Origin of the sequence: Cupriavidus sp. SHE (assembly GCF_000812445.1) — a bacterium.
Classification (GTDB): domain Bacteria; phylum Pseudomonadota; class Gammaproteobacteria; order Burkholderiales; family Burkholderiaceae; genus Cupriavidus; species Cupriavidus metallidurans.
In genome coordinates this window covers 1-51,431 of the sequence record NZ_JWMB01000068.1, presented here as the reverse complement: position 1 = coordinate 51,431, position 51,431 = coordinate 1, and the positions used below count along the sequence as shown (strand labels likewise).

Sequence of the window (51,431 nt, the reverse complement as noted above, 5' to 3'; positions counted from 1 at the left end):
AGCGTGTACTGCGCCCGCTTTGTCTTGCTTGTCATCACATCTCTCCTTGCTTCAGTTTAACCTCAGCAAGGGATTCGTTTTGCGGGGGCAAGCTCAGTTTAGTCGAAATTGTTTGCGATCAACTTGTGTTGTAACTGTTCGATAGCGAATGTCGCTATGACATCTCAACTGCACGACTATCGTCGCAGTTGAGATGGATATGGGAGGGGCATGCGAGGCATTCAGGCAAGAGTCGTAAGGCGAAGATTCTCGCAATTAACTAATCAAACTAAAATCGTACTTCGACTGATTTTGATGGTTTCGATGCGAATAAATCGAAGGCCGGTAAAACGATAGGTGGAAAAATCGAAGATCTAGCTTGAAATTTTGCGCGATGCGCAAAGCTGACGGTCAAGCGCGGCGGACAAGTCTCCGTACTGAGGGAGAAGCGTGGTGGCGCTGGTGATGAAGCCGTGACACCGTTGAGATTGAGATGGGGTGGTCGCTTTGAGCATGACCGCCGCAGGATGGGAGAAAGCACCGTGGCGGGCGAGCCATGCCGGGACCTCGTCGCCGTGGCCGTCGCGCAAGCGCAGAAGCATCAGAAGCTCGACGGGAATGGCCTGCTCGACGGGGTGATCGAAGTCGAACAGCGAGTGGTCGGTGTCGAGCCGGCATTGTTTGACGTGTCTGTCGGCCAGCTCACGAGCCAGCGGCGCGAATGCGATATCGCTATCCTGCCAGTGATTGACGATCTTTGAGAGCACGGCGTCACCCTTCTGGAACGTGACTTGCGGCACACCGACCCCAAGCGCTTGACCCGCGACACCGATGATCAAGCCGGTCATGCCACTGACAGGGTGCAGGGAAGCCAGCTCGCTGCTGGTGCCGAACCATGCTTGCAGTGCGAAGGCGGCGAGTTCGCGCCACTCCAGCGCTAGCAGCATCGCTACCTGCAGGGCCATATCGCGTTCGTAAGCCTGACGGCTGTGCGGACCACTCCATTTTTCTTTGTGGAGCGCCAGCGCATGCGTGCCGGCGATGGACTCGATGACGCCGAGTTGCAGGGAGGTCACGTTGGGGGGCGGGCACGTTTCGTCGCCGCTCAGGTCGATCGCGCGCCATTGACGCAGCCGCCCGAGCCAGAACATCGCGCGGGCGGCTCGTGGCAGCGGCATGGCATTTGGTGCGACGAGGAACGCTGAGAGTGTGTCCCGATAGATCCCGTTGAGCGCTTCCGCCTGGGCCTGCGCCGTTTGCAGGATGTTTTGTCGCTGTTGTTCCGTCTCCCGTAACGTGCCGGATTTCGTCTGCATTGTGTGTCTCGCCCGTGATGAATGAGTGGATGGGCAAAAACACTACGGGCTGGGGAGTGTCGGGTCCATCGCTGTTCCTTGAAATGCGCGATATACACCGTCACGCCACGAACGTCGGCTGCGTCACAATACATTCGATGCGGCCATGGTCTTTTGCCGTTCGCCACTTGCCGTTGGTTTTGGTGGCATGCTCTAAGCCGCGCGTGGCAGCTTGTATTCGTTGCATCGCGCCGTACAACCCCCGCATGGAGGTGTGCCATGGCAATGCGTCAATTCGCCGAGTTTCCCGCCAACGAACGTCAGGATCTCGAAGCCTTATTCCGGCAGGTTGGTCTTGCAGCGCAGGAGTTCGAAGTTTTCGATGTAAACGGAACGTCCGCCCGTCAGGTGACGGTGCGGCGGCAGCGTACCGGCGCGGAAAGCGTCTACGAGGCCGGCCCGGGGTCGGCGTGGATCGAGGAATTCGAGAGCGATCTTGAATGCGGCCTGTTTGGGCAGGTATTTACCCAGTAATCCGCAATCGCGCACGCATTTACGTGGTCATGTAGCCGTCGGGCTCGCCTTCGGTCGTCAGTGGCGTCCTCGCTCGCCACCGCGGCCGATGATCGACGCCCCAGCGATCAGTTCCGTGAGGAGTGCCAACGATGCCGCACCGGGCATGCGGCAGGGGTCGAGTTCGCCTTGCACGGAGTACTTGAGCAGCGTCGCGGCATTGATCCGGCCCGTGTTGACGCGCCCCATCGACCAGCCAGCGAAGGCCCGCTCGGCGATCTCTTCGTAGCTCAGCAGCACGACGTGGTGGTGGCGATCATCGCGGCCGATATTCAGGAAAAGCCGAGAGACGGCTTCCCGATCACCTTCCAGTGCCTGGAGGAAGACGGTGTTGCTGTGGCACAGCACGCCGGTGATGCCATGACGCAGGTTCTGTTCCAGGCTGGTGTCGAGGATGGCGTCCAGCACATCGGCGTCAAGCGGTTGTCTGGCGCGGCTGGCGTAGAGCAGGCGGACTAGCATCGGTGTTCCCTCCGGGCAGCGAGTCAGCGGCGATTGAGATTCAGCAGGGTGAGAAATTCACGGCGCAGCTTGTCGTCCTTGAGGAACGAGCCGCGCATGACGCTGTTGGTCATCTTGGCGTCGGTATCGCGCACGCCACGCCAGTGCATGCAGAAGTGCTCGGCTTCCATGACGATTGCCAGGCCGTCTGGATTCATTTTCTCCTGCAGCAGGTCTGCGACCTGTGCCACGGCTTCTTCCTGGATCTGCGGCCGGCACATGATCCATTCCGCCAGTCGCGCGTACTTGGATAGGCCGATCAGATTGGAATGGCGGTTCGGCATCACCCCCACCCACAAGCTGCCGATGATCGGGCACAGGTGATGAGAGCAGGCGCTGCGCACGCGGATCGGCCCGACGATCATCAACTCGTTGAGCTGTTCCACGTTCGGAAACTCGGTCACATCAGGCGCCTTCGCGTAGCGTCCCGCGAAGATCTCCTTGAGATACATCTTGGCTACGCGACGAGCGGTCTCGCGTGTGTTGTGATCCTGGTCGACGTCGATCACCAGCGTGCGTAACACTTCTTCCATGCGGGCTTCGACCTCGGCCTGCAGGGCTTCGAGTTCACCGTGCTCGATATGGCGAGAGATATTGTCGTTGGCGTGGAAGCGCTCGCCGGCAGCCTCGATGCGCGCCCGAATCCGGTTGGATACGGGCGAGGCGGTGGGCGTGTGCTCGGGGCGATCGGGCTGATCCTTGTGTGACATGAGTGGCCGCAGGGAGTTGGGCGTCGGCGCACGCGGTGCGCGGTGCTTCACTATATGGCAGTTGGCATTGCACCACAACCTGCAACAGCCCGCTGCTGGGAATGGCCTCAGCGCAGTACCGCCAGGGCCGGGAGCAATGCCAGCGGCATGACGAGCGCACCGGTCTTCAGGAAGGTGCCGGCGCCGACCATATGACCTTCACGGCGCAGGGCGGTCAGCCAGAGCAGGGTGGCCAGCGAGCCGGTAATGGACAGGTTCGGGCCCAGGTCCACACCGATCAGCACGGCAGCCGTGACCGTATCCGAGGCGTGGCCGGCCGCCAGCGCCGAGGCTGCGAACAGTCCGGCCGGCAGGTTGTTGACGATGTTGCTCGTGATGCCGACGAGCACGCCCGCCACACCGGCGCCAAGCACGGCCTCCGGCCCTTGCAGCCCGGATAGCATCCGCACCCAATGTGCGAGTTGAGCGGTCAAGCCGGTCTGGGCCAGGCCGGCAACCAGGACGAACAGTCCGGCCACCAACGGCAATACGCCCCAGGACACCTCCTTGAGCGCCGGGACAAGCAGTCGCGGCTGGGTGGCGCAGACGACAGCCAGTGTCAGCAGACCACCGATGAACGTAGGCCAGCCGAGATCCTGCCCGTGCAGAGAGGCCGTCAACAGTGCCGCTCCGGTCAGCATGATGCCCAGCGTCGTCAGCCAGGCCTGGAGCGTCAGAGGGGGCGTCGGCACGTCATTCGCGATCGGCTCGGCCAGTGCATCGCGTTGCGTCCAGTACAGGACGATGAACGTCATGGCGATGGCCACCACCGACGGCAGCGTGAAGCGCGCCAGCCAGCTGGTCAGAGGCGGCATCCGGTCACCGAACAGCACGAGGTTGGCCGGATTAGAGATCGGCAGGAGAAAGCTCGCCGCATTGGCGATGAACGCACAGGCGTAGAGATAGGGCAACGGGTGCTTGACCCGTGCCGCGCGTGTCGCAGCGATGACCGCGGGCGTGAGGACGACTGCCGTGGCATCGTTTGACATGAACGCTGTCACCGCAATGCCGAAGCCATAGACCAGCGCAAACAGCGTGCGCGCCGACCCCCGCGCGGCGCGCACGGCCAGCGCAGCCACATGATCGAACAGACCTGTCTTGCGGGCGAGTTCCGAGATCAGGATCATCCCGGCCAGGAACAGATAGACGTCGTTGCCGCGTGCCACGGCTTCGAGGGCGTCGCGCCATGGCAGCAGTCCTGCCACGCATAGCACCAGCGCGCCAGCCATTGCCCAGAACGGCTCGGGCAGGCGAAAGGGCCGGAACAGCACGCCCGCCGTGGATAGTGCCGCGACGCTCCAGATCAGCGGTGTCACGTAGGCGGGCATGTCGGCCGTGGTCACAGGCCGGTAGCGGTAGGACGTTGGACCGATACCTGCGGCGATACCTCAAGCGCTGCAGGGGTCGGCGCCGCGGCTGTCGGTGCGCCGGGAGGGTTGCCGTCGGCAGGTACGTCCGGCGTGACAGTCGGCGGCGGGAATCCAATCGATGCAATGCCGTGGGATCCGTCCGCGTTCTCCGCGTAGGCCCAGTCGTCGTTGAGGCGGGCAAGCTGCGGTGGCGTCGGGAAGCTGGCTTCTGGCGCGCCGGCCAGGCGTCCTTCCATGTAGGCAGCCCAGATGGGCAGCGCGGTGGTCGCACCGAACTCGTGCCGGCCCAGGCTGCGATTGTCATCAAAGCCCATCCACGTCACGGTTACCACATCACCCGCGTAGCCGGCAAACCAGCCGTCGACCGAATCGTTGGTGGTGCCGGTCTTGCCGGCCACATCGTCCCGGCGCAGATAGCGTTTCACGCCGGTACCGGTACCCTCGTCCACCACGCTTTGCAGCAGGCTGTTCATCACGAACGCATTGCGCTCGGAGATCACGCGCGTCACCTCCGCTGCGTTCTGCGCGGCAAACAGCACGTTTCCGTCGCCATCTGTGATCTTTTCTATCAGATAGGGTTCGATGCGGTGGCCCTGGTTGGCGAACACACCATAGGCGGCCGCCAGTCGCAGTGGCGACGTGGTGCCCGTGCCCAGCGCAAGCGGCAGATACGGCGGCAGCCGCTTGGTGGAGAAGCCGAACTTGCCAGCGAAGTCGATCGCGTAGGGGATGCCGATGGCGCGCAGCGTGCGGATAGCGGGAAGGTTGCGCGATTCCGCCAGCGCCTGACGTACCGTGATCGGACCGACGAAGCGATTGTCATCGTTCGACGGTTGCCAGCGCGGGTCGTCGAGCGGCGCGTCGTTGATCAGCGTGCCGGGCGAAATGCCGCGCTCCAGCGCGGCCGAATAGATGAACGGTTTGAACGTGGATCCCGGCTGGCGCTGTGCTTGCGTGGCATGGTTGAATCGGCTCGTATCGAAACTGGCGCCGCCCACCATGGCTTCGATCGCGCCGGTGCTCGCATCGAGCGAAACCAGCGCTGCCTGGGGCAGCGCGACCTGTGCCTTCGCCGAACCGTGCCGCTTGCCGTAACTGGCCAGTCCGGCCTGCACGGCGTCGTACGCCAATGTCTGGCGCACCGACGACACCGTGGTGTAGACATTGATGCCGCGCGTATAGGCTTCGTCGCCGAAGCGGTCGAACGCCAACTGCCGCGCCAGTTCGGCCACGTACTCCGCGTGCCCGCTGAAGCTGCCGTTGGCGTCGCGGCTCACCACGAGTTGCGCGCGGCGCGCCTCGCGATACTGGTCCTGCGTGATCATGCCCAGCGCCAGCATCCGGCCGAGCACGTACTCCTGGCGACGTTTGGCGCGCGGGTAGTTCACCTGCGGATTCATCGTCGAGGGTGCCTTGGGCAGCCCCGCCAGCATCGCGGTCTCCGCCAGAGAGAGCGACGCGAGCGGCTTGCCGAAGTACGTCTGCGCGGCGCTGCCGAAGCCGTAGGCGTGTTCGCCCAGGTAGACCTGGTTCATGTAGAGCTCAAGGACTCGGTCCTTGGGCAGCGTGCGGTCGATCTGCCATGCCAGCAGGACTTCGTACCATTTGCGGGCCAGCGTCTTCTCGCGGGACAGGTAGAAGTTGCGCGCCACCTGCATCGTGATGGTGGATGCGCCCTGCGCGTAGCCCTCGCCGAGGTCTGCCAGTGCCGCGCGGACCAGGCCGGGGATGTCCACACCGGCATGGTTGTAGAACTGGTCGTCCTCGGCCGCGAGTAGTGCCTCGGTCATCAGCTTCGGCATTTTCTCGAACGGGATGAACTCCCGATGCTCGGCGCCAAACTCGCCAATGAGAACATCGTCGCTGGTGAACACGCGCAGCGGTACCTGGGGACGATAGTCGCGCAATGCGTCGACCGAGGGAAGTTGCCGCAGGCTGACTACCGCGGCAAAGCCGACGAGCAGGACGCCGGCGGCTCCCAGCGCCGCGACGACGCCGGCAGCCTTGACTGCAATCTTTTTCATGGCGCGCATTCTACCGTGCTGCGGGGAGCGGCAAAGGCACACCGGATTCGGTATGGTCGGAGGGAGGACGCTGTTGGGTGCGGTCTGGCGGCTGATGCGGCACTTCCCGCGCGAATTCGCACAGCGCGTGCCATGTCTCCCAACGCTCGATGATCGTGTAGTGATCGACCCCCGAAATCATCTGCAGCGCGACCGGGCCAGGCCAGGCCGCCATCAGCCGTTCAGAGCATTCGTGGGGCACGACGTCGTCGCTCTCGGCCAGAAGGACCTTGGTGCTCTGGACCACCTTCTTGCAATGCGAGATCGAATCGAAGTGATGCCGCATCAACTGACGCAGGGGCACCAGCGGAAAACGCTTTCGCACGATCTCGAGCAGGGAATCGTACGGCGTGATCAGTTGCAGGCTTTCGAAATCCTGCAGGTCGGCAAGCTGGATTGCCACGCCGGTGCCGAGGGAGCGGCCCACCACATGCACCCGCACGCCGGGGAAGGCCCGGCGAAGATGCAGCAGGAACTGGCTGGCATCGGCAACGGCAGCCGCCTCGGAAGGCATTCCGTCCGAGTGACCGATTCCGCGATAGTCGAATGTCGCGAAGCCCATTCCGTGCGGCAGCCACTTCACGAACTGAAGCGTTTCCAGCACATCCTCGCCCCGTCCCGGCAGATAGAACAACAGGTCGCCCACGCCCTCGTGGTCCGCGTGGTAGCAGTAGCCGCGAAACTGGCCGCCCGGCACGGCATGCGAGTAGCCGACGATGCCATCCGGCAGATCGCGCGGCGGGCGCCGGCGTGCATCGAAGAGCAGCCGTTCCTGGTTGATGGTCAGGTAGGTCCAGTAGCAGACGAAGCCTCCGGCGGTCACGAGCGTGGCGGCCAGCGTTCTGCGCAGGAGTGAAAACATGGGGGCGAAGGGTTGGTCACGGGCGAACGATCTTGCCCAGCCTAACCGAAAAATGGGTAACGCGGCGTTGGACCGGGCCGGGTGCCCGCGAGTTCTTGTACGATATGCCGCATATCGAATCCAGGCCCAGGAGGGCTGTTGCGCATGAACGACGAACAGAAGCGCGCCGAAGAAGCGCAAGCCATGGAGCGTGTGGTCAATGCCACGCGCCAGGTCCAGGTGGCGTTTACCGCCCTGCTGAGCCAGTATCCCCCGCAGGGCGCCGGCAAGCCGTCGAAGCTTGCGCTGCAAACCTTCGACGCAGCCCTGCAGGGTCTTGAAGACGCTCAGGCCGCCTTCGACGAGATCCTCAACGACCTGCTCGACGGCAACCGCTGACGCGCCTCACTCCAGCGTGAATCGCGCCTCGCGCACCGAAGCCGAATCCAGGCCGATCTGAAGATTGAAATCGCCCGGTTCGGCCACGTACTCAAGGCGCGCGTTATAGAACTTGAGCGTGTCCTCGGTGACGGGGAATTCGATCGCGCGCGATTCGCCGGGCGCGAGCATCACCTTGCGGAATCCCTTGAGTTCCTTGACCGGACGCACGACCGATGCGGTCACGTCCTGCACGTAGAACTGCACTACCGTTTCCCCCGCGTGCTTGCCGGTGTTCTTCACGGTCACGCTGGCGTTGATCGTCCCGTTGCGGGCCAGTTTCGGGCTCGACAGCCGGATATCGGACACGCTGAACGTGGTGTAGCTCAGGCCGTAGCCGAACGGGTAGAGCGGGCCGGATTCTTCCTCGAAGTACTGCGATGTGTAGTTGGCCGGCTTGCCTGGCGTGAACGGCCGGCCAATGCGCAGGTGGTTGTAATACGTCGGAATCTGGCCGATCGAGCGCGGGAACGAGACCGGCAGCTTGCCCGACGGATTCTCGTCCCCGAACAGCACGTCCGCGATCGCGTGGCCGCCTTCGGTACCGGCGTACCAGGTCTCTAGCATCGCGTCAGCATTGTCCTTCTCCCAATTGACCGTCAGGGGGCGGCCGTTCATCAGCACCACCACCAGCGGCTTGCCAGTGGTCTTCAGTGCCTTGAGCAGTGCCCCCTGGCTGCCCGGCAGCGACAGGCTCGTGCGGCTCGAGGCTTCATGAGACATGCCGCGCGACTCGCCCACGGCCACGACGATCGCGTCGGCATCGCGTGCCGCGCGTACCGCCTCGTCGATCATCTCTCCCGGCGAGCGCTTGTCCTGCACCACCTCGGGGCTGTCCCAGTTCAGGAAGTTCAGATAGCCGACCACGCGGGCGTCGTCGGTCACGTTGGCGCCGCGCGCGTAGATCACCTCGCCCTTGCCGGCCAGCGCGTCGCGCATACCCTGCAGCAGCGAGACGGATTGACGAGGCTTGCCCGCAGCGGACCAGCTACCCAGGATGTCGATCTGCGCGTCGGCCAGCGGGCCGATCACGGCCACCTTGCCAGACTTGCGCAGCGGCAGCGTCTGGTTGCGGTTTTCCAGCAGCACGATCGACTTGCGGGCGGCCTCGCGTGCTTCGGCACGGTGCAGGCGGTTCTCCGCGTCGACATCGGCCGGGTCCTGCGCCGCGACGCCGATACGGCGGAACGGGTCGGCGAACAGGCCCATGTCGTATTTCGCGCCAAGCACCTCGCGTACGGCATCGTCGATCAGCGCTATCGGCACGGCGCCCGATTTCACGAGGGTCGGCAGTTGTTCCAGATAGCGCGTGTCCGCCATGCTGATGTCGACACCGGCTTCGATGGCCAGCTTAGCCGCCTCGCGGCCGTTGCTGGCTACGCCGTGGCGCAGCAGTTCGTCGATCGCGCCGTGGTCGCTGACCGTGACGCCCTTGAAGCCCCATTCCTTGCGCAGCAGGTCGCGCAGCAGCCATCTGTTGGACGTGGCGGGTTGGCCGTTGATCGAATTCAGCGCGATCATCACGCCGCCGGCACCCGCGTCCAGACCGGCGCGGTAGGGCGGCAGGTAGTCCTGGTACATGCGCTGCAGGCTCATGTCCACGGTGTTGTAGTCACGCCCTCCCTCTACCGCGCCGTACAGCGCGAAATGCTTGACGAAGGCCATCAGGCTGTCGGCATTGGCCGGGGACGCGCCCTGGAAGCCCTTGACGCTTGCGCGCGCGCATTGCGATACCAGATACGGGTCCTCTCCGAATCCTTCGGAGGTGCGGCCCCAGCGCGGATCGCGCGAGATGTCGACCATCGGCGCAAAGGTGGCGTCGATGCCATCTGCAGCGGCTTCCACGGCTGAAATCCGCGCGGTCTTTTCCACCAGACCCATGTCCCAACTCGATGCCAGGCCAAGGCTGATCGGGAACACGGTGCGATGACCGTGGACCACATCGTAGGCGAAGAACATCGGAATCTTCAGCCGGCTCTGCATGACAGCCGCATGCTGCAGCGGACGGTTCTCCGCTTGCGTGATGGAGTTGAACGTGCCGCCCACGCGGCCTGCCGCGATCTCCTTGATGAGCTGCGGCTGCGGCATCTCGGGCCCGATGCTGATCAGGCGGAGCTGGCCGATCTTCTCGTCGAGCGTCATCCGGCCGATCAGATCGGCGATGAGCGCCTGCTTGTCGGACTTGCCGGTGGCTTGGACGTCCGCCGCGTAGGCTGACGATACGGAGGTTGGCGCAATCAAGGGCGCGCAGGCAAGGCCAGCCGCGAGGGCCAGCGTGGAAAGCATTCGCATGTTGCTTTTGTCTCTGATGGGCGGATTGCCGTAGCCTCGTCCGGCAATGATGCGGCACGGAGGATGACCCGGCTGTCGCCATGTGTCTGACAGGCTAGTCAGGCGAAATGGGTTATTTTTGTGAACTGCGCCGCAAGTCTACAGCCTTATACGCCATACACTGGCAATCTTGTGGCCTTTGATCGATGTCTGTACCTGGAGGGTTTTGTGGTTCTTGCCGTCTTTGCCGCGTCTTTGCGTAACAGGATGAAACTTCTCTTGCCGGGGCTTGCGTTTGCCGGGTGTCTTGTCGGCGTGTCGCCGGCCGCCCATGCCTTTTCGCTCGACGACGTGACCGCGCGTGCCAAGAAACTGGCGGAGCAGCCCTATGCGGCGCCGGTCAGCAACCTGCCGCCGGTGTTCGCCCAGATGCAGTTCGCCGATTACATCAAGATCCAGCCGAAGCTGGATCATCTGGCCTGGAACGACCAGGGCACACCGTTCCGCCTGGGCTTCTATCACCAGGGCATGCAATTCAGCTCGCCGGTCCGCATCAGCGAAATCGTCGGCGGCAAGGTCCAGGAGATTCGCTACGACGCAAACCGCTTCGACTTCGGCGATCTGAAGTTGGACCGCGCGGCGACGAACAAGCTGGGCTATGCCGGCTTCCGCGTGCTGTATCCGGTCAACCGGCCCGACAAGCTCGATGAAGTCATGAGCGTGCTTGGCGCCAGCTATTTCCGAGTGATCGGCAAGGGGCAGGTCTATGGCCTGTCGAGCCGTGGCCTGGCCATCAATACGGGTCTGTCCGAGCCAGAGGAATTCCCGGCCTTCCGCGAGTTCTGGATCGAGCGGCCGAACCCGCAGGACAAGCGCGTCGTGTTCTATGCGCTGCTCGATTCGAAGAGCGCCACGGGCGCCTATCGCTTCGAACTCCATCCGGCCGAGGACGCGACGCTCAAGGTGCAGGCACGCGTCTTCATGCGTGGCCCGGTGACGAAGGTTGGCATCGCCCCGCTGACCAGCATGTTCCTGTTCGGCCCGAACCAGCAGCGTGACGCCAACAATTTCCGCCCGGCGTTGCACGATTCGAATGGCCTGGCCATCCACACCGGCGACGGGGAATGGCTTTGGCGTCCGCTGAACAACCCGAAGCACGTGGCGCTGAGCACATTCGCAGTCAACAACCCGCGCGGCTTTGGCCTGTTGCAGCGCGGGCGGGAGTTCTCTGCCTATGAAGACCTGAAGGACCGCTACGATCTGCGCCCGAGCGCGTGGATCGAGCCGCAGGGTGACTGGGGCAAGGGCAAGGTCGAACTGGTGGAGATTCCCACGCCCGACGAGACCAACGACAACATCGTCGCGTTCTGGACGCCGGACCAGTTGCCGCCAAAGGGGCAGCCGATTCGCGCCGACTACACGATGCACTGGACCATGGACGAGCGCGCGATCTTCGCGAAGGACCTTGCATGGGTCAAGCAGACGATGCGGACTGCGGGCGAGATTACGCAGGCCAATCTGATTCGCCATCTCGACGGCAGCCTTGGATTCGTGATCGACTTCGAAGGCCCGGTGCTGGCGAATCTGCCGCCGAACACGCCGGTGCAGCCGTCGTTCAGCGTCAGCGACAACGCGGAGGTGATTGAGAACGTGATCCAGCCGAATCCGGTGACCAAGGGCTATCGTGTGACGTTGCGCATCAAGGTCAAGGACCCGAAGAAGGTGGTGGAAATGCGCGAGGCGCTGGTATCGAACGGCAAGGTGCTTAGCGAGACCTGGAGCTACCAGATTCCACCCGACACGGTGAACCAGGTGGTGTCGGGACAGACGGTGCGCTAGCCGTAGCCGGTGTCAGCGGCGGCCCGTCTGTGCCCGCAAAGGTTTGAGCAGATGGGCCAGGCCGTTGTGGTCGAGCTCATGCATCAGCGCCAGCAGACGGCCGATTTCACCCGGAGGAAAGCCCTCCCGGGCGAACCAGTTCAGGTAGTTGCCCGGCAGGTCGGCGATCAGCGTGCCCTTGTGCTTGCCGAATGGCATTTCGCGTGTCACGAGCAGGAGTAGGGATTCGCTGTCCGGCAACATGATGGCGATCTCCGGGAATGGTCGAGCGCGCATTGTAGCGCCGGCAGCGGCCTGTCAGCCTTGTCGGGCCGCGCTACCTGTCTCCCGTGGCCCAGTCGATCGCAGCATCGAATAGCTTGATGCCCGCGCCGGACAGGTTCGTGAACGTATCGTTGCCGAGGAAGAACATCACGCGACGGGCGGGCGCGAGCGACTCGTAGTCCATCGTTGCCCCTTTCTCGTAGGTGAAGATCACCGCCTTCTCGGGCTGCCCGTAGAGCGTGGCGATGATGCTGGCGCCGAGTCCGGGCTTGCCCCAATTCATCGCCGCCTGTTTCCGATACACGTTCGTGGCGCCAGCCGGCAGCCCTGCCGCGACCGGGTGCGGGGCGTTGACCAGCCACACGAAGCGCTCGCGCCGGGATTCGCCGTAGTCGGTGTCCAGACGCTTGCCTGTCATGGCCAGATCGTCCAGCAAGTCGTTCTCCCATGTCAGCAGCGGTACCGCCAATTCGCGCCAGCCCGCGCCGACCTGCTTCGCGGAGATCGTCGACGACAGGATCACGAGGCGGACGTCACCTGCGTTCGATGCCGGGGTGTCCTGGTACAGCATCCTGACGGTGAATCCGCGTCCTTCCAGGTGGATGCGGATACTCTTATCGACGTCGGCATTCGGCCCATCGGTTTGCATGACCAGCGCGACGGTGCCGCGCGACGCGGTGGTCGCAAGGGTGTTGGACGTCATGCCGCAGGTGGCGAGCATGACGCCGATCGTCAGCGCGCGGCGGAGCAGGGAAACTGGCATCGTGAATCCTTAGAACTCGAAAGTGGTCAGCAACGTGACCTGACGTGGGTCGCCAACGGCGACCGCATACTGGTTGACCGCCGATGGGTAGTACACGCGGTTGAACAGGTTCTTGACGTTGAGCTGCATACGCATCTTTTGCCCGCTGACGCGCGTTTCGTAGGTGGCGAAGGCATCGAACACCGTATAGGCTGGCAGCCAGAAACTGTTGGCCGAATCGCCGGGACGATTGCCGACGTAGTGCGCGCCACCGCCGAGCCGGAGGCGGTCACCCCCGAATATCTCGCCGAAGTCGTAGACCGCCGACAACGCAGCCGTGTGCTGTGCAACGTTCCAGAGCCGGTTGCCGGCGTACTTGGGGTCTTCAGTGGTCTTGGCGTCGATATAGGCGTAGCTGGCGATTACGTTCCAGCGCCGGCCGATCTGGCCGGTTACGTCGAGTTCCACGCCGCTCGATCGTGCGCGCCCCGATGTGCGCCAGTCGGTCAGTCCGGTGGTCGGGTTGAACTGCGAGACGAGCACGTTGCGCTTGTCGATGTTGAACAGCGCCAGCGTGCCGCTCACTCCGCTGGCCAGATCGACCTTGCCACCGAGTTCCCAGGATTGGGCCTGTTCCGGGGCGATCGACGCGTCGATCACCGCGCCGCCGCTGAGCGGTGCGATCGTCGAATTCGGCTTCAGCGATTGGGTATAGCTACCGTAGAGGGAAAGCGCCGGCGTCCATTTGTAGACGATGCCGGCGCGCGGCAGCCACTTCTGGTCCGAGATATCCGTGTTCGTGACGAACGGTCGGCCACGTCCGGCTACCTGGCTGTAGCTCAGGTAGCGTGCGCCGCCGACCAGGATCCATTTGTCCGTCAGGTACAGGCTGTCCTGGAAGAACAGCGACGTGGCGTGCAGGGTGTCGGTCTGGTCGCTATCGCTCGCCGAGATCGTGGTGGATGGCGTCTCGCGGCCGTAGACCGGGTTCCAGAAGTTGAATGGTGCGGTAGCCTTCTGGCGCAACATGTTCTGTCGATAGATGCGACGGTATTCGCTGTCCATGCCCACCTGCAGTTCATTGCGCAAGCCGGCGACGCGGAAATTGCCGCTGACGTACGCCACGCCGTAGCTGTCGGTGCTCAAGGCGCCTTCCGTGCCATCGTTGCGGCGAGTGACGGCGCCGGTGACGGGGTTCAGCCCGGTATTGCGCAACTGTCCGGCGTCATAGCCTTCGCGGTTGTAGCTATAGCCGAAATGAGCCCGCCAGTCCGTATTGAACTGATGGTCGATGGTCAGTTGTGCGAGGTGCGATTCGCCATGCATTTCATTGAGCGGATCGTCGATGCGCCGGCGACTTGGAATCGGTAGCGGCTCCATCGTGCGCGGATCAAGTGCCGTGCCGCGATCGAATGGATAGAGGAACTTGCGGTACTCGTACGACAGATTGACCTGGGTATCCTGGCCATACCAGGCTATCGAAGGCGCGATCAACGTCTCGCGGTGCTCGCCGAAATTGCGCCAGTACGATTCGTCGACGTAGTCGGCCACCAGCCGGTAGGCCAGTCCGGTGGTGCCAATGCCGCCCGTGGTGTCGATCGTGCCGCCTGCGCCGTTCTTGCCATGCCCGTAGGTGGTGCCCAACAGCGAAAGCGAGGTGGAACGCTGCAGCGACGGGCGTTTGCTGACGATGTTGATCACGCCGCCCGGATCCATGATGCCGTAGAGCAGTGACGCGGGTCCCTTGAGTACCTCGACGCTATCGGCATTGGCGTTGAGACTGCGGCCTTGTATCAGCGGCATGCCATTGCGCATGATGGAGCCGTCGCGGTTGTCGCCAAAGCCGCGCTTCATGACGGCGTCCATCGTGCCGGCCAGCGTGTTGCCCTGCGTGATGCCGCTGATGTTGTTGACGGCGTCGTCGAGGTTGCGTGGCCGTTGGTCGGCCATGACCTGCGCCGGCACGACATTGACGGCCTGCGGGGTATCCAGCAACGGTACGTCCGACCGAAGCACCGATGTGGTGGGCGGCGCGCGATAGCTCTCGGCGTCGGCACTGACCGTGACAGCCGGCAGCGCGGCCACGTGGCCATCGGTGGCGGGCTGGCCCTCGGCCTGGGTGACCTTGCGTGCCAGCACGTAGTTTCCGTTGGCCTGTGGCGATGCGGCGAGGCCGGTGCCTTGCAGAATCGTATCGAGTCCGTCGCGCACACTGTACTGGCCGCGGAGGCCTGGACTCTGGTGGTTGGCGGCCTGTTCGGGCGTGAATGCCAGCAGGATGCCGGCTTCGCGGCCAAAGCGATTCAGCGTGGCCTGCAACGGCCCGGCAGGAATGTCATAGGTGCGAAGCGGCGACGTCGCCTGCGCGGGTGTGCCTTGCGCCATGACATCGATGGCCGACAGGGCGCCGGCGCCGTACAGGGCGGCCAGCAGGAGCGTGTGTTTCAGAACAGCGGTGGAGCGGCGGCGCGGCAGCGCCAGGATTCGGGATGGCATGGATTCGACTGCGGGAGAGGCGTGAAAGTAGGACTCATCTCCTATGTCACGCGAGAATCCAGAACAGACCACCCTTCGGCAGAAAAAAACGAAAAGTCATGCGGGAAATACCGTTGTCCAGTAGCGCGTCAGGAAATGGATGCGCACGGGCAGGGCGATGCGAAGGGCATCGAGGATGCGATCGGTATCCGCTATCGGAAAGGTGCCGGACACGCGCAGATCCGCCACGTCCGGCGCGCAGCGCAGCCGCCCGGGTCGGTAACGGTCGACCTCAGCGAGGAAATCCGCCAGGCGCATGTCCGTGGCAACGATCATGCCGTCGGTCCAGACGGTATCGCTGTCGGGCAGCGGCGTGGGTGTACCGACGCTTGCCGGGGTGAATCGTGCCTGCTTGCCCGCGGCGATGATGCGTCCGCCCGTAGGGTCCGCCAGTGGCTGAACCGCGACGGCGCCTTCGGTGACGCCGATCCAGCCGGCGTCACCCGATACGCGCACCGCGAACCGGGTGCCCATTGGGCGTAGCGTGGCCGAGGCGGTTGCGACGATGAATGGGCGCGTTGGCCAGTGTCGATCCGGGGCTGTCTGAACATGGATCTCACCACGTCGCAAGACAACGCGCCGCTCGGTGGCCGTGAAGGCGATATCGATGACGGTATCGGTATTGAGTCTGATCTGCGTGCCGTCCGCGAGCGACAGAAGACGTTGCTCACCCACGGCTGTACGTACATCGGCCAGCCAGTCCTGCAATGGCGCGTGATCTCGCGCAGCCCATGCTGCCACGCCGCCGGTGAAGGCAACCACCAGCGCCTGGACGGCCCGGCGGCGACTCGCGGAGCGCGGCGGAGTCAGCGCCGCGTGCGCGACGGCCGTGGTCAGTGGCGATGCGACGTCGCGCAGCCGCGCATTCACTGCCTCGATTCGTGCCCAGGCGCGCGCGTGGTCGGGATGCTGAGAGAGCCAATGGCGCCACGCGGCGTGGGATGCCTCATCCGTTTCACCGCCTTGCAGCGTTACCAGCCATTCCACTGCGGCGCGTGCCACGTGCGGTGGTATCCCCAGATCTTGCGCGCTCATGCGAGGGACATCGCGAAGTAGCACTGCGTGCCGGCGCGAACCAGATAGCGCTTGACCGTCGTCACCGAGATTCGCAAGGCGGAAGCAATATCGGCCTGGCTCTGACCTTCGAGCTGCGCCATCAGGAACGCGCGCTTGATTACCACAGGCAATCCGTCGAGCCGTTCAGCGATGTCGTTGAGGGTTTCCAGCAGGATCGCGCGTTCTTCCTCGGAAGGAGCCAGTGCGGCCGGCCGGCTGGCGAGGGCCTCCAGATACGCCTGCTCGAGCTTCTCGCGTCGCCACTGGTTGGCCAGCACCCGTTGGGCGACGGTCGTCAGGAACGCGCGGGGTTCGGCGATCGCCAGGGCCTCCTCACGCGCCAGCAGACGCATGAAGGTGTCGTGCGCGAGATCGGCGGAGCGGTGCCAGCAGCCGATCTTCCGATGCAGCCAGCCGAGCAGCCAGCGGTGGTGGCCGCTGTAGAGCGCTTGGATATCGTGATGTGGGCCAGCGTCGGCGGCCATCGTCCATTCCTTGTCGCCCGATGGGCCGGCGGAGGTTAGATTGTTTGTAAATGAGAATCGTTATTGTATGGATTGCCGCGATGTCATGCAATGCTCGGAGTGGCGTAGCTACCACGCCGAGTGTCTGGCTGCGCCTGGGGGCACAGGAGGTGAATCGAGAAAAGATGGTTAAAGCGCTCTCGGGTGCTATCAAGGCCGGTGCTTCAGGGTGGCGGGAGGGCGCGCCAGCGCGCGGCAATCATTCCTGTCCGCAACGGCCAGGCGCGGCATTGAGGAACACGTCGATGGGCTCGGGCGGTGCCCACAGATACCCCTGGCCGATATCGCACCCGAGGGCGTGAAGCGCCACGCACTGCGCAGGCGTTTCCACGCCTTCGGCTACGCACTCCATGCCGAGATCCTTGGCCAACCGAATGATGCTGCGGCAAATCGTGGCGCGCTGGTTTCCGGCCAGCATCTGGCTGACAAATGACTTGTCCACCTTCATCTGCGTGAACGGAAGGTCCGCCAGCAGTTTCAGTGTGGCAATGCCGATACCGAAGTCGTCGATAGCAATGCGGTAGCCGAGCAGCCGCAGGCGGTTGAGCGCGATGCCGAGCGCGAAAGGATCCCGAACGGAGGGCTCCTCGGTCAATTCGAGCGTCAGCAGTGCGCGCGGCACGCCGCTTGCGGCGACCACGCTTTCGAGCCGCTCCACGAGCCCAGGGCGACAGAGTGTCTGTGCCGACGCATTGACACTGATTGGCACTGCAATGCCGGCCTTGCCCAGAAGAATCAGAGCCGCAAGGCATCGGTCGATCGCGGTGAGGAAGATCACATCGGCGGCGTCCAGCGCCTCGAGCCGGGGGATGAAGAGCGTGGGCGGTATCAGGCCCAGTCTCGGATGCTGCCAGCGGCAAAGCGCTTCCGCGCCAGCAAGGCGATCGGTCGCAATGTGAAACTGTGGCTGGAGCATGAAGACGAGCGCGTCCGGGTGGCTGGTCAGATCACGCAACTCGTCGTCGGTTGGCCCGTTGTGGTTCGCAATGTTCAGCACGCTCTTGCTGGCTGCGACCTCTTCCAGAATGGCCTGAAGCGTTATCAAATTCAGCGGCTTGGCCAGCGCGTACACGCGCGGGAAAATGTGCTCGCTGGCGAAGGCGCGATGCGAATCAAGGATGTCTGGCGCCAGACTGCTGGTCCATGCCCAAGTAGGTGGCTTGCCAAAGAACGCGTGCTCCCGATCGCGGGTCAGCCGCGCCATCAGTTCCGGTCCGTTGCAGTTGGGCATATCAATGTCGCAGAGGACCAGGTCGAACGCCTGTTCGCGCAAGGCCTGTTCCGCCTCGCGTCCGTCTGCCGCTGCATGGGTATTCATGGCACCCAGACGGTGGAGCAAGTGACCGGCTACCGCACGCTGGAACGGATGGTCTTCGACGATCAGGACTCGCAGGGCTTCGAATTGGGCGGGCATGGGGCTTTCTGCGATGGCAGGTGGAGAGCGAAGTACTTGAATTCTACGGAGCTTTATGAGAAAGGACAGGCCATAGTGGCAGAGGCAACGCCATTCGATCCGAAGTTTCTCGGCGAAAATGCAGAGGTTTCTCCGCGGCAATCGGGGGCGATTTGTCCATGCTTGAGCGGAGATGAAAGCAAAGGGGATGCGCAGGATGAAAACAATAGGACTGATTGGCGGCATGAGCTGGGAGTCGTCGGCCGAGTACTACCGACTGATCAACCAGGGGATGAAGACCCGCCTGGGCGGACACAGGAATGCCCGTAGCGTCATGGTTACTGTCTGCTTTGAAGAGATCAAGACGTTACAACATGCGGAGCGATGGGAGGACCTGGGAAGCCAGATGCAGCAGGCGGCACGCCAGGTCGAAGCCGGCGGCGCCGATTTTGTCGTGCTTTGCACGAACACGATGCACAAGCTGGCGCCAGCTATCGAAGCGGTGCTCGACGTGCCCTTCCTGCATATCGTCGACCCGACCGCGGACGCGCTGCGCCGTGCCGGTATCGAACGGGTCGGCCTGCTCGGCACGCGATTCACCATGGAGCAGGATTTTTATCGCACCCGAATGGAGCAGCGCCATGGTATCCAGGTCGTGATACCGGATCAGGATGACCGCACGCTTGTGCACGACATCATCTACGACGAGCTTTGTCATGGCGTCGTGCGGCGTGAATCGCGCGCAGTCTATCAGCGCATCATTGAATCGCTGAAGGCCGGTGGTGCGCAGGGCGTGATTCTCGGCTGCACGGAAATCACGTTGCTGATCAAGCCCGAGGATTCGGCATTGCCGACATTCGATACCACCGAGCTACATGCCATGGCAGCGGTGGCGCTTGCAGCCGGGGAGGGTGGCCAGGTGGCCTGAGGCGCTTCTGCCCGGATAGATGCGACGCTCCAGGATGGACTTGTCGCCCGGGGTCGAATGTTTTCTATGTTGTTGCGTCAGGGGCCATCTTAATCTCCGACCTGTCCGCACCGAATGGCGTGGTCATTACTCGCTCGAGAAGTGACTCCCTTTAGCCACGCTTCCCCTGCTTCAAGTTGTCCCCCGACTTGAAGCATTCTCTTGCCCCGAGCGCCGCAAGGTAGGGCGGCTCGTATCGTTCGCGCGTGATGCGTGCCGCTTGTGGGTGTAAGTCGAATATTCGGACAACGGCGATGGAGGGGGACGGGTCCTTGTGGCACCCTGTGCAGCCTTAACGTATGCAGACATACGTTATTCATTCGGAATGTTCGGGGTTGCGCTGATGAAAATACTCGCCTCAAATTGGAAAAACTGTTGGCTGGCATCAGTGCTGCTGTTTTTGGGCTGGTCTCCCGCCATGGCCTCCTGGTGCACCTCGGAGTCACCAACGGCCACTATGAATATCAATCTTGGCACTGTTTCTGAAGCTAGCGCCAACCGTATGCCAGTTGGATCGGTGATTTACACCGTGTCTGGCGCCTGGGAAGCCTACGGCGGTCATAATGCGGGCTGGTGCCAAAATCTTCCGGCTGGAAATCTAAGCCCTATCGGATATCTCCGGGTCAAGACAAAAGTCTATTTCTCGATGCCAGGCACCCCGGTGCAAGGGTATTGGAATGATGTTTATCCCACGAATTTGGCGGGCGTTGGCGTGCGGATCTATATCTGGAATCCGAGTTCGTATTACGGCACACCCACCAGGGCGACCGCTATCCCGCTGTCGTTCACCGCAGACTTGCAGAATTCCCCGCCAACCATGCGACCCGCATATGGCACAGGCGGTCTGCGAGTACGCGTGGAAGTCATCAAGACAGCGCCAAATTGGCAGGCGGGAGCACTTCGATTTGTTGGCGGAGAGTTGCGGGTATCCGCGGCCGATGGCGGAAGCAATACCGTGACTCTCACGCAAGTCAACATCATAGGAACAATGAATACGCGTTCCTGCTCGGTTGCGGCGGGCTCCCGGAATGTAAGCGTCAATATGCGAGAGGTTGCCTATCCAAACGGGTTCAGCGGGCGTCAGGCAGGTGCTTACGGACCGACGATACCGTTCCAGATTGAAGTGAATTGCGTTTCTGGCCCGAGGGCGTCTATCCAGTTTGATCCAGTGACGACGTTAGCAGGGAGTCCCAATATCATTGGCCTCACACCCGGCCCATCGAATGCCACGGGTGTAGGCGTGCAATTGCTGAATTGGGCGGGAGTGCCGTTGCAACTGCGGACGCCGCTGCTTCAGATAGCGCGGGCGCCAGATGGTGTAAGTAGGTTCGGCTTTGGTGGACGATATATTCTGACTGGCGAGCCCGTACGAGGCGGGCGAGCGAATGCAGCCTCGGTCTTCACCATGGTGTACGAGTAGGGTACGAGCAGGGAGTCTCTGATTGTCTGGTCATGAACGGAGTGTGTTGTACATCTTGGGTGCAATTGCTCCGAGAGTCCGCTTGGGTCTGCCGACCGGAGCTGGTGATTCGCAGTCCCTGCAATCGTCAGTCTTTTACGTCGACGCGGCAGTTCATCTCCGCTTTGCCGGGCAGCGTTAACTGGGCGTCCGGCCCCTTGTCCCAGAACATAGCTTCACCATTACCGGTCGTGGCCGCATATCGCGCGCCTGAGGCTGCAGGCGTTTGCGTCAGTACCAGTTGTTGATCGAGCCAGCGCAGATAGGCGAATCCCGGCTCCGTCTGCACGAATGTGCCGGCGATCACGGCTTTGATGTCTGGGCAGCGGATATCGAACGGACCGCGGCTGATGCCCTTGTCGTCCTGCGTTCGAGCGCCAGCATAAGCGTGGCGCAGTTCGTGGATGCGCTCCAGATAGCTGGCAGTGACGCAGACCCCGGCATCGCTGGCTTTCCAGCAGTCGTTGCGGCCTTTGATCCAACCGCGCTGCTCGGCCAGAAGTGTTTTCTTCTGTGGGGCCGGCAATGACCGGGCGTCGAGCGCCATTCCGTAGAGCCGGGTGGTTTCGCGATCGAGTCGTGCCAACGTATCGTCCTTGCAGATCAATTGCTCCACCTGCCCTTTGGCGTTCCCACAATCAAAGCTTGGGCTGACGGCCAGTGCCGCGCCGGTGGTGCCAAGCATTGCCAGTGCTACGGTCGGAACGAATAGACGGATGGGCATGGCACAGTCTCCTGAGGATGAAATCAACTGGCGTTGCGATCGATAAGGACGAAATGCTTGCGCACGGGCTCGAGCACCTCGAACACGCCCTCGAATCCGGCCGGAATCACACAGGCGTCGCCGGGTCCGAACTCACGGGCCTCGCCGGCCAGGCTGGTAATGCGCAAGCGGCCGCTGATGACGTGGAAGAACTCTTCCTTGCCAGCGGGGAAGGCGATGCGCCACGCGCCTGGCTCGCACGCCCAGATGCCGCAGTCGAAGTCGCCCTGAGCGGCGCTGTAGTGCGTCCAGGTGGTGCGATCAGGGTTGCCTTTCACGAGCCGGTCCGCTCGCGGATTGTCGTGGCTCGGCGCCGGACGGCCCAGGAAGTCGGTCAAGGCTGGCAGAGAGGGTTGAGTCGTGGAGTTCACAGCGGAAGCGGTAAAGACGGCGTTGAAACTGTAAGTGTAGTCTCATGGCCGACCTCTTCCTTGACTCAGCACCGTGCCGCCTTGCGTCGCCCGCGGAGTAAGCGTGGGCATAAAGCGAGAACCCGTCGCACGGACGGAACGTCGCTGAAGGGGTTCAGGACTCGGACGCCGGTGTTCGCGAAGTCCCGGACGTTGCGCGTTACGACTGTCAGTCCGTGCACCAGCGCTGTGGCAGCGATCAGTTTATCGAGTGAGTTTTGCGTGTCGGGCACGCTCAGATGGCCCCAGAGTTCGACGATTTGCGCATCGATGCCGAGGATGTTGTGGGTATGGCGCCGGTGTACCGCCAGCACCCAGTCATCCAGGACCTGGCATTGCTTGTGGTCCCCACGGAAGCGCTTGAGCTCCACGCCGCGTCGCAGTTCTCCAAGTGTGATGACCGAGAGAAATATCTCGCGACCGTTGGCGGCGGCATCCTCGAAAAATGCGAGCACGCCCGGGTTCGCCCGGGCACTCTTGCGTTGCTCGCTGATGATGTTGGTGTCGACCAGATACATGCTTGGTCGCTCCGATCACTGGACTCGCGCGAAATCCTGTTCATCGCTGGCGTCGCCGGGAGGAATTGCCAGGATGAACGCGGCAAGGGATCTGGATTGTGTGACTGCCGGGTTCGAGGGCTGGTCCTGCGCTTCGACGGCGCATTGACCAGCTGTCGCCCGGTTGGGGCATTGCGTGTCGGGGTGGTGTGTCATCTCCATGGTGGACCTCCTTGCCGAGTCGTTAAAGAGGTCGCCATCGTGCACCACAGCGGGGCGGAAAGTTGTGTCCGTCTGTGCCGAGAGCTATGAAGTTTGATGCAGGGCAATCGAGTCGGCCCTTGTCGGCAGAAGCGGTGCCGCAAAAGAAAATACCCCGGCGCGCGGGATCGCCGGGGCAGCAAGAGTTGCCAAGTCGTTTCAGGGTCGTGTCGACTGACCCCCGGCAAGTGTGCATCCAGAGTAGCTTGCGGACCAATAACTCACTTGAGTTATTGGTCATGAGTGGTCACTTCACGCGTGGGGGAAGGAATCGGGAGGCGCAAGGTCCAACTGTGCCAGGACATTGGCGACAGCCTGGGCAATGCTGCCACCATGGGCTGGCATGACGATGTGGGCAATTTCCCGGTACAGCGGGTCGCGTTCGCAAAACAGCGCTTCGAGCCGCGCACGCGGATTGTCGGTCTGCAGCAGCGGACGGTTGCGGTTGCGCCGCGTGCGGCGCCAGATCTCGGGCAGCGTGGCGTCGAGGTAGACCACCTGGCCGCGAGCACGCAGCATGGCGCGGTTCTCCGGACGTAGCACCGCGCCCCCGCCGGTGGCCAGCACGATCCCGCTGCGCTGCGTCAGTTCATCCAGGACGCGCGACTCGCGCTGGCGGAAGCCTTCCTCGCCCTCGAGCTCGAAGATCGTGGCGATCCGCACGCCGCAGCGGGTTTCGATCTCGTGGTCGGTGTCGAAGAACGGGCGGCCGAGCTCGTGCGCCACGGCACGACCGATCGTCGTCTTGCCGGCGCCCATGAAGCCGATGAAGAAGAGATTGTCTCCGGAGGTTTGCTGATCCAAGATCGCGCGCTGGACACTGGTACCTCCGAACGGTAGCACGTATGGGGCAACTTCACCGGCGCCTCGGCGACGCCGGCCGGTCTTAGTGCCCGGACACCATGGCCCCGCCTGTGTCGACGGGCGCCGCGCCCCGGGCGCCCACATACTTGACGACCAGCGCGGCAGTGGCGGCGAACGCGGGGATCGCCAGCAGCGTGAAGATGACGTCGAAGCCCAGATGCAGGCGCAACAGTTCGGCGCCGAGCAGTGCGCCGGTAATGCCGCCGAATCGCCCGATGCCGAGCATCCATGCCACGCCGGTGGCGCGGCCTTGCGTCGGATAGAACGCGGCGGCCAGCGACGGCATCGACGACTGCGCCCCATTCATCGCGGTGCCGGCCAGGAAGATCAACACGCCCAGCACCACCTGATCGCGGCTGGCGACTTGGCCCACGGCATAGATCAGCACGCCGGTCAGAGCGTAGGTAATGGCGATGACCTTGTTCGGATTGAAGCGGTCCATGAACCAGCCGGCCGCGATGGTGCCGATGCCGCCGCCAAGTGGGAACAGGGCGGTCAGGAAGGACGCACGCTGCAGTGAGAATCCGGCGTCTTTCATCAGCGTCGGCATCCAGCTCGTCAGCAGGTAGAAGATCACCAGTCCCATGAAGTAGGTAAGCCACAGCATGGTCGAGCCCAGTCGATAGCGCGGCGCCAGCACAGTGCCGATGGCCGACGACGACGCGGGCGCGGCCTCGCTGATCGTGAAGGCGCTTGCGCCATCCATGCGGGCGCCGGTCACGCGCGCCAGCACCTGTCGGATCTGGTCGGCGGGGTACTGGCGCACGACCATATAGCGGACCGACTCCGGCAGCGTGGTCACCAGCACCACCGCCAGCACCAGCGGCACTACGCCACCGAAGACCAGCACGCTGTGCCAGCCGAACTGCGGGATGATCGCCGCCGCGAAGAAGCCGCCGGCGGCCGAGCCCAGCGGGAAGCCGCAGAACATCGTGTTGACCAGTACCGCGCGGCGGCGCGCTGGCGCGTACTCGGACATCAGCGTTACCGCGTTGGGCATGGCGGCGCCCAGGCCGAGGCCGGTCAGGAATCGCAAGACAGTTAGCCACCAGATCGTCGGCGCAAATGCCGTGGCAAGACTGCAGGCACCGAAGAAGAACACGGACAGCACCAGCACCTTCTTGCGGCCGACCCGGTCGGCCATCGGCCCCGCGAAGATCGCGCCGAAGGCCAGGCCGAACAGCGCGGCGCTCATGACGGGGCCAAGTGACGATTTCTCGATGCCCCAATCCTGTACCAGGGCCGGCGCAACGTAGCCCATGGCCGCTGTGTCAAAGCCATCTACGGCGACGATAAGGAAACATAGAACCAAAATGAGCCATTGATATGCGGAGAAGCGCTGGCTGTCGATGAGCGACTGAACGTCTAGCGTACTGGTCGCTGAGTGCGGGGCATGGGACATGATTGTCTCCGTTTCGGATCTGTCGGCGACCGCTCTCGCATTTCTGACGGGCGTTTGACGCGGCCGTTTCGCCTTTGTTGTTCTAAAGGCGAACCACTGTTCTCAATAGGAACGGATCATACGCAGCGTTTTGGCGCGCGAAATATCGGCGTAAACCCGAAAGACACAGCTGACTGGAATCCGCGCATCGCCGCGATGCCGCTGCGGAAAAGGGCGCGCGGGGAATGCGGAATACCGGGAAAAAAAGCCGGGCACGCCGGCAGAGAGTGCCGCCGGCAACGCTATCGGCTGGCTGCGATGCGGCGGATCGTATCGGCGAATGCTTCCGCCACCGGTTCGAGTGTGCGATCGCTCCGGCGGAGCAATCCGATCGGCTCTTCGGTGCCTTGCGTGTCGAAGGACAGCAACACCAGCTCGCCGGCTGCGACGGCGCGGCGCGTGGCCGAAAGCGGTGCCGCCCAGACGCTGTCGCCTTGCTGCGTCACGAGCCGGCCCAGGTAGCCATCGGCCGTTTCCAGGCAGCCGGCCGGCAAGGCGAACCCGTGTCGCGCCAGCAGGCTCTCGGTGCTGTGGCGCGGGATCGAGCCCACCGCCGGCACCACCATCGGCCAGGCCAGCACGTCGCGCATCGTCGGACGAGCATTGCCGGCAAGCGGGTGGCCCGCCCGCACCGCCAGCACCAGCGGTTCGGCTGCGAGGGATTCGAACCACAGCCCTTCCATCGCGGCGGGGTCGTCCATGCGGCCGATCACCACATCGAGCACGTCAGCCTTGAGCAGGTCGATCAGCGTCTGGTTCATGCCGCTTTGCACCGCGAGTCCGACTTCCGGGTGATTCGCGCGGAAGTCGGTCACCGCCTCGAGCAGCAAAGCCGGGACGATGCTCGGCAGCGCACCCACGCGAATGCGCTCCTGCCGCGCGGCGTCAGCGCCGGCCAGGCTGTCGGCCACGGCGTCGAGGTCCTCGAGCACGCGCAGCGCCTGGCGCAGAAAGCGCATCCCGGCGGCGGTCAGGTCCGTGCCTGCACGCTGCCGCACCAGCAGCCGGGCACCGACCAGTTCCTCGAGTTCGGTCAGCGTCTTGGAGACGGCCGGCTGTGTCAGGCCGAGGCGCTCCCCGGCCCGGCCCAGATGCTGGGTTTGCGCCACGGCGACGAAGCAGTGCAGATGGCGTAACCGGATCCGGCTGCGGAACGTGTCGATGCGGGCTTCATGTGACGGCGGGCTACCATGCATAACAAAAAATCATTCAAATTGCGTAAAAACTCAATTTACATGACTTATGGCGTTGAATACAGTCGAGCCCATTCACTCACACAACACACCCACGGAGACAGCGCGATGCCCCCACGCTCCGCCCGCCCGGACCAGTACCGTCGGCCGTACTGGAACACCCAGCCCGAGTACCGCTTCGATCCGTATGCCTCGACGCAACTCCGCTCGCCGAGCCAGTCGCTGATCGCCTTGCCGCAATCGCTTTCCGAGGTCACCGGCCCGACCTTCGGCCCCGAGTTTGTCCGTGAGGGCGATAACGACCTGACCGTAGGCAACGGTGGCGAGCCGATCGGCGAACGTATCCTGGTGACAGGCCGCGTGCTCGATGAAAACGGCCGCCCGGTGCCGAATGCGCTGATCGAGGTCTGGCAAGCCAACGCCGCCGGCCGTTACGTGCACAAGCGCGACCAGCACGATGCGCCGCTCGACCCGCACTTCTCGGGCCAGGGTCGCACCATCACGGATGCCGACGGCCGCTACCAGTTCAAGACGATCAAGCCGGGCGCCTATCCGTGGCGCAACCACCATAACGCCTGGCGGCCGCAGCACATCCATTTCTCGTTGTTCGGCAACGCGTATGCCACGCGGCTGGTCACGCAGATGTACTTCCCCGGCGATCCGCTGCTGCCGTTCGATCCGATCTTCAACTGTGTGCCGGACGAGAAGGCACGCAATCGGTTGATCTCGACCTTCGACTGGGAAAACACCGCCCCCGAGTACGCGCTCGGCTACCGTTTCGATATCGTGCTGCGCGGCCGCGATGCCACGCCGATGGAGTAAGGCCATGCTGTACGCCACCGCATCCCAGACCGTTGGACCCTACCTGCATATCGGCCTGACCGGCCTGAACTGCGCCGACCTGACCGCCGACGCGCCCGACCTGATCGCGCAGCGCATCGTGATCGAAGGCCGCGTTATCGATGGCAACGGCGAGCCCGTGCCCGATGGCATGGTCGAGATCTGGCAAGCCAATCCGGCTGGCCGCTATCGCCATCCGGAAGACAAGCGCGAGCTTGGGCTGGTCCCCGGCTTTACCGGTTTCGGCCGGGTGCCGACCGAGGGCGACGGGTCGTTCCGCTTCGTTACCGTCAAGCCCGGCGCCGTGCCCGACGTGGAAGGCCGTCCGCAGGCGCCGCACATCATGGTGTCGGTGTTCATGCGCGGGCTGGTCAAGCACGTCGCCTCGCGCATCTACTTCCCCGACGAAACCGCGGCCAATGCCGCCGACAGCGTGCTGGCGCTGGTGCCGGCCGAGCGTCGCGCCACGCTGATCGCGCAGCCGAATGGCCAGAACAGCTACCGCTGGGACGTCGTGCTGCAAGGCGCGGGCGAGACCGTGTTCTTCGATATCTGATCTGCTTGCACTGCAAGCAGGGCGCGGGGGTTTCCCCTGCGCCCTGCTTTGCATGACAATCGGCGCATTACCACCGGTTTGCCCCCACCGACGATGCCCACGCTTTCTCGCCTGACCGACCCGATGTTCGGCAGTCCCGCCGTGCTCGAGGTCTTCTCTGATACTGGCACCGTACGCCGGATGCTCGATGCCGAGGCCGCGCTCGCGCGTGCCGAAGCGCAGTGCGGCGTGATTCCCGCCGCTGCCGCCGCCGTCATTACTGAAGTCTGCGGCAGGGGCGATGTGATCGACCTCGACGCGCTGGCGCAGGCGGCCGTATCCGCCGGCAATCTCGCCATCCCGTTCGTCAAGCAATTAACTGCAGCAGTCACCCAGCGCGACGCCGACGCTGGCCGCTACGTGCATTGGGGCGCAACCAGCCAGGACATCATCGATACCGCGCTCGTGCTGCAACTGCGCGATGCCCTGCGCGAGATCGTCGTCGATTTGCTGCGTGCGGGCGATGCCTGCGCGATGCTGGCCGCGACCCATCGCGCCACGCCAATGGTGGCACGCACATGGCTGCAACACGCGCTGCCCACCACGTTTGGCTGCAAGGCCGGCGGCTGGCTCGATGCCTTGCGTCGCGATCTGACGCGGCTAGACCACGTTGGGGCGCAGGTCCGCGTGATCCAGTTCGGTGGCGCCGCCGGCACTCTTGCCAGCCTGGGCGATGACGCGCCGGCCGTGGCGGCCCGCTTCGCCACCGAACTCCAACTTGATGTGCCCGCACTGCCGTGGCACGCGCATCGCGATCGTCTGGTCGAAGTGGCCACCGCGCTCGGTATGTTGACCGGCACGCTGGGCAAGATGGCGCGCGATGTCTCGCTGATGATGCAGACCGAGGTTGGCGAGGTAGCCGAGCCATCCGGCCCGGGACGCGGTGGATCGAGCACGATGCCCCACAAGCGCAACCCGGTGGGATGCGCGGCGGTGCTGACCGCGGCTACGCGTGTGCCACCGCTGGTGGCGACGATGCTTGCGGGCATGACGCAGGAACATGAGCGTGCGCTTGGTGGCTGGCAGGCCGAATGGGACACGCTGCCGCAGATCGTCACGCTGGCGGCAGGCGCGCTGCGCCAGATGGCGGACGTCGTGTCCGGGCTGCAGGTCGATGAAGCCCGTATGCGCGCGAACCTCGATATCACGCACGGCCTGATCCTCGGTGAGGCAGCCATGCTCGAACTGGGGCGGCGCATCGGCCGGTTGCAGGCTCATCATCTCGTGGAGCAGGCTTCGCGCCGCGCGGTGGCGGAAGACACCACGCTGCGTATCGCGCTGGCCCGCACGCTGGCCGAAGATCCGAATCACGCGGGATTGCTCGACGACGCCGCGCTCGACCGCCTGAGCGATCCGGCGCAGTACGCTGGGCAATCCGAACGTTTCGCCGATGCCGCCGTTGCCGCATGGCAGGCGCTACGCGCGAACCCACAGAACTAAGAGAACCAAGACCTGGCCTGACAGGAGACTCCCTTGCCTTACCTCGATCAAGCCGGCGCCCGGCTGTTTTACACCGTCGACGGACCGGAAGACGCACCGGTCATCGTTTTCTCGAACTCGCTCGGCACCGATCACACGATGTGGCAGCCCCAGGCCGACGCGCTGGCCGGCCGTTTTCGCGTGGTGCGCTACGACGTGCGCGGCCACGGCCGATCCACTGCCACCGAGACTTCGCTGACGGTGGAGACATTGGGCCGCGACGTGCTGGCCATCCTCGATGCGCTTCACATCGACAAGGCCGTGTTCTGCGGCCTTTCGATGGGTGGTCTGACTGGCATGTGGCTCGGCGCGTATGCGCCAGAACGCTTCTCGAAGATCGTGCTGGCCAATACCGCGCCGAAGATTGGCACGGCCGAGTCCTGGAACACGCGCATCGACGCGGTGATCCGCGATGGCCTGGGCGGCATGGTCGATGCATCGCTGGGCCGCTGGTTCACGCCGACGTTCGTCGCCACGTCCGGACGCGCGCTCGATGATCTGCGTGCCGTGCTGGCGGGGCTCGATCCGCGTGGGTATGCGGCGAGTTGCGCCGCCGTGCGCGATGCCGACCTGCGCGAGGCGGTCAAGACGATTCCGGTACCCGTGCTGGTGATCGCCGCCAGCGACGATCCATCAACCACGGCGGACGAGGGCAGGGCACTGGCCGCAGCCATTCCCGGGGCCATCTATATAGAGCTCCACGCCGCGCATCTCTCGAACCGAGAGCAGCCGGGGCGCTTTACCGCCGCGCTGATTGACTTCATCAACGGCCGCCTGCCGGTGACGGACGATCAGGCGCGCTACGATGCGGGCCTCGCCGTGCGCCGGGAAGTGCTTGGCAGCGCGCACGTCGACCGTTCGCTGCAACGGCTGACGCCATTGAACGAGGAATTCCAGAACCTGATCACGCGCTATGCCTGGGGCGAGATCTGGACGCGTGAAGGGCTGCCACGTCATTCGCGCAGCCTGATCACGATCGCGATGATGGTGGCGCTGAACCGTTCCGAGGAACTGAAGCTGCACCTCCGCGCAGCCGCCAACAATGGCGTCACTCGCGACGAGATCAAGGAAGTGCTGTTGCAGACCGCGATCTATTGCGGCGTGCCGGCGGCCAACTCGGCATTCCACATGGCCGAGGAAGTGTTTGCAGAAGTGGATCGCGCACGCGGTTGATGCTCAGGCGTCCGCCGTGCCTGCCATATCTGTCGCGGTCAAGGCGTCCTTGATCGCGAACGCTGGCAGGCGGGCGCGGCCCGATTCGCGGAATGCGGTGGGTGTCTGCCCGGTCAGCCGCGCAAAGAAGCGCGAGAAGTAGCCTGCGTCCGAGAAGCCGAGTGTCATTGCGATCTGCTTGATGTCGAGATCGCTGAAGAGCAGGTCGCGCTGCGCTTCGGCCAGCACGCGTGCGTGAATGAGCTGCAATGCGCTATGCCCGGCCAGTTGGCGGCAGATGCGGTTGAGCTGCGTCGGGGTGACGCCGATCGCCCCGGCGTAGTACGCGATGTCATTCTGTTCGCGATAGTCGGTCTCCAGCAGTTGCTGGAACTGCCGGAAGTGCCGGGCCGGCCGGCTGCCGGCCTGCGTCTTCGCCGGGGCCGACGCCTCTGCGATGCGCGCGATGCCCACCAGCATCAGCGTCAGCAACGCCGATAGCGATGCGCCGCGCCACGGCGATACCGATTCCATCTCCTCCCTGAACAGCGCCAGCGTGCCCGCCAGCGCGTGGCGTCGTGCCACGCGGTCATGCCGTGGGTGCTCGAACAGCGGCACCGTTCCCGGCAAGCCGGCCAGCAACGTGCGCAGGTAGGTGTCAGTCATCGTCACGATGATGCCGTCGACGTCGGGCGCAAACACGAAACCGTGCACGTGGTGCGGTGGCACCGTGATCAGCGAACCGCTTGCAAGTCGTTCCTTTCGGCCCTCCAGCAGGGCCTCCCCACTGCCGCGATGGATGTACAGAAATTGAAGGAAGCGTTCGTGCCGGTGTGGCTTGATCTCCCATGCGTAGAGCTGGCTGCGCGAGGCGATGGACTCGAAATGGAGCTGATCCAGCAGGGGCTCTGAGGAATTCACGCCATAGAGCGAGTAGGTCGGAACGGTTCTCATGGGGGCATATCGGGTGAACCCTGAATGTTCGGATTGTCACTTCGATGGTTCGATCTGTCCATTCCTGCAGGGCGCGCGAGGCTCTATCGTTAGGCCCAACAAATACACACAAACCAGGAGACTCGCCATGGCCCCCAATGGCTCGATCAATTCCCGTTCCACGCGCGTCGCCATCATTGGCGCAGGTCCTGCCGGGCTGCTGCTTGGGCAGTTGCTGACCGTCGCGGGCATTGACAACATCGTCATCGAGCAACGCAGCCCAGAGTATGTTCTCGGCCGCATTCGCGCGGGCATTCTCGAATGCGTGACGGTCGAGGCGCTGAAGCGTGCTGGTGTTGACGGCAGGCTGCGCGACGAAGGATTGGTGCACCACGGCATCGAACTGTCGTTCGGCGGCGAGCGCCACCGCATCGACTTCCATGCGCTGATTGGCAGTGACGTTACCGTCTATGGGCAGACCGAGGTCACGCGAGACCTGATGGCCGCGCGTCAGGCGTCGGGCGTGCCGACGGTCTATGAGGCGGAAGATGTTTCGCTGCACGATTTCGACGGTAATCGCCCGCGTGTGTGCTATCGCAAGGATGGTGTCGAGCATGAGGTGGTCTGCGATTACATCGCCGGTTGCGATGGATTTCACGGCGTCAGCCGTGCCAGCGTGCCGGAACCGTCGAAGCGCATCTTCGAGCGTGTCTATCCGTTCGGTTGGCTCGGCATTCTTTCCGAGACCCCGCCGGTGGCCGACGAACTGATCTACGCTAGCCACGAGCGCGGATTTGCGCTGTGCAGCATGAGGTCGAAGACCCGCAGCCGCTACTACGTGCAGGTACCGTCCACGGAGAAACCCGCGGACTGGTCTGATGCCCGCTTCTGGGACGAACTGCGCCATCGCCTGGACCCGGCCGCGGCAGAGGCGCTGGTTACGGGCCCGAGCATCGAAAAGAGCATCGCGCCGCTGCGCAGCTTCGTGTGCGAGCCGATGCGCTACGGCCGGCTGTTCCTGGCGGGCGATGCGGCGCACATCGTGCCGCCAACAGGCGCCAAGGGCCTGAACCTGGCCGCCAGCGACGTGCTCTACCTGGCCGATGGCCTGATCGCGCACTACCAGCACGACGACTCGCACGAACTGGACATGTACTCGGAGAAGTGCCTGCGCCGCGTCTGGAAGGCGGAGCGTTTCTCGTGGTGGATGACGTCGTTGCTGCACCGCTTCCCAGACGCCGACGCGTTTGCGCACCGCATCCAGCAAGCCGAACTGGATTACCTGGTCGGCTCCGAAGCCGCATGCCGTTCGCTCGCGGAAAACTATGTTGGCCTGCCGCGCTGAGTGTGGCCAGGGTTTGCTCCAGAGGCCAACGCGCCTCAGGCCGCCGGCGTCCTGGCGGGCGATGGCAGCGGGAACGGAGCGGGATCGGCTAAAGTAAAGGTCGCTTTCGCGTGGCGCTTCGGGGCTGCGCGGCGGGCCTTCTCCAACCACCTGAGCCTATTCCATGTCTGAACCTGTAGTCGAACGCGTGCTCCTGACCAATGACGACGGCATCGATGCGCCGGGCCTCGCCGTGCTGGCGGAGGTCGCCGCCACTATCGCGCGCGAAGTCTGGATCGTCGCGCCCGAGCACGATCAAAGCGGCACCTCGCACTCGATCAGCCTGCATGATCCGCTGCGGATCACCGAGCATGGCCCGCGCCGCTTCGGCATTAGCGGTACGCCGGGAGATTGCGTCGTGATGGCAGTACGCCACGTGATGCGCGATACGCCCCCGGACCTGGTGCTGTCCGGCATCAATCGTGGTGGCAATCTCGGTCTCGAAACCGTGTTCTCTGGCACCGTCGGCGCAGCCATGACCGGCATGCTGCTGGGCATTCGCTCGATCGCGCTGAGCCAGGTTTTCAAGGATCGCAACGCGGTGAAGTGGGGGACGTCCCGGGCGCTGGCAGGCGATGTGATTCGTCGACTGGTGACGGCGGGCTGGAGTGATGACGCGTGCCTGAACGTCAACTTCCCGGACGTTGAAGCCGATGCGGCCGGTCCGCTGACGGTATCGCGGCAGGGCGTGGGGCTGATCAACGCGATCGACGTCCGCGCGCATGTGGACCCGCGCGGCTTCCCCTATCACTGGTTGCAGTTCTCGCGCGGCCCGAGGCCCGATGTGGACGATGCGGAGGCGATGGTGGTGGCGCGTGGCGCGGTGTCGGTGACGCCGCTGCGTTTCGAGCGCACCAGCGAGGAAGCCGCGGTGGCGCTGGCGGACAACCTGATGCGAGCCTGAGCGCGGCACAAAGGTGGAGGGGCTACCCCGAGGCAAACCTCGGGGTAGCCCCTCTTGCCAGAATTTCTCAGTGACGATTGTCTTCGGTTTGCATACAAAAAATGAACGCAAAACGGAGACAAAGATGGAGCTTGCGGCCCAAATCCCCAACCTGCTCAACGGACTGGAATGGTCGGGCTGTGCCCTCGCGATGAGCGGCTCCTTCCTTGTTGCACTCCACAACCGCGCGTCGCGCTGGGGCTGGATTGCCTACATCTGCTCGAACCTGGTGTGGAGTGCCTTCGCGCTGGCCACCGGCACCTATGGCCTGTTCGTGCAGCAGCTCGGTTTCACGGCAACCAGCCTCTACGGGCTCTATCGTCACACGCGTTATTACCGCGAACTGGCTGCCCACACGCCCACGGCTGCCGCAGCGGCCTAGTTCTCCAGCGCCACGTGCGCCGCGAATCCGTTCTGTCCGGGTGAGATGTCCGAACGCAGGATCAGCGACGGAATCTCGTACTGGCCGCCGTTCTGTGGCCGGAAGGCGATGGGTTCCGTCGTGAACAGCGTGTCCAGCCGCTGGCCAAGTTCTTCGGTCACCGCGGCATAGCGATCGCCGTCGATCCGGCCCGACCGAAACACCAGGAAGGGCGGCAGCACGTCGAATCCCGGGTAGTACAGGATGCCGTGATGGATCGGGAACAGGATGTCCTCGATCGGTCCGTTGATCCCGCGCGCATCGTAGTGGGATTCCCACCCCCCAGTCGTCACCATCAGCATGGCGCGCTTGCCTGCAAGCGTGCCCTCGCCATATCGATTGCCCCAGCGCGAATCTGAATGCTCGCCCACACCGTAGGCGAAGCCAAAGGCATAGACGCGCTCGATCCAGCCCTTGAGGATGGCGGGCATTGAGAACCACCAGAGCGGAAACTGCAGGATCACCGCGTCGGCCCACTTCAGCTTTTCCTGCTCGCGTGCGATGTCGGGACTTTGCAGTCCGTTCTCGAATGCGTGCTTCGAGGCAAGCGACGGATGAAACGGCGTGCCATTCGCAGGTGCCAGCGAGTCGCCGGCATCGAGCGGCGCCTTCCATTGCATGGCATAGAGGTCCGAGACCCGCACCTGGTGCCCTGCTGCCTCCAGCCGTTGCACGGCGAAGTCCTTGAGTGAGCCATTCAGCGATTTCGGTTCGGGGTGAGCATAGACAAGCAGTACGTTCATGTCGGTGTCCTGATGACTGAGGATGGGTCAGGACCAAGATTAGGTTCGCCTGAGCTATATTGGAAATGAATTCCTAATATCCCAGGTATTGCCATGATTAATCTGAGGCGCCTCGATCTGAACCTGCTCGTCACACTCGACACGCTGCTGGCCGAGCATAACGTCACGCGTGCGGCCGAGCGGCTGCACTACTCCCAGCCCTCGGTGAGTGTGCATCTGGCCAGGCTGCGAGAGATCCTTGACGATCCGCTTCTGCTGCCCGGGCCACGTGGCATGCGCCCCACCGCCCGCGCCGAATCACTGCGCGAACCGCTGCGCGAGGCGCTGGCCGCGCTGGAGGCGGCCATCTCGCCGGAGCATCCGTTCGATCCCGCCGAGGCCACGCAGACATGGCGCGTTGCCGCCACCGACTACAGCGAAACAACCGTATTGCTGCCGGCGCTGGCCGGCTTGCGCCAGGCTGCGCCCGGCACCCGCATGGCGGTTATTGAACTGGCGCCGCCACGGATTGCGCGTCAGGCGGAGCAAGGTGATGTCGATCTGGTGTTCCATATCACCACCGATGCCCCGGAAAACCTGCATCTCCGTCCGCTGTTCACCGAGCGCTTCGTGCTGGCCGGCCGCCGTGGGCACCCACGCCTGAAGCGCAAGCCGACCATCGCCCAGTTCTGCGCACTGGAGCATGTGATCGTGTCGCCCGAGGGCGGAGGATTCGTCGGTGCCACCGATGAGGCGTTGGCCAAGGTGGGGCTGTCGCGACGGGTCGTGCTGTCCGTGCCGCACTTCCTCTACCTCGAATCGGTGCTGGCCAGCACCGACCTGGTCGCGATGCTGCCGTCCCGGCTGGTGCGGGACAACGACCGGCTGCAGATCGTCGATGCGCCCGTGGAGGTGCCAGGATTCGAGATGTCGATGTTGTGGCACGAGCGGGTTCATCGCGACCCCGCGCATCAGTGGCTGCGGGAGTCGATCGTGGCGGCGGTGCGATAGGTGGGGCCCGGATGGCTCCGGGCCCGTGATGGTGGTGTGATGGCGGTGTGATGGCGGCCGCCGGATGACAGTCAGATGTCGTCGGGATGACGTTGGGATGTCGATGGCGATGTCTGCATGCGTTAGTTGCAGGCCGTTCCGGGAACTGGCTTGCCCGTGGCAGTCAGGCCCTGGCAGGCGTCGCCGACCATCAGCGCGGCATCGCCCGATTGAGGTGTGGTCAACCGCAACTTGCCTGCCACGGTGCAGCAGTTGCGCGGCGCGCTCGCGGTGGTAGACGCGGGAGCCAGCCTCATGGCCGACTGCGCGGGTGGTACCGGCTGTGCCGGTTGTACAGGTTGTGCCTGTTGTCCCGATTGTCCCTTGGAAGTCGCGGCGTCGGAGTCGTCGCTGTCGGGCGCCATGCACTGGCCCTGCTGACAGATTCGGTCGCCCTTGCACTGCATGTCGTATTGGCAGCCCGCCGCGGCTGCAGGCGAATTCCAGGTAATGGTGACGGCGGCGATGAACAGGATGCTACGCAGGGACATATCCCCTCCCACACACGAGTCGCGGCACCCGGGCCGTGGTTCACGGGTACGGGACGCGGGCGTCGCATAACTTCAGCATAGGGCGGCGCATCGTGCGCCGATAGCCCTGCGCGCAGTACTGATGCGATGGAATCGTGGGATCGACCACCATGGCGCGACCGTGCGCGGATTGCGCGCGGATTGTGCGTCGATCGGCCTTTTCATCCACACCGGGGCGTGCCCGGCAGGCTGCGCCGTTTTGCTTCACAATAGCGCCTTCGCGCCGCGCGGAGCATGCTGGAGCCCCCGAGACAGGACGCAAGATCCTGTCCGCCAGTGAGCGGCGACAAGCTATGACAAGTGCTTCGCAATCTCTCTGCTCATGACCGCCCCACACGGAAACTTCGACAGCGTTCCCGATCTCACCCGTTCGTCCCCGAATTCATCTTCCGAAGGCGATGCCGCCACGGCCCGTGATCGCGCGGCTGACCGCCGTGCCTTGCTGGCGCTAGGCGTTGGCAGCTTTGGCATTGGCACCGGCGAGTTCGTCATCATGGGTTTGCTGCCCGACGCCGCGCGCGATCTGGCAATCACCATTCCCGAGGCCGGCCACCTGATCAGCGCGTACGCGCTGGGCGTGGTCATCGGCGCGCCATTGCTGGCCGTGCTGGGCGCGCGCTGGCCACGCCGTAACCTGCTGATTGCGCTGATGAGCGTCTTCGCCCTGGGCAACTTCGCCAGCGCGCTGGCGCCCGGGTATCTGCCGATGCTCGCCGTGCGCCTGCTCACAGGATTTCCGCATGGCACCTACTTCGGCGTGGCCGCATTGGTGGCGGCGAGTCTGGTGGCGCGCGAGCGCCGTGCGCAGGCCGTCGGCCTGGTCATGCTCGGGCTGACCGTGGCGACCCTTGTGGGAGTGCCGATCGCTGCCGGCATTGGCACGTGGCTGGGTTGGCGGGCCGCGTTCGTGATCGTGGGCGCCATCGGCGCGCTCACGGCTTTGCTGGTGTGGCGCTGGGTGCCGTTCGTGCCCGCCGATCGCCATGCAAGCCCATTGCGCGAACTGTCCGCGCTGGCGCGCAAGCAGGTCTGGTTCACGCTCGGCATTGGCGCCATCGGCTTTGGTGGCATGTTCGCGGTGTTCAGCTATGTCAAGCCGACGATGCTCGAGGTGGCGCATATGCCCGCCAGCGGTATTCCCATCGTGCTGGCCTTGTTTGGCGTCGGCATGGTGGCCGGCAATCTGGCCGGCGCGAAGCTGGCGGACAAGGCATTGATGCCGACCGTCGGTGGTGTGCTGCTCTGGTCCGCGCTGGTGCTGGGCGCCTTCGTGTACACCGCGCCGTATCCGTGGCTCGCTTCGCTCAATGTGATGCTGGTAGGCACCGCCGTGGCGCTGGGCCCGCCGTTGCAGATCCGCCTGATGGACGTGGCCGGAGACGCCCAGACGCTGGCCGCCGCGCTCAATCACTCGGCGTTCAATATGGCGAACGCGCTCGGCGCATGGCTTGGTGGCGTGACGATCGCCGCCGGTCTCGGCTGGACCTCAACCGGCTGGGTCGGGATGCTGCTGGCGTTGGCCGGCATGGTCGTGTTTGGGTGGTCACTGATGAGTGCCTCTCGCCGTGACATCACCGTGACAGCCTGAGCAAGACCCCAAGGCGCGGGACCGGAGGCAGGATCCCGCGCCGGGCTCAAGACGGCCAGAAGAATCAGAAGATCGAGTCGTCGTTCCGGTAGTCATCGTCGACGTAGTCGTCCAAACCATTGTCGAGGTTGCCACTGTCGAGGTTGCCGTTGTCGGCCAGCAGCGCATTGCTGCCACCGCCGCCGCCGTTGCTACCGCTGCCGTCCTCGTAATAGTTGTTGATCACGGTCTCGGTGGGCGCCGAACCCATTGCCGGTTGCCCGAAGAAGCCGCCACCGCTGTTGCGGTGGAACAGATTTTCGATGCCCTGGAATAGCATCGCGCCGCCCGCGACACCCGCCGCCGTGGTGGCAATGCTGCCAAGCGTGCCGCCCAGGCCTCCGCTCAGGAAGCCGGGCCGGGCCGTTTGCGGTGGCTGCGGGGCGGGTTGCGGCGTGGATGGATACTGCGGGGCGGCCTGATAGGGCGGTGGCGCGGATGGAGCGGCGCCGGGCATCGCGCGGCCGGGGTGGTTGCCCCAGGCGTTGGCATCATCGATAAAGCTGCGCGAGCCCTGGCCCTGCTGCATTTGCTGAAGCTGCTGCTGGAGCGATGCAATCTGGGCCTGGGCGTTCACCAGTGCGCGATCAAGCAACATGGCGCGCTGCACGAGCAGATAGGCGGCGTCGGGCTGCCGGCCGGCCGCATCGGCGATCATCGCCGCGGCCTGCGGGTCCTTGCCATCGGCGCGAGCCTGCACGAGTTGGCTCAGGAAGGTTTCCAGTGCTTGCATGTCTTGAGGGGTCATACGTCACCTTTCCAGGAGGCGGTTGCGGTACGGCTCCACTGTAGGGACCAAGACTTAAACGAAACTTAAAGGCGCGTTGCACTGCACGATGGCGCTACACTTGGCTTCCCTCAAGGCTTTCCGGGAGGCGACATGCCTGAACCGCGCACCCTTTATCCCGCTATCGAACCCTACGAGACCGGTACGCTCGACGTCGGCGATGGCCACGTGCTGTATTACGAGCGCGTCGGCACGCGCGGCGCCAAACCGGCGGTGTTCCTGCACGGCGGGCCGGGTGGCGGCATCTCGCCCGATCATCGACGCCTGTTCGACCCCGCCCGCTACGACTTGCTGCTGTTCGACCAGCGCGGCTGCGGCCAGTCGACGCCTCATGCCGAACTGGAGGCCAATACCACCTGGCATCTGGTCGACGACATCGAGAAGCTGCGCGAGCGGATCGGCGTCGAGCGCTGGCTTGTGTTCGGGGGATCATGGGGGTCGACGCTGGCGCTTGCCTACGCGCAGACACATCCTCAGCGTGTGAGCGAACTGGTGCTGCGTGGCGTCTATACGGTGTCGCGGGCCGAACTCGATTGGTATTACCAGTTCGGCGTATCGGAGATGTTCCCCGACAAATGGGCGCGTTTTCAGGCGCCGGTGCCTGAGGCCGAGCGCGGCAACATGATGGCCGCCTATCGGAAGCTCCTGACCGGCGACGACAAGGCAAAACAGGTCGAGGCCGCGCAGGCCTGGAGCGTCTGGGAAGGTGAGACGATCACGCTGCTACCGGACGCCGACATCAGCACCAAACATGCCGACGGACATTTCGCGCTGGCATTCGCGCGCATCGAAAACCACTACTTCACACACGGTGCCTGGCTTGACGACGGGCAACTGTTGCGCGACGCGCATCGTCTGGCCGGCATCCCTGGCGTGATCGTGCATGGTCGCTACGACATGCCGTGTCCGGTGCGTTACGCCTATGCCCTGCATCAGGCCTGGCCGGACGCGGACTTTCATCTGATCGAAGGCGCGGGCCATGCCTGGAGCGAACCCGGCATTCTCGACCAATTGATCGCCGCAACGGACCGCTTCGCCGGTAAGGAATAAGTCACACCGCCCGGGCGTGGCGATCGAACGATCGTGCGCCTATACTGGATTCTGCTGCGTTGCACAAAAATCACCTGTCGCGGGTGTCATTGCCGCGAATCGCACCAGAATCTGGAGAGCGCCATGGTTCCTTGCGAACTCTGCAAGAGCCTGCTGGGTCGTCCCGGTTATGTTCCGCCACACCCCCGCCTGATCCGCACCGGCGACGCCATATCCGGCACCGGTGCGCAGGCCTTCCTCTACACATGCCAACGGTGCACCCAGGTGATCGCGCTCGCTACCCATGACGATGGCGCCGATTATTGGACTGGGCACGAGGGAGCAATGGGCTGATGGGGTGACGGGGTGACGGAGTGACGGAGTGACGGGGAGTCAACTCGTCCCAATCTGCGTCCCTGATCTACACCCCTATCTACGTCCCCAATGCCGCCATATTTTCCAGCCGCAGCGTTTGTGGCGCCGACAGCGGAATCTCCTCGGCGCGAAGCCGCTTGAGGATCTCGAACAGCAGGTCGCTCTTGGTGCCACCAGCGATGCGGGGGCTGTTCACATAGCCGGTGACGCTCAGCGTGATGCCGTTCGGCGCCAACTGGCTGAACGTCACCGATGGCGCGGGGATGTCGAGGATTGCATGGTTCTCGCGGTAGACGTCGAGCAGCAGGTCGCGCACGGCTTCGGGGTCGGTGTTCAGTGGGAACGTCAATTGCAGCGTGGCCACACCTTGCGTGTTGTTGTGCATCGTGACGTTACGCAGGTTCTGCGAGATCAACTGCGAGTTCGGCACGATCACGGTCGAGCGGTCGGCCAGCTGGATTTCCGTCGCGCGCACGTTGATGCGACGGATATCGCCTTCGACGCCGGCCAGACTGACCATGTCGCCTACCTTGACCGGGCGCTCGGTCAGCAGGATCAGGCCGGAGACGAAGTTCTTGACGATCTCCTGCAACCCGAAGCCGATACCGACCGACAGCGCGCTGACGATCCACGCCAGGTTTTCCCATTTGACGCCCAGTAGCGAGAGCGTCAGCAGCACCAGCAGCACATAGCCGATATTGCTGAACAGCGTGATCAGCGACGCACGGAGCCCGGACTCCGAGCAAAGCTTCGGCAGCAGTTCCGCATCGAGCCATCGGCGTACCGAGCGTAGCAGCCAGATGCCGACCACGAGCGCGATCACCGCGTTCATGATGCGGTCCGGCATGATGTTCAGCGCGCGTAGCTTCTCGCCGCCGAGCATGGCCAGCAGGCTGTTGAAGAGATCGGCGGGTGTCGTGCCGAAGCCGCCGGTGAGGAGCGCCAGCACGGCCAGCAGAAGCAGCACGCTGGAGCCGAGACCGGAAAAGACCGTGGAGGCCTGTTCGAGCTGGGTATCGCCTGCGCCGAACAGTTGCTTGATGACGCGTCCGCCGCCGTACTGGGTGGAGAACGTGGCCTCGCAGATGTCGCGCGTCAGTTGCGTGAGCAGGTAGAGGCTGCACAGCACGATATCGAACCAGACCAGTTCGTAGGTCAGGAAGCGCGCGATGCTGATGTAGCCGATCAGCAGCGCGCCGAACGAGATCGCCACGGTCAGCGTGACGCCGACGTGGATCAATCCGACGAGCGTGGCGCGGGCTTCGGGCTGTTCTCCGGCGGCAAGCAGTTCGGCGCGCACGCGACTGGCACGCAGCAGTGCGGCGCCAATCGTCAACACCACCACCAAGGACACAACGCCTCTGCCGAGCAGCGTGACCGGCAGGCTCGTATCGGCCATGCGGTTGAACTGCTCAAGCGTGCCGGCCAGCAGGAGCAAGCCTGCCAGCACCGTCGGGAACGGCTTCATGGCGAGCGCCAGCCGGTCGGCCAGCGCAGGTAGCCGCCATGAAGGATGCCGCGTGCAGAGCAGGGCGCGGCCCAGGCCCGCGATCAGTGCGCTGGTCATTGCCAGCTTGGCGATCTCGTTCAGCAGGTCCTGAATCTCGGGCGGGACGTCTTCGCCGCCGGTGAACGCCGCGAATGCAATGCGCACGCCGGTGGCCGTGGCGATCACCGTGGCCAGTGTCGTGGCGAACGCCAGCGCGCTACGGCGGATGCGAGCTTCGGGCAACTGCGTCAGGCAGAGCCACGCCGCGCCGCGTTCGAGCAGACGACGCCCAAGTGTCCACGCGGCCAGCGCGATCACGAGCAGGATTACCGTGGTCGCCCGTTGCCCAGACGCCCATGCGTGCTCGAACATTGGGACGATCTCGTCGGTGAAGGCGCCGGGCTGCTCCGGGTCCTCAGGCGCGCGCCCGAAGAGCGGCTTCCAGAACTGGGGATTCAGGATGCTCTCGGACCGCAACGCAAGCTGATCCTTCATCTGCGTGCGTTGCAGTTTGGCCAGCTGTTCCTGCAGGTGCGCGATATTGTCCTTGCTGTTGGCCGCCTGCTTCAGTTCGTCGTCGAGCTGCGTCTTGCGCGCGGTGAGTTCGGCGCGCTGCGCGACCACGGCGGGGGCTTCCTTTGCCTTGCCGGTTTCGGGCGGCGGGCCCAGCACATCAAGCTGGGATTGCAGCTGCGCGCGTTGCGGCGTCAGTGATGCAGCGAGCTTGTCGACATCGGTGGCCAGTTGCTTGAGGTCGTCGTCGAGTCCATTGATTTTGGTGCGCCCCAAGGCGCTGGAGGCCTGCTGCTTGATCTGGTCCTGCGCGGTCTGCAGGCGCTTGAGTTCGGCAACGGCCTCCGCGTGTGTCAGCACGGAAATCTGCTGGGCCTCGGCGTCCGAGGCGCTTTCCGCGGCAAGCGCGGGGGCGGCGACATGAAACAGTGCGGCCAATACAAGGCTCAAGGCGAGCCTGGAAATCTTGCTCATGGCGAATTGCACTTCGTGGAAATTTTCCGGGTTCGCCAGTCCCGGCAGGCAGTGCCGGGCACGACGCGCCAGGATGAACAACGAAAGCGCAGCCGCGCATGGTGCGCTGGGCCGCCACTTTCAACGAGTGCGGGCTGACATGCGGATGGGATGCCGCCCGGCGGAGGAGACTGAGCCGGGGCGCGTCAGTTGCGTACTACGCGCCCGTCGTGGAAGACCGCATTATACGTACGCGTATGCATCACACGGGGTGTACAGTACCGCTTGTTTCACAGCCAAACGTCTTGTTACATCTCGCTGTCGGTATCGTACGGACCCCGACAATCCCTTCAGGAAAAAGGCCCCCATGACGCTCGCAATCGATCGCTTCGACCATATCGTGCTCAATGTGAAGGACGTGGAAACCAGCGCCGCGTGGTACGAGCAGGTGCTCGGCATGAAGCGTGAGGACTTCGAGTCACGTTCCGGCAAACGGGTATCGGTGAAGTTCGGCCAGCAGAAGATCAATCTGCGCCCGGTGGGCGAAGACACCGTTGCATGGTTCACGGGTGTGCATCCGACCTCCGGCAGCGACGATCTTTGCTTCATCACGCACATGCCGCCGAAGGAGGTGGTTGCGCATTTCCTGGCCCACAAGGTGGCCGTGGAAGTCGGTCCGGTGCAACGCACCGGGGCGCTCGGGGCGATCACGTCGGTCTATTGCCGTGATCCCGATGGAAACCTGATCGAGGTGGCGAGCTATCCCGCAGCATGAAATACGCATTACCCCTCGTTCTTGCCCTGCTTGTCCATCCAGTCACCAACGTAGCCAACGCAGCCAATGCCACCGTCGGTAATGTCCAGACCGGCAAGGAGACCTTCACCCGGCTCTGCGCCTCATGCCACCGCGTCGGCCCGTCGGCGCGTGGCGCATTCGGACCCCAGCTCAATGGCGTGTTCGGTCGCAAGGCAGGCAGTACGGCGGATTATCGTTATTCCGATGCGATGAAGGCGTCGAACGTGGTCTGGTCGGATGCCACGCTGGGCGCCTTCGTGCAGTCGCCGGGCAAGGTGGTGCCGGGCACGAAGATGCGTTTCTGGGGCATGAGCGATCCGCAGCAGATCGCCGATCTTCTTGCTTACCTGCGCACCTTCCAATAGCGGCAAAGGTGGAGGCAATGGCGGAGGCAATGGCGGGAGCGCAGGGAGAGAGGAAGAGCAGGGCGGCGCGTCAGCGCGGCTGGAACACGATGATGGCCATGCCACCCAGCGCCACCGCCACGCCAGCGATATCCCACGGACTCGGGCGCACGCCATCCACCGCCCAGAGCCATGCGATGGCCATCGCGATATAGACGCCGCCGTAGGCTGCATACACACGGCCGGAGGCTTCCGGATGCAGTGTCAGCAGCCACGCGAACACGGCCAGCGATGCCGCGCCGGGCAGGAGTACCCACGGGCTCGCACCCTGGCGCAGCCAGAGGTAGGGCAGATAGCAGCCGAGAATCTCGGCCAGCGCGGTAAGCAGATAGAGTCCGACGGTTTTCATCCCGGTTTTCAGCCTTTTCCTTTTTCCTGCTGTCGTTTCAGATGGCCTGGCGCAGCGCCGCTGCCAGCCCCGTCACCAGTTCGTTTTCCTGTGACTCGCGCCGCCACATCAAGCCCACGGGTGGCAGGTCCCACGAGAGCGAGAACGGCAGCATCGCGGCATCGCCCAGTTCGACCAGTTCGGCCCCAACTGACCTCGGCACGATCGTGATCACGTGCGGCTGGCTGCGTAGCAGTGTGGCCATGGGCTTGACCGAATAGGTCTCGACGATCGGCAGCGGCGGCGCCACGCCGGCCAGCGCGAACATCGTATTGATCGTGCGGCGCACCGGCGTATGGTGCGGCGGCAGAATCCAGTCGAGCTCGGCCAGCCGCTTCCAGTCCAGTCCGCCGCGCGACAGCCGCGCGGCAGCGCGTGACGGTACCACGAGCACCGGCTCCTCGCGATAGAGCGGTTGCTGGACGATGTCTTCCCCCGCCAGGTAGAACGAGCGCGCGATCGCGCAATCGAGTTCATGCTGGCGTAGCGCGACGACCAGTTCGTCGGTGGTGCCCTCCCTGACCAGCACCGAGATGCGCGGCGTGCGGTTCAGCCCGTAGGCGAGCGCGGCATCGAGCACGGCGCGCGCCGTATAGGGGATGGCGCCGATGCGCAGCCGGCCGCGCAGACCGGCTTCGATCACGGCCAGCTCGCGCCCGAGCGCGTCAGCGTCGGCCAGCGCCATGCGCGCATGGCCCAGCACTGCCGTGCCGGTTGCGGTTGGCTCCAGGCCGTTGCGGGTGCGGGTGAAGAGCGGCGTGGTGAAAATGTCCTCGATTTCCCGCAGCGCCTTGGTCACGGCCGGCTGTGACAGGTTCATTTCGGCCGCCACGCGCGAGATCGAGCGCTGCTGCTCGAGCGCAAGCAGCAGCGGCAGGTGACGCAGGCGCAGCCGGGAGACGATGTTGTGCAGCAGCTTGTCGGTGGCGATCGGCATGGCGGCAATGGGAAGGAGTTGTATAACCAAATAGTAATGCATCGATAAGTATTTGGCTCTTGGTGGTTATTTCACTTGCCTATACTCGAATACATTCCGATCCAGCCATTGCGCGCTCACTTCATGTTCACGACACGCCCCGAGATCGTCGGCACATTCGGCGTTGCCGCTTCCACCCACTGGCTTGCCACGCAGACCGCCATGGGCGTGCTCGAACGCGGCGGCAATGCGTTCGATGCCGCAGTGGCAGCCGGCTTCGTGCTGCAGGTGGTGGAGCCACATCTGAACGGGCCTGGCGGTGAGGTGCCGATCCTGTTCTGGAGCGAGCGTGAGCGTGCCGCGCGCTCGGTCTGCGGCCAGGGCCCCGCCCCGGCGCTGGCTGATCCGGAAGCGCTGCGGAAGATGGGCATGGAGATGATGCCCGGCATCGGGCTGATGCCGGCGACGGTGCCGGGAGCGTTCGGCGCATGGATGACGATGCTGCGTGATCACGGCACCTGGTCGCTCGCCGACGTGCTTGAGCCGGCCATCGGCTACGCGCGCAACGGCTTTCCGCTCGTGCCCCGCATCTCGCAGGCGATCCTTGCCGTGCAGGCGCTGTTCCGCGACGAATGGCACAGCTCGGCCGATACCTGGCTGCCGGACGGCAAGGTGCCGCGCCCCGGCAGTTTGCACACGCTACCGGTGCTGGCCGATACCTACACGCGCATCGTGACGACTGCGATCGCGCAGAGCGACACCCGCGAAGGCCAGATCGACGCGGCCATGCGCTGCTGGTATCAGGGCTTCGTGGCCGAGGAGATCGACGCGTACTGCCGCAACACGCCGGTACGCGACACCACTGGCGAAAAGCACGTCGGCCTGCTGCGCTTCGAGGACATGGAGCACTGGCAAGCCACGGTCGAAGCGCCCGTCTCGCTGGACTTTGGCCGTTACAGCGTGTCCAAGTGCGATATCTGGAGCCAGGGCCCGGTGTTCCTGCAGCAACTCGGGATGCTGCGCCATGCGGGGCTGGAGGCGCACGCGCCAACATCGCCCGAGTTCGTCCACACGATCGCCGAGGCTGCCAAGCTGGCGATGGCCGACCGCGCCGCCTGGTATGGCGATCCGCGCTTCGTCGATAGCCCGCTGGCCGCGCTGCTCAATCCGCACTATCTGGCCAGCCGCGCAGCGCTGATCGGTGATCGGGCGGCGCCGACGATGTTCCCCGGCGCGCTGGGTGGCCGCGCGCCGCGTATGCCTGACCCCGCCGTGGCCGAGCGCACGCTGACTGCCGCCGATACGCGCTTCGGCGTGGGCGAGCCGACCTTCGCCGCGCTGCCGCCGGTAACCGAATGGGCCGAACGCGAGCTGTTCGTCGGCGACACCTGCCATATCGACGTGATCGACCGCCACGGCAACATGGTGGCGGCCACGCCTTCGGGCGGCTGGTTGTCGTCGAGCCCGACGATTCCGTCGCTCGGCTTCGCGCTCAACACGCGCCTGCAGATGACGTGGCTCGAACCGGGCCTGCCCAACACGCTGGCGCCGGGCAAGCGGCCCTGCACCACGCTGTCGCCGTCACTGGCGATGCGCGACGGCGAGCCCTACATGGTGTTCGGCACGCCTGGCGGCGACCAGCAGGATCAGTGGTCGTTGGCATTCTTCATGCGCCACGCGGTGCATGGCATGAACCTGCAGGAAGCCATCGACGCGCCCGCCTGGCATATCGACCACTTCCCACAGTCGTTCTGGCCGCGCCAGACCACTCTGAACCGCATTACCGTCGAATCGCGCTTTCCCGCTGCCACGATCGAAGCGCTGCGTGCCCGTGGGCATGAGGTTCGCGTCGGTGATGACTGGTCGGAGGGTCGCATGTCGGCCTGCACACGCGAGCGCGACGCCAGAGGGCGGCTCGTGCTGCGCGCCGGCGCCAACGCGCGTGGCATGCAGGGCTATGCCGTCGGCCGCTGATTCACGCGCGACATTACCGAAGACCGATACAGAAACAGAAACAGAAACCGAAGGGGGTTGGAGATGAAGTCCGAGATGAAGTCCGTACTGAGAAGCCTGCTGTGCGGTGCCGCCGCATTGACAATGTCGTTCGCGAACCTGGCCAGCGCTGCCGATGCCTGGCCGACCAAGCCGATCACGCTGATCGTGCCGTGGGCGGCGGGTGGTTCGACGGATATCCTGGCGCGCACGCTGTCCGAGCAGCTGACCAAGTCGCTCGGCCAGCCGGTCATTGTCGACAACCGGCCGGGCGCTTCCGGCAACATCGGTTCGGCGATGGTGGCACGCGCGAAGCCGGACGGCTACACGCTGCTGATCGGCTCGATGAGCACGCACGCGATGAACCCGGCGTTGATGCCGAACATGCCGTTCAAGGGCGTGGATGATTTCACGCCGCTGGGATTGCTGGCCTACGTGACCAACACGATGGTCGTGAACGCGTCCGTGCCGGTGCACAACGTCAAGGAACTGATCGCGTACGCGAAGGCTAATCCGGGCAAGGTCGCCTACGCCAGCGCGGGCCCCGGCTCCACCAATCACCTGAGCGCGGTGCTGTTCGAGAAGATGGCCGGCGTGCAGTTGCTGCATGTGCCGTACAAGGGTGGCGCGCCGGCCGTGGTCGATACAGTGGCGGGCCAGACGCAATTGCTGTTCTCGGCGGGTACTCAGACGCTGACGCACGTGAAGTCCGGCAAGCTGCGCCTGCTGGCCGTGACCGAAGCCAAGCGCTCCCCGCTGCTGCCCAATGTGCCGACGGTGGGCGAGACCCTGCCCGGCTATGAGCTTTCGGTCTGGTACGGCGCCTTTGGCCCGAAGAACATGCCTGCGGAACTGGTGACGCGCTTGAACAACGAGATCAACCGCGCGATGGCGCTGCCCGACGTCAAGGCCAAGATGGAGTCGATCGGCGTCGAGACGGCGACGTCCACCCCGCAGGAATTCGGCAAGATCCTGCGCCGCGATGCGGACCGCTACGGCAAGCTGATCCGCGAACTCGGCATCCAGGGCGAATGATGGCGGACGCGGCGAACATGACATTGCCGATGCATTGGCAGGCACAACTGAATGCACTGCTGGACCGCCTGCGCGATGCGGCCACGCCGCAGGGCGCGATGGATGCCGTTGGGCAGGCCACGCTGGCGATGGTCGGCCCCGGCCTGCTGACGATCAACGCATGGCACGCGAGGACGGGCGAGATCGAACGGCTATGGTCGTCGGACCCGGCGGCCTATCCGGTGGGCGGCAAGAAGATCAAGGGCGATACGGCCTGGACGCGCCAGTTGCTGGTGCGTGGCGAGGTCTTCGTCGGCGAGGGCGACGAGGCGCTGGCAGCGGTGTTCGACGACATCGCCGTGATTCGCGGCCTTGGCCTGAACGGTGTGGTCAACGTGCCGCTGAGCCGGCGCGGCGCGGTGATCGGTACGTTCAACTATCTGGCGGATGTGCAGATGTGGACGGCCGACGAGATGACTGCGCTGCGGCTGCTGGGGCAGCTTGTGGTGCCGGCTGTCGTTGAAGTGATTGCCGGTTGAAGGGCCGACCCCGCTTCTACTCCGTTGTGCTCGCGCTCCAGAACGCCTGACTGACCACGCTGGTGCCGCCGAGTCGGGCGACGATCGCGTCGAGCGCGTCGCCGTCCACCGAGGTGGCCACCAGTGCCGCCTCGATTTCCACATCCTGATCGCCGAACGCGCGGACTTCCAGGTCGCGCGTTGGATACTGCGCGGCTTCCAGCGCGTCTTCGAGCAATCGCATGGCGGTCTTCTGGTACTCGCGTAGCGTGATCACATGCACGGTATGCGTGACTTCCACGGCCGGTGTATCCATCGGCTGGCGGTTGATGCGATCGGCCACGGGCCGCAGCAGCGTGTTAGCGGCCAGGACGAACAGTGCGCCGATGCCCGCTTCGAGAATCAGGTCCGCCCCCGCACACGCGCCCACCGCCGCCGAGCCCCAGAGCGTGGCCGCAGTGTTGAGCCCACGCACGTTGCCTTCCTCGCGCATGATCACGCCCGCGCCCAGAAAGCCGATGCCCGATACCACGTATGCCACCACGCGTACCGCGCCCTCATGGCCGGCGATGTGATTGGCAAGATCGACGAAGATCGCGGCGCCCAGCGCCACCAGCACGTTGGTACGCAGGCCGGCCGTGCGCTGGCGGTACTGGCGCTCGTAGCCGATCATTCCGCCCAGGACGAAGGCGGCGGCCAGGCTGATGGCGGTGTCGAGCAGCGATTGGGGATTGATGTTCTGCAGGGCTTCCAGGGACATGTTCGAGGGCGCATCCGTGCGGGCAGAGACTGGCGCGATTGTGGCACAGGCACTGCGCTCCCTGACACCCGTGGGGGTTTCATGTTCCTGTCATGAAGCTGGATCTCCGGGCCAGACGCCGGTGCGCAGCGCCTGCGGCGATTCGCCGCCGGGCATGAAATCCCAGCGCAGCGGCAGCGCCCGATCGCGGCGCACGATCTGCCGGGGGAAAAAGCGCCACAGCCGCTCCGCACCCTCGACAGTGCGGATCTCGGGCGAATCGGTGATGACCTCGGCGCGGCCCGTCATCTGCAGCAGGTCGCCGGTCGGATAGCTGACGAACACCAGTCCCGCCACCGGATTCACCAGCATATTGCCAAGCGTATTGAAGAACGTATTGCCGGCGAAGTCCGGAATCGTCAGGCCGCCATCGGCATCCACGCGCACGAATCCGGGTCGGCCGCCACGATGGGAGACATCCACCTGGCGTCCTCCCGGCAGATCCACATAAGTCGCGACGAAGAACGAATCGGCATGGCGGATCAACGTCCGCGCGCGCGCATCGAGCGCGGTCAGGATCTGGGGCGCGACGGTGCCCGGCGTCGCGGGGTCGCGCGTGACCACGAACTCGCGCTTCTGGATGTACTGCGGGCAGTTGCCGAAGCTTTGTCCCACCGTCACGCCAAAGCCGCGCGCGTCATCGCGGCGCACAGTGCCGTTCAGCCGGTTGCGGCGGCGGGTCATTGGGTCAAGGCCGAGCAGTGCGATGGCGTTGCCGTCTTCCATACCACTGTCGGCGGGATCATCGGCATCGCGCGGGCTCGCGACCTCCAGCAGATACGGATTGGGCGATTGGAGGAAGCCTGGCTGTCCCGCGCGCAGGGTGGCCCAGACCTGGCCGTCCGGGGCTACCGCGCCGATGACGATGGAGGGCAGCATCGCGAAGAACTCGCGATGCTGGTCGGGCATGTAATCACGCACCACGCGCGGACCCACTTCGGCCAGACGCTCTTCCACGCCGGCCCGGGATTGCAGGATGCGCTCGCCGGTATGCCAGGGCGTGCCGGGTAGCAGCTCCGCATGGGGGGCAGGTTGACGGTTCATGACGCGCTCCAGGTGGCGACTTCTCGGGCAGGCGATTTCAGGCAGGCAGATTCAGGCAGGCAGATTCAGGCTTCGAGTCCGACCGGGCTTTTCACAATCGGCACGAAGCCCGGCAGCGCCTCCACGCGTGCCAGCCATTGGCGCACGTTGCCGTAGTCCCGCAGATCGACAAAGCCCTCCGGCGCCCGCGCGGTATAGCTGTAGAGCGCCACGTCTGCAATTGTTGGATGATCGGCGGCAATCCATGGGCGATCGGCCAGCGTATCGTCCATGCGCTTGAGCACGACGTGGGCCCGCGCGACCGCATCATCCAGATCGTACGGCGCGTTGAACAACGTGGCGATGCGCGCGCGGGCCGGGCCGAAGGCGATATCGCCAGCGGCGACCGACAGCCAGCGTTGCACCGCCGCTGCCGCCACCGGTGCTTCGGGCAGCCAGTCGGTGCGGCCAAGTTTCTTGCTCAGGTAGACCAGGATCGCGTTCGAATCGGGCACGACCGTTTCGCCATCGACCAGCACCGGGATCTGGCCGAACGGATTCAGCCGCAGGAATTCGGGCGATTTGTGCGCGCCGGTCATCAGATCCACTTCGATCAGTTCCGCCGGCTGGCCGAGCAGGGACAGGAGCAACTGTGCGCGGTGGGCGTGGCCGGAAAGCGGGTGCACATAGAGTTTCATGGTCGGGACGTCCTTGGATGCGATGGTTCGGCGCCACGGCAAATGCCGGGCTCGCATCAAATATAGGGGCGTCCCGTGCCACGAAAAATGGCCGGGGGAAGAAGTGACTCTTGTGGATTCGAGAAGAATCCGCGGAGAACCCGACGATGGGGCGTGCTACGGATTCAGCGACGCCGTGCCGCGCAGCGTATCAACGGCCAGATCGATGAAGGCGCGCACCTTGTGCATGGCATGGCGGCCTTCGCGATGGATCACGTGGATCGGCAGCGGCGG

Annotated in this window: 51 protein-coding genes and 1 pseudogene; 21 read left to right on the top strand and 31 right to left on the bottom strand. The window is 64.3% G+C overall.

Annotated features, from left to right (window positions below; genetic code table 11):
• Nucleotides 1–353 precede the first annotated feature (353 nt).
• Complete coding sequence (locus RN01_RS28955; protein WP_017514795.1) at nucleotides 354–1,295, bottom strand: hypothetical protein; 942 nt, start codon at nucleotides 1,293–1,295, stop codon at nucleotides 354–356.
• A gap of 258 nt (nucleotides 1,296–1,553) precedes the next feature.
• Here RN01_RS28955 and RN01_RS28950 point away from each other — a divergent pair, with 258 nt between their 5' ends.
• Nucleotides 1,554–1,808 carry a hypothetical protein gene (locus tag RN01_RS28950; protein ID WP_017514794.1) on the top strand — a complete coding sequence of 85 codons (255 nt, stop codon included), beginning with the start codon at nucleotides 1,554–1,556 and terminating at the stop codon, nucleotides 1,806–1,808.
• A 57-nt stretch (nucleotides 1,809–1,865) separates the two neighbouring features.
• Here RN01_RS28950 and RN01_RS28945 read toward each other — a convergent pair whose 3' ends face one another.
• The 5 genes from RN01_RS28945 to RN01_RS28925 form a co-directional block, all read right to left on the bottom strand.
• Complete coding sequence (locus tag RN01_RS28945; RefSeq protein ID WP_017514793.1) at nucleotides 1,866–2,309, bottom strand: BLUF domain-containing protein; 444 nt, start codon at nucleotides 2,307–2,309, stop codon at nucleotides 1,866–1,868.
• Nucleotides 2,310–2,332: 23 nt separating this feature from the next.
• Entirely contained in the window at nucleotides 2,333–3,058 is a 726-nt protein-coding gene (folE, locus tag RN01_RS28940; protein ID WP_017514792.1) for a GTP cyclohydrolase I, read from the bottom strand.
• A gap of 107 nt (nucleotides 3,059–3,165) precedes the next feature.
• Nucleotides 3,166–4,425 carry an arsenic transporter gene (locus tag RN01_RS28935; RefSeq protein WP_024570640.1) on the bottom strand — a complete coding sequence of 420 codons (1,260 nt, stop codon included), beginning with the start codon at nucleotides 4,423–4,425 and terminating at the stop codon, nucleotides 3,166–3,168.
• 11 nt (nucleotides 4,426–4,436) lie between these two features.
• Complete coding sequence (locus tag RN01_RS28930; protein ID WP_024570641.1) at nucleotides 4,437–6,491, bottom strand: penicillin-binding protein 1A; 2,055 nt, start codon at nucleotides 6,489–6,491, stop codon at nucleotides 4,437–4,439.
• Between the two features lie 10 nt (nucleotides 6,492–6,501).
• Nucleotides 6,502–7,392 carry an alpha/beta hydrolase gene (locus tag RN01_RS28925; protein ID WP_024570642.1) on the bottom strand — a complete coding sequence of 297 codons (891 nt, stop codon included), beginning with the start codon at nucleotides 7,390–7,392 and terminating at the stop codon, nucleotides 6,502–6,504.
• Between the two features lie 144 nt (nucleotides 7,393–7,536).
• Between RN01_RS28925 and RN01_RS28920 the strand changes: the two genes are divergently transcribed.
• Nucleotides 7,537–7,770, top strand: coding sequence for a hypothetical protein (locus RN01_RS28920; RefSeq protein ID WP_011518502.1), 234 nt, complete (start codon nucleotides 7,537–7,539; stop codon nucleotides 7,768–7,770).
• Nucleotides 7,771–7,776: 6 nt separating this feature from the next.
• Here RN01_RS28920 and bglX read toward each other — a convergent pair whose 3' ends face one another.
• Complete coding sequence (bglX, locus tag RN01_RS28915) at nucleotides 7,777–10,095, bottom strand: beta-glucosidase BglX (RefSeq protein WP_017512782.1); 2,319 nt, start codon at nucleotides 10,093–10,095, stop codon at nucleotides 7,777–7,779.
• A gap of 252 nt (nucleotides 10,096–10,347) precedes the next feature.
• Here bglX and RN01_RS28910 point away from each other — a divergent pair, with 252 nt between their 5' ends.
• Entirely contained in the window at nucleotides 10,348–11,919 is a 1,572-nt protein-coding gene (locus tag RN01_RS28910; protein WP_164846234.1) for a glucan biosynthesis protein G, read from the top strand.
• 12 nt (nucleotides 11,920–11,931) lie between these two features.
• On the opposite strand, the gene RN01_RS28905 is transcribed toward RN01_RS28910, so the two are convergent.
• The 6 genes from RN01_RS28905 to RN01_RS28880 form a co-directional block, all read right to left on the bottom strand.
• On the bottom strand, nucleotides 11,932–12,162 hold the full coding sequence (locus tag RN01_RS28905) for a DUF3820 family protein (RefSeq protein WP_017512784.1): 231 nt from the start codon (nucleotides 12,160–12,162) through the stop codon (nucleotides 11,932–11,934).
• A gap of 73 nt (nucleotides 12,163–12,235) precedes the next feature.
• Nucleotides 12,236–12,946: a hypothetical protein gene (locus RN01_RS28900; RefSeq protein ID WP_017512785.1), complete on the bottom strand. Its 711-nt coding sequence runs from the start codon at nucleotides 12,944–12,946 to the stop codon at nucleotides 12,236–12,238.
• A gap of 9 nt (nucleotides 12,947–12,955) precedes the next feature.
• A complete protein-coding gene (locus RN01_RS28895) occupies nucleotides 12,956–15,421 on the bottom strand; it encodes a TonB-dependent receptor (protein ID WP_024570643.1) in 2,466 nt (821 codons plus the stop codon).
• Between the two features lie 96 nt (nucleotides 15,422–15,517).
• The gene (locus RN01_RS28890) at nucleotides 15,518–16,495 is read right to left on the bottom strand and encodes a FecR domain-containing protein (RefSeq protein ID WP_024570644.1); all 978 of its coding nucleotides are present in this window, start codon (nucleotides 16,493–16,495) and stop codon (nucleotides 15,518–15,520) included.
• Nucleotides 16,492–17,001: a sigma factor-like helix-turn-helix DNA-binding protein gene (locus RN01_RS28885; protein WP_017512787.1), complete on the bottom strand. Its 510-nt coding sequence runs from the start codon at nucleotides 16,999–17,001 to the stop codon at nucleotides 16,492–16,494. Before RN01_RS28885 ends, RN01_RS28890 begins: the two co-directional genes overlap by 4 nt.
• Before the next feature lie 238 nt (nucleotides 17,002–17,239).
• Complete coding sequence (locus RN01_RS28880) at nucleotides 17,240–18,454, bottom strand: EAL domain-containing protein (protein ID WP_024570645.1); 1,215 nt, start codon at nucleotides 18,452–18,454, stop codon at nucleotides 17,240–17,242.
• A gap of 196 nt (nucleotides 18,455–18,650) precedes the next feature.
• On the opposite strand from RN01_RS28880, the gene RN01_RS28875 reads away from it, so the two are divergent.
• Nucleotides 18,651–19,361, top strand: coding sequence for an aspartate/glutamate racemase family protein (locus RN01_RS28875; protein WP_017512598.1), 711 nt, complete (start codon nucleotides 18,651–18,653; stop codon nucleotides 19,359–19,361).
• Nucleotides 19,362–19,743: 382 nt separating this feature from the next.
• The gene (locus tag RN01_RS33405; protein ID WP_223277411.1) at nucleotides 19,744–20,820 is read left to right on the top strand and encodes a fimbrial protein; all 1,077 of its coding nucleotides are present in this window, start codon (nucleotides 19,744–19,746) and stop codon (nucleotides 20,818–20,820) included.
• Nucleotides 20,821–20,947: 127 nt separating this feature from the next.
• On the opposite strand, the gene RN01_RS28870 is transcribed toward RN01_RS33405, so the two are convergent.
• From RN01_RS28870 to RN01_RS28840, 7 genes are all read right to left on the bottom strand, one after another.
• Nucleotides 20,948–21,583 (bottom strand): MliC family protein, encoded by a 636-nt coding sequence (locus tag RN01_RS28870; protein ID WP_017512600.1) that lies wholly within the window; start codon nucleotides 21,581–21,583, stop codon nucleotides 20,948–20,950.
• Between the two features lie 23 nt (nucleotides 21,584–21,606).
• A complete protein-coding gene (locus tag RN01_RS28865) occupies nucleotides 21,607–21,993 on the bottom strand; it encodes a cupin domain-containing protein (protein ID WP_024570646.1) in 387 nt (128 codons plus the stop codon).
• Between the two features lie 65 nt (nucleotides 21,994–22,058).
• Nucleotides 22,059–22,550, bottom strand: coding sequence for a type II toxin-antitoxin system VapC family toxin (locus tag RN01_RS28860; RefSeq protein WP_017512602.1), 492 nt, complete (start codon nucleotides 22,548–22,550; stop codon nucleotides 22,059–22,061).
• Between the two features lie 15 nt (nucleotides 22,551–22,565).
• The gene (locus tag RN01_RS28855) at nucleotides 22,566–22,751 is read right to left on the bottom strand and encodes a hypothetical protein (RefSeq protein ID WP_017512603.1); all 186 of its coding nucleotides are present in this window, start codon (nucleotides 22,749–22,751) and stop codon (nucleotides 22,566–22,568) included.
• A 291-nt stretch (nucleotides 22,752–23,042) separates the two neighbouring features.
• Nucleotides 23,043–23,549, bottom strand: coding sequence for a shikimate kinase (locus tag RN01_RS28850; protein WP_017512604.1), 507 nt, complete (start codon nucleotides 23,547–23,549; stop codon nucleotides 23,043–23,045).
• 127 nt (nucleotides 23,550–23,676) lie between these two features.
• Nucleotides 23,677–25,056 (bottom strand): aromatic acid/H+ symport family MFS transporter, encoded by a 1,380-nt coding sequence (locus RN01_RS28845; protein WP_024570648.1) that lies wholly within the window; start codon nucleotides 25,054–25,056, stop codon nucleotides 23,677–23,679.
• 281 nt (nucleotides 25,057–25,337) lie between these two features.
• On the bottom strand, nucleotides 25,338–26,291 hold the full coding sequence (locus tag RN01_RS28840) for a LysR substrate-binding domain-containing protein (protein ID WP_017512605.1): 954 nt from the start codon (nucleotides 26,289–26,291) through the stop codon (nucleotides 25,338–25,340).
• 105 nt (nucleotides 26,292–26,396) lie between these two features.
• Between RN01_RS28840 and pcaH the strand changes: the two genes are divergently transcribed.
• The 4 genes from pcaH (at nucleotide 26,397) to pcaD (ending at nucleotide 30,375) form a co-directional block, all read left to right on the top strand.
• Nucleotides 26,397–27,110, top strand: a complete 714-nt coding sequence (pcaH, locus tag RN01_RS28835) for a protocatechuate 3,4-dioxygenase subunit beta (RefSeq protein ID WP_017512606.1) — start codon at nucleotides 26,397–26,399, stop codon at nucleotides 27,108–27,110.
• Between the two features lie 4 nt (nucleotides 27,111–27,114).
• Nucleotides 27,115–27,684: a protocatechuate 3,4-dioxygenase subunit alpha gene (gene pcaG, locus RN01_RS28830; protein WP_017512607.1), complete on the top strand. Its 570-nt coding sequence runs from the start codon at nucleotides 27,115–27,117 to the stop codon at nucleotides 27,682–27,684.
• A gap of 123 nt (nucleotides 27,685–27,807) precedes the next feature.
• Complete coding sequence (locus tag RN01_RS28825; RefSeq protein ID WP_024570649.1) at nucleotides 27,808–29,163, top strand: 3-carboxy-cis,cis-muconate cycloisomerase; 1,356 nt, start codon at nucleotides 27,808–27,810, stop codon at nucleotides 29,161–29,163.
• Between the two features lie 33 nt (nucleotides 29,164–29,196).
• Complete coding sequence (gene pcaD / locus RN01_RS28820) at nucleotides 29,197–30,375, top strand: 3-oxoadipate enol-lactonase (RefSeq protein WP_017514273.1); 1,179 nt, start codon at nucleotides 29,197–29,199, stop codon at nucleotides 30,373–30,375.
• Nucleotides 30,376–30,378: 3 nt separating this feature from the next.
• Here pcaD and RN01_RS28815 read toward each other — a convergent pair whose 3' ends face one another.
• Nucleotides 30,379–31,308 (bottom strand): helix-turn-helix domain-containing protein, encoded by a 930-nt coding sequence (locus RN01_RS28815; protein ID WP_017514272.1) that lies wholly within the window; start codon nucleotides 31,306–31,308, stop codon nucleotides 30,379–30,381.
• Between the two features lie 127 nt (nucleotides 31,309–31,435).
• Between RN01_RS28815 and pobA the strand changes: the two genes are divergently transcribed.
• The 3 genes from pobA to RN01_RS28800 all read left to right on the top strand — a co-directional run bounded on the left by pobA (nucleotide 31,436) and on the right by RN01_RS28800 (nucleotide 33,996).
• Nucleotides 31,436–32,632: a 4-hydroxybenzoate 3-monooxygenase gene (gene pobA / locus RN01_RS28810; protein WP_017514271.1), complete on the top strand. Its 1,197-nt coding sequence runs from the start codon at nucleotides 31,436–31,438 to the stop codon at nucleotides 32,630–32,632.
• 163 nt (nucleotides 32,633–32,795) lie between these two features.
• Entirely contained in the window at nucleotides 32,796–33,575 is a 780-nt protein-coding gene (surE, locus tag RN01_RS28805) for a 5'/3'-nucleotidase SurE (protein ID WP_011518527.1), read from the top strand.
• A 124-nt stretch (nucleotides 33,576–33,699) separates the two neighbouring features.
• Nucleotides 33,700–33,996 carry a nicotinamide mononucleotide transporter gene (locus tag RN01_RS28800; RefSeq protein ID WP_008648027.1) on the top strand — a complete coding sequence of 99 codons (297 nt, stop codon included), beginning with the start codon at nucleotides 33,700–33,702 and terminating at the stop codon, nucleotides 33,994–33,996.
• Here the strand turns inward: RN01_RS28800 and RN01_RS28795 are convergent.
• Nucleotides 33,993–34,778 (bottom strand): NAD(P)H-dependent oxidoreductase, encoded by a 786-nt coding sequence (locus RN01_RS28795; RefSeq protein ID WP_017515675.1) that lies wholly within the window; start codon nucleotides 34,776–34,778, stop codon nucleotides 33,993–33,995. The genes RN01_RS28800 and RN01_RS28795 overlap by 4 nt on opposite strands.
• A gap of 93 nt (nucleotides 34,779–34,871) precedes the next feature.
• Here RN01_RS28795 and RN01_RS28790 point away from each other — a divergent pair, with 93 nt between their 5' ends.
• Complete coding sequence (locus tag RN01_RS28790) at nucleotides 34,872–35,768, top strand: LysR family transcriptional regulator (protein ID WP_024570650.1); 897 nt, start codon at nucleotides 34,872–34,874, stop codon at nucleotides 35,766–35,768.
• Nucleotides 35,769–35,890: 122 nt separating this feature from the next.
• Here RN01_RS28790 and RN01_RS28785 read toward each other — a convergent pair whose 3' ends face one another.
• Entirely contained in the window at nucleotides 35,891–36,298 is a 408-nt protein-coding gene (locus RN01_RS28785; RefSeq protein WP_017514720.1) for a hypothetical protein, read from the bottom strand.
• A gap of 361 nt (nucleotides 36,299–36,659) precedes the next feature.
• Here RN01_RS28785 and RN01_RS28780 point away from each other — a divergent pair, with 361 nt between their 5' ends.
• The gene (locus tag RN01_RS28780) at nucleotides 36,660–37,925 is read left to right on the top strand and encodes an MFS transporter (protein ID WP_017514722.1); all 1,266 of its coding nucleotides are present in this window, start codon (nucleotides 36,660–36,662) and stop codon (nucleotides 37,923–37,925) included.
• A gap of 64 nt (nucleotides 37,926–37,989) precedes the next feature.
• On the opposite strand, the gene RN01_RS28775 is transcribed toward RN01_RS28780, so the two are convergent.
• Complete coding sequence (locus tag RN01_RS28775) at nucleotides 37,990–38,712, bottom strand: DUF2076 domain-containing protein (protein WP_038317081.1); 723 nt, start codon at nucleotides 38,710–38,712, stop codon at nucleotides 37,990–37,992.
• Nucleotides 38,713–38,844: 132 nt separating this feature from the next.
• Between RN01_RS28775 and pip the strand changes: the two genes are divergently transcribed.
• Entirely contained in the window at nucleotides 38,845–39,801 is a 957-nt protein-coding gene (gene pip, locus RN01_RS28770) for a prolyl aminopeptidase (RefSeq protein WP_017514724.1), read from the top strand.
• A 123-nt stretch (nucleotides 39,802–39,924) separates the two neighbouring features.
• Complete coding sequence (locus RN01_RS28765; protein ID WP_008649025.1) at nucleotides 39,925–40,134, top strand: hypothetical protein; 210 nt, start codon at nucleotides 39,925–39,927, stop codon at nucleotides 40,132–40,134.
• Between the two features lie 79 nt (nucleotides 40,135–40,213).
• On the opposite strand, the gene RN01_RS28760 is transcribed toward RN01_RS28765, so the two are convergent.
• Nucleotides 40,214–42,631 (bottom strand): DUF3772 domain-containing protein, encoded by a 2,418-nt coding sequence (locus RN01_RS28760; protein WP_024570652.1) that lies wholly within the window; start codon nucleotides 42,629–42,631, stop codon nucleotides 40,214–40,216.
• Between the two features lie 346 nt (nucleotides 42,632–42,977).
• On the opposite strand from RN01_RS28760, the gene RN01_RS28755 reads away from it, so the two are divergent.
• Together RN01_RS28755 and RN01_RS28750 are read left to right on the top strand one after the other, a co-directional pair.
• Nucleotides 42,978–43,385, top strand: coding sequence for a VOC family protein (locus RN01_RS28755; RefSeq protein WP_017512340.1), 408 nt, complete (start codon nucleotides 42,978–42,980; stop codon nucleotides 43,383–43,385).
• Nucleotides 43,382–43,771, top strand: a complete 390-nt coding sequence (locus RN01_RS28750) for a cytochrome c family protein (protein WP_017512339.1) — start codon at nucleotides 43,382–43,384, stop codon at nucleotides 43,769–43,771. The genes RN01_RS28755 and RN01_RS28750 overlap by 4 nt, the downstream gene beginning before the upstream one ends.
• Nucleotides 43,772–43,841: 70 nt before the next feature.
• Here the strand turns inward: RN01_RS28750 and RN01_RS28745 are convergent, their stop codons facing one another.
• Nucleotides 43,842–44,159, bottom strand: a complete 318-nt coding sequence (locus RN01_RS28745; RefSeq protein ID WP_017512338.1) for a YnfA family protein — start codon at nucleotides 44,157–44,159, stop codon at nucleotides 43,842–43,844.
• Between the two features lie 37 nt (nucleotides 44,160–44,196).
• Nucleotides 44,197–45,135 carry a LysR family transcriptional regulator gene (locus RN01_RS28740; RefSeq protein ID WP_024570653.1) on the bottom strand — a complete coding sequence of 313 codons (939 nt, stop codon included), beginning with the start codon at nucleotides 45,133–45,135 and terminating at the stop codon, nucleotides 44,197–44,199.
• 123 nt (nucleotides 45,136–45,258) lie between these two features.
• Here RN01_RS28740 and RN01_RS28735 point away from each other — a divergent pair, with 123 nt between their 5' ends.
• The 3 genes from RN01_RS28735 to RN01_RS28725 all read left to right on the top strand — a co-directional run bounded on the left by RN01_RS28735 (nucleotide 45,259) and on the right by RN01_RS28725 (nucleotide 48,659).
• Nucleotides 45,259–47,088 (top strand): gamma-glutamyltransferase family protein, encoded by a 1,830-nt coding sequence (locus RN01_RS28735; RefSeq protein WP_017512337.1) that lies wholly within the window; start codon nucleotides 45,259–45,261, stop codon nucleotides 47,086–47,088.
• 75 nt (nucleotides 47,089–47,163) lie between these two features.
• A complete protein-coding gene (locus tag RN01_RS28730) occupies nucleotides 47,164–48,141 on the top strand; it encodes a tripartite tricarboxylate transporter substrate binding protein (protein WP_017512336.1) in 978 nt (325 codons plus the stop codon).
• A 17-nt stretch (nucleotides 48,142–48,158) separates the two neighbouring features.
• Nucleotides 48,159–48,659: a GAF domain-containing protein gene (locus RN01_RS28725; RefSeq protein WP_223277412.1), complete on the top strand. Its 501-nt coding sequence runs from the start codon at nucleotides 48,159–48,161 to the stop codon at nucleotides 48,657–48,659.
• Nucleotides 48,660–48,675: 16 nt separating this feature from the next.
• Here RN01_RS28725 and RN01_RS28720 read toward each other — a convergent pair whose 3' ends face one another.
• From RN01_RS28720 to RN01_RS34135, 4 genes and pseudogenes are all read right to left on the bottom strand, one after another.
• Nucleotides 48,676–49,398: an MgtC/SapB family protein gene (locus RN01_RS28720; protein ID WP_008644601.1), complete on the bottom strand. Its 723-nt coding sequence runs from the start codon at nucleotides 49,396–49,398 to the stop codon at nucleotides 48,676–48,678.
• A gap of 90 nt (nucleotides 49,399–49,488) precedes the next feature.
• Nucleotides 49,489–50,481, bottom strand: coding sequence for a pyridoxamine 5'-phosphate oxidase family protein (locus RN01_RS28715; protein WP_017512334.1), 993 nt, complete (start codon nucleotides 50,479–50,481; stop codon nucleotides 49,489–49,491).
• A 65-nt stretch (nucleotides 50,482–50,546) separates the two neighbouring features.
• Nucleotides 50,547–51,158, bottom strand: coding sequence for a glutathione S-transferase family protein (locus tag RN01_RS28710; RefSeq protein ID WP_024570656.1), 612 nt, complete (start codon nucleotides 51,156–51,158; stop codon nucleotides 50,547–50,549).
• Nucleotides 51,159–51,314: 156 nt separating this feature from the next.
• A pseudogene (locus RN01_RS34135) lies at nucleotides 51,315–51,431 on the bottom strand (LysR family transcriptional regulator); the annotation flags it as partial.

Bases quoted from the DNA above. Each gene is read 5' to 3' on its own strand.
- RN01_RS28955 (WP_017514795.1), bottom strand. From the start codon at position 1,295: ATGCAGACGAAATCCGGCACGTTACGGGAGACGGAACAACAGCGACAA.
- RN01_RS28950 (WP_017514794.1), top strand. From the start codon at position 1,554: ATGGCAATGCGTCAATTCGCCGAGTTTCCCGCCAACGAACGTCAGGAT.
- RN01_RS28945 (WP_017514793.1), bottom strand. From the start codon at position 2,309: ATGCTAGTCCGCCTGCTCTACGCCAGCCGCGCCAGACAACCGCTTGAC.
- folE (WP_017514792.1), bottom strand. From the start codon at position 3,058: ATGTCACACAAGGATCAGCCCGATCGCCCCGAGCACACGCCCACCGCC.
- RN01_RS28935 (WP_024570640.1), bottom strand. From the start codon at position 4,425: ATGCCCGCCTACGTGACACCGCTGATCTGGAGCGTCGCGGCACTATCC.
- RN01_RS28930 (WP_024570641.1), bottom strand. From the start codon at position 6,491: ATGAAAAAGATTGCAGTCAAGGCTGCCGGCGTCGTCGCGGCGCTGGGA.
- RN01_RS28925 (WP_024570642.1), bottom strand. From the start codon at position 7,392: ATGTTTTCACTCCTGCGCAGAACGCTGGCCGCCACGCTCGTGACCGCC.
- RN01_RS28920 (WP_011518502.1), top strand. From the start codon at position 7,537: ATGAACGACGAACAGAAGCGCGCCGAAGAAGCGCAAGCCATGGAGCGT.
- bglX (WP_017512782.1), bottom strand. From the start codon at position 10,095: ATGCTTTCCACGCTGGCCCTCGCGGCTGGCCTTGCCTGCGCGCCCTTG.
- RN01_RS28910 (WP_164846234.1), top strand. From the start codon at position 10,348: ATGAAACTTCTCTTGCCGGGGCTTGCGTTTGCCGGGTGTCTTGTCGGC.
- RN01_RS28905 (WP_017512784.1), bottom strand. From the start codon at position 12,162: ATGTTGCCGGACAGCGAATCCCTACTCCTGCTCGTGACACGCGAAATG.
- RN01_RS28900 (WP_017512785.1), bottom strand. From the start codon at position 12,946: ATGCCAGTTTCCCTGCTCCGCCGCGCGCTGACGATCGGCGTCATGCTC.
- RN01_RS28895 (WP_024570643.1), bottom strand. From the start codon at position 15,421: ATGCCATCCCGAATCCTGGCGCTGCCGCGCCGCCGCTCCACCGCTGTT.
- RN01_RS28890 (WP_024570644.1), bottom strand. From the start codon at position 16,495: ATGAGCGCGCAAGATCTGGGGATACCACCGCACGTGGCACGCGCCGCA.
- RN01_RS28885 (WP_017512787.1), bottom strand. From the start codon at position 17,001: ATGGCCGCCGACGCTGGCCCACATCACGATATCCAAGCGCTCTACAGC.
- RN01_RS28880 (WP_024570645.1), bottom strand. From the start codon at position 18,454: ATGCCCGCCCAATTCGAAGCCCTGCGAGTCCTGATCGTCGAAGACCAT.
- RN01_RS28875 (WP_017512598.1), top strand. From the start codon at position 18,651: ATGAAAACAATAGGACTGATTGGCGGCATGAGCTGGGAGTCGTCGGCC.
- RN01_RS33405 (WP_223277411.1), top strand. From the start codon at position 19,744: ATGAAAATACTCGCCTCAAATTGGAAAAACTGTTGGCTGGCATCAGTG.
- RN01_RS28870 (WP_017512600.1), bottom strand. From the start codon at position 21,583: ATGCCCATCCGTCTATTCGTTCCGACCGTAGCACTGGCAATGCTTGGC.
- RN01_RS28860 (WP_017512602.1), bottom strand. From the start codon at position 22,550: ATGTATCTGGTCGACACCAACATCATCAGCGAGCAACGCAAGAGTGCC.
- RN01_RS28855 (WP_017512603.1), bottom strand. From the start codon at position 22,751: ATGGAGATGACACACCACCCCGACACGCAATGCCCCAACCGGGCGACA.
- RN01_RS28850 (WP_017512604.1), bottom strand. From the start codon at position 23,549: ATGGGCGCCGGCAAGACGACGATCGGTCGTGCCGTGGCGCACGAGCTC.
- RN01_RS28845 (WP_024570648.1), bottom strand. From the start codon at position 25,056: ATGTCCCATGCCCCGCACTCAGCGACCAGTACGCTAGACGTTCAGTCG.
- RN01_RS28840 (WP_017512605.1), bottom strand. From the start codon at position 26,291: ATGCATGGTAGCCCGCCGTCACATGAAGCCCGCATCGACACGTTCCGC.
- pcaH (WP_017512606.1), top strand. From the start codon at position 26,397: ATGCCCCCACGCTCCGCCCGCCCGGACCAGTACCGTCGGCCGTACTGG.
- pcaG (WP_017512607.1), top strand. From the start codon at position 27,115: ATGCTGTACGCCACCGCATCCCAGACCGTTGGACCCTACCTGCATATC.
- RN01_RS28825 (WP_024570649.1), top strand. From the start codon at position 27,808: ATGTTCGGCAGTCCCGCCGTGCTCGAGGTCTTCTCTGATACTGGCACC.
- RN01_RS28815 (WP_017514272.1), bottom strand. From the start codon at position 31,308: ATGAGAACCGTTCCGACCTACTCGCTCTATGGCGTGAATTCCTCAGAG.
- pobA (WP_017514271.1), top strand. From the start codon at position 31,436: ATGGCCCCCAATGGCTCGATCAATTCCCGTTCCACGCGCGTCGCCATC.
- surE (WP_011518527.1), top strand. From the start codon at position 32,796: ATGTCTGAACCTGTAGTCGAACGCGTGCTCCTGACCAATGACGACGGC.
- RN01_RS28800 (WP_008648027.1), top strand. From the start codon at position 33,700: ATGGAGCTTGCGGCCCAAATCCCCAACCTGCTCAACGGACTGGAATGG.
- RN01_RS28795 (WP_017515675.1), bottom strand. From the start codon at position 34,778: ATGAACGTACTGCTTGTCTATGCTCACCCCGAACCGAAATCGCTGAAT.
- RN01_RS28790 (WP_024570650.1), top strand. From the start codon at position 34,872: ATGATTAATCTGAGGCGCCTCGATCTGAACCTGCTCGTCACACTCGAC.
- RN01_RS28785 (WP_017514720.1), bottom strand. From the start codon at position 36,298: ATGTCCCTGCGTAGCATCCTGTTCATCGCCGCCGTCACCATTACCTGG.
- RN01_RS28780 (WP_017514722.1), top strand. From the start codon at position 36,660: ATGACCGCCCCACACGGAAACTTCGACAGCGTTCCCGATCTCACCCGT.
- RN01_RS28775 (WP_038317081.1), bottom strand. From the start codon at position 38,712: ATGACCCCTCAAGACATGCAAGCACTGGAAACCTTCCTGAGCCAACTC.
- pip (WP_017514724.1), top strand. From the start codon at position 38,845: ATGCCTGAACCGCGCACCCTTTATCCCGCTATCGAACCCTACGAGACC.
- RN01_RS28765 (WP_008649025.1), top strand. From the start codon at position 39,925: ATGGTTCCTTGCGAACTCTGCAAGAGCCTGCTGGGTCGTCCCGGTTAT.
- RN01_RS28760 (WP_024570652.1), bottom strand. From the start codon at position 42,631: ATGAGCAAGATTTCCAGGCTCGCCTTGAGCCTTGTATTGGCCGCACTG.
- RN01_RS28755 (WP_017512340.1), top strand. From the start codon at position 42,978: ATGACGCTCGCAATCGATCGCTTCGACCATATCGTGCTCAATGTGAAG.
- RN01_RS28750 (WP_017512339.1), top strand. From the start codon at position 43,382: ATGAAATACGCATTACCCCTCGTTCTTGCCCTGCTTGTCCATCCAGTC.
- RN01_RS28745 (WP_017512338.1), bottom strand. From the start codon at position 44,159: ATGAAAACCGTCGGACTCTATCTGCTTACCGCGCTGGCCGAGATTCTC.
- RN01_RS28740 (WP_024570653.1), bottom strand. From the start codon at position 45,135: ATGCCGATCGCCACCGACAAGCTGCTGCACAACATCGTCTCCCGGCTG.
- RN01_RS28735 (WP_017512337.1), top strand. From the start codon at position 45,259: ATGTTCACGACACGCCCCGAGATCGTCGGCACATTCGGCGTTGCCGCT.
- RN01_RS28730 (WP_017512336.1), top strand. From the start codon at position 47,164: ATGAAGTCCGTACTGAGAAGCCTGCTGTGCGGTGCCGCCGCATTGACA.
- RN01_RS28725 (WP_223277412.1), top strand. From the start codon at position 48,159: ATGACATTGCCGATGCATTGGCAGGCACAACTGAATGCACTGCTGGAC.
- RN01_RS28720 (WP_008644601.1), bottom strand. From the start codon at position 49,398: ATGTCCCTGGAAGCCCTGCAGAACATCAATCCCCAATCGCTGCTCGAC.
- RN01_RS28715 (WP_017512334.1), bottom strand. From the start codon at position 50,481: ATGAACCGTCAACCTGCCCCCCATGCGGAGCTGCTACCCGGCACGCCC.
- RN01_RS28710 (WP_024570656.1), bottom strand. From the start codon at position 51,158: ATGAAACTCTATGTGCACCCGCTTTCCGGCCACGCCCACCGCGCACAG.